This window comes from Leeuwenhoekiella marinoflava DSM 3653 (assembly GCF_900129005.1).
GTDB lineage: Bacteria > Bacteroidota > Bacteroidia > Flavobacteriales > Flavobacteriaceae > Leeuwenhoekiella > Leeuwenhoekiella marinoflava.
In genome coordinates, this window is record NZ_FQUN01000003.1 from 288,357 (window position 1) to 346,027 (window position 57,671).

Here is a 57,671-nt window from a genome sequence, read left to right on the forward strand (position 1 = left end):
ATTTATCTTAATAAGCTGTCTCCTCCGCCTGAATATATTTAATTATTATTTTTATCTTCTTTTTATTAGAAGATGTTAAGAGTTATTAATAGCTTCAAGCATCTTTAAAGAATGAGGCATTTTAAAATGTTTACATTCTGATTTTTAACCAAAAAATAAATAGCATGGATATTAAGAAAATATTCGAGAACAACAAAGAGTGGGTACAGGAGCGTTTGGGAACAGAGCCAGATTACTTCAAAAAATTATCTCAGGGGCAATCTCCGGAAATTCTTTACATAGGATGCAGCGATAGCCGTGTTTCTTCTGAAGAGCTAATGGGCGTAGGTCCTGGTGACGTTTTTGTGCATCGTAATATTGCAAATATGGTACCCAATACAGACCTTAATTCTATGTCTGTAATCAATTATGCTGTAGAGCATTTAGAGGTTAAACACGTGGTTGTTTGTGGTCATTATTATTGTGGTGGTGTAAAAGCTGCTATGCAATCTGCAGATTTAGGGCTTTTAAATCCTTGGTTGAGAAACATTCGTGATGTGTATCGTATCCATCAAGAGGAGTTGAGTCTTATTAAGGATGAAGAAGAACGCTACAAAAAATTTGTAGAGCTTAATGTTCAAGAGCAGTGTGTGAATGTGATCAAAACAGCAGATGTGCAGAAGGCGATTCGCAACAGAAATCTTACTGTTCATGGTTGGGTATTTGATATTCATTCAGGAAAATTAATTGATCTTAAAATTGATTTTGATGCTATCTTAGAGCATATTATGGAGATTTATAGATTAGATGAATAACATAATAAAGAATCGAGAGCAGAATATTTGTTCTCGGTTCTTTATCCCTTTTATAACTGTATTGAAGCGTAATTAACCTATTAAAAACTACTACTATGTTTAAACATTTAAAGAGCGATTTACCATCAAGTATTGTTGTATTTTTTGTAGCGCTACCGTTGTGTTTGGGTATAGCACTTGCTAGTGGAGCGCCTTTATTTTCAGGTCTTATTGCAGGTATTGTAGGCGGTATTATAGTAGGAGCTTTAAGTGGATCTAGTCTGGGGGTAAGTGGTCCTGCTGCGGGTCTTTCCGCAATCGTTTTAGTTGCGATTTCAAGTTTAGGAGGTTATCAGAATTTATTAGTTGCAGTAGTTTTAGGTGGAGTCATTCAATTGTTGTTTGGAGTACTTAAAGCAGGGATAATAGGGTATTATTTTCCTTCTTCAGTAATTAAAGGAATGCTCACCGGCATAGGTATCATTATTATCTTAAAGCAAATCCCTCATTTTTTTGGGTATGATGCAGATCCTGTAGGAGATTTAGCATTTGCTCAGGTTGATGGAAGAAATACATTTTCTGAAATAGCTAGAATTTTTGACGGAATAAGTCTTGGAACAACTTTAATTGCTGTAATAGGTATGGCAGTTTTGGTTCTATGGGAGTCGATTTTAGGTAAAAAAGGGAAGATTTTCAAATTAGTACAAGGGCCTTTAGTGGCTGTGGTTCTGGGTATATTATACTTTGTTTTTACTCAGGATTCTGAAACTTGGGGTATATCAAAAGAACACCTCGTAAAAGTGCCTGTTCCAGATGATTTTAATTCATTTATTGGTCAATTTACATTTCCTAACTTTAAAGTTATAGGGGAACCACAAATCTGGATAACAGCTTTTACAATTGCATTAGTTGCGAGCTTAGAAACCCTTTTGTGTGTTGAAGCAACAGATAAGTTAGACCCTAAGAAGCGAACAACTCCTACCAATCGAGAACTTTTTGCACAAGGAGCTGGTAATATTATTTCAGGAATGATAGGTGGTTTACCGGTTACTCAAGTAATTGTGCGCAGTTCGGCTAATATTCAATCAGGAGGGCAAACAAAAATGTCTGCTATTCTTCACGGTTTTTTATTGCTCATTTCTGTGATTTTTATTCCTAATGTTTTAAATCTAATCCCTTTGTCTGTTTTGGCTGCTGTGCTATTACTTGTGGGGTATAAGCTGGCAAAACCAGCAACATTTAAACGCATGTGGGGTTTAGGATGGAAACAATTTGTGCCATTCATAATGACCATTGTTGGTATTGTTTTTACCGATTTATTAATAGGAATCAGCTTGGGTCTCGCAGTAGGAGTTGTAATTATTCTTATTAAAAATTATCAGAATTCTCATTTCTTGCATATCAGAAAAGAAGAAAAAACGGGTCAAGAAGTAGTGAAAATGACTTTAGCCGAAGAGGTAAGTTTTATAAATAAAGGTGCTATTTTAAAAGAATTAAATAAGTTGGGTGAGCACTCATTTCTTGAAATTGATGTGCGTAAAACGCGCTATCTAGATCAGGATATTATTGAAATTCTTGATGACTTTAGGTATAGGGCAAACGATAAAAATATTGACATTAAAGTAATTTCAGAGCGTGGAACTATTGAAAACCCGGATGATTATGAGAAGTTTTTCAATAAAGACAAAAAAGAAAATTTAAAGGTTACCGGATAAAACCTTCATTAAAAATCCCCGAGTAATTAGCTCGGGGATTTTTAGTTTTACGCAGATTGTAGTTCTAAGGAGTCTTCTTGATCCTGATCATTTCTGTCTCTAAACTCATCAACTTCCTTTAAAATACTGGGAAGGAATGACGGACCTAAAGGTTGTATGGTTTTATAGAGAACAGATTCTTCTTTTGTTTCTTCATCTATAATATTTAAACTGTTTGTCATTGCAGCTAGAAACATAATGATGACACTGAGAATAAAAGCAGTTTTCAATAGGCCAAAAATTCCACCTAAAATTTTATTTACAATACCCAGCATTGCAAATGAAGCCACTTTGGTAAGAACTCTTCCTGCTAAAGTGATCACAAAAACAATAATAATAAAGGTTATTGCAAAAGCAGCGAGATTTATGGTTTGCTCACTCCAACTTACTTTTTCGTTCAAAAATGTTACAGCATAATATGAGAAATGAATAGCGCCATAAACACCCAGAATTAAGGCGATAAGAGAAGCTACTTCAATAAGCAGTCCGTTTTTTAGACCTTTAAAAAGACCAAAAATCAGTAAAATTCCAATTACGATATCCAGATAATTCATAAGTTAAAGATACTATTTTGATCAATATACCATCTTGCAATGCTGAAGTCACGAGGAGTATACTTAATCATTAGTTAAATTATAAGGGTTTAATGATTAGTAAACCTACGTGTGGTATTAGATTGTAGCTTCTTACCTATATTTGCGGCATGGCAAGAGATGAACAATTAAAAGAGCGTTGGGAGCAGATCGTGAATAAACTTTCTGCCCGTTTTGCAGATGGAGAACAATTAGATCTGGATGCTATTATTTACCTAATTGGTGTTCAAGAACTGGGCAAGCCGGGGATGCGTTTTAAAAAAGATGATAAACTCAATTTGATGCATATAGCAATATGCAGATTACTGGAGCCTTTTGGGTTTTATAAGTTTGATTTTCAAGATGAAGATGGTTGGCCTCATTATGAGATGTTAGAGGCTTTACCTCCTCTAAAGGCTGGTGAACAGACGTTATTGATGAAAGAAGCGATAGTTCAATATTTTGTTGAAAAAGAACTCGTTCACTAAAGAATTGAAACCTTTGAGTTTGTCTAAACCATGCTGTTAAATCTAATTCAGGATTTTTTTCCTAACGATACGGGTCCAATATATAAAGAGACAATTGCAGGTAGATTTCCTGTTGAGCCGTTTAATACGTACAGCAATCTAGTCTTTCTGTTTATTGTCGTTTACTTTGGTGTAAAAATTTACAAGAAGCCTAAAAATCAATGGTTTTTGATGATCGCTTTGCCTTTTATATTTATAGGCTATGTGGGCGGTACATTATATCACGGGCTGCGTAATGAAGAAGCATGGTTGCTTTTAGATTGGGTTCCTATTCGGGGATTGAGTTTTGCAGCAGTGCTGTATTTTATTTTTAAATGGAAAAAAACCTGGAGAAAACGTCTTGTTTTTATTGGCTTAATAGGTGCAGCATTTATCGGCTTGAGGTATTTACCGCTTCCGGTTAAATTAGAACACAACATAGGTTATCTTATAAGTGCATTGAGTATTTTAATTCCTGTCATAGGGTATTTAATAAAAACGAACGGACGACACCTTAGACCGGTGGTAACAGCATTTGTAATCTTTAGTCTTGCAGTTTTATTTCGTTTTTTAGATAAAAGGCTTGATTTTGAATTTTTCTGGATGGGAACTCACTGGCTTTGGCATCTTCTGGGTGGTACTGCAGTATTCTTTATTCTGCAATATATTTACCGGGACAATAAAGCCCAAGCCACTGATATTTCCTAAATTTGTGGCTTCTGAAATCGCATAAAGCAATACCCCAAAAAGGTATTTGTAATGCAAAAATGAAGCAGATTAAAACCCGAAGACGGGATTGAAGCAGAATTATGTTAGATAAAATAAAAGAATTAATTGCCGAAGCAGCGGCCTTTAACACAACCTCACTTGAAGAAGCGGAAGCTTTTAGAATTAGATTTTTAGGAAAAAAAGGATTGTTCAATCAGTATTTTTCTGAATTTAAGCATATCCCTAATGAGCAGAAGAAAGAGTTTGGGCAAACGATGAACACGCTTAAAACTGTGGTTCAAGATAAAGTAGACGCGCTTAAAGCAAGTCTAGAATCCTCAGAAGAAAAAGGTGTTTATGGTGATTTGACCAGACCCGGTGCTGCTATCACTTTGGGTTCACGTCATCCTATTTCGATTGTAAAAAATCAAATTATTGATATCTTTTCAAGAATAGGATTTGATGTTTCTGAAGGACCGGAAATTGAGGACGACTGGCACAATTTTACAGCGCTAAACCTACCGGAATATCATCCGGCTCGTGACATGCAGGATACGTTTTTCATTCAGACAGATCCAGACGTTCTGTTGCGTACGCACACTTCATCTGTACAGGTACGGTATATGGAAGGCAATAAACCGCCTATACGTACGATTTCTCCCGGTCGCGTTTTTCGTAATGAAGCTATTTCGGCGCGTTCACACTGCTTTTTTCATCAGGTTGAAGGTTTGTATATAGATAAAGATGTTTCGTTTGCAGACCTTAAGCAAACGCTTCAGCATTTCACCACAGAGATGTTTGGTAAGAGTAAAATACGTTTAAGACCTTCTTACTTTCCGTTTACAGAGCCTAGTGCAGAAGTTGATGTGTATTGGGGATTAGAAACAGAAACCGATTACCGAATGACCAAAGGAACCGGTTGGTTAGAGATTATGGGGTGTGGTATGGTTGATCCTAATGTGTTAGAAAATTGCGGTATAGACTCTAAAGAGTATAGCGGTTTTGCATTTGGAATGGGGATAGACCGTATCGCCTTATTATTGCATCAAATATCAGATATACGTTTGTTGAGCGAAAATGATCTGCGTTTCTTAAATCAGTTTAAGAGTGCCTTGTAATACCTGATTCAATTTAGAAAATTTAAAAATTTACTATGAAAAAGTATATTGTAATTGCGATACTTCTTATCGCGCTAGCTGGTGTAGCCTATCTGACTTTTGTCATAGCAGCGATTAAGATAGTTATAGGAAGCATTTTTCTGGGTATAATGGCGATTGCGCTATTAGCCTTATGGATTATGTGGAAGGTTAACGACGACTAGTTATGCGCAAAGACATCAACATTCCTGAAGTTGCAGACGTTTATGTGGCAGCGGTCAAAGAATTTAACGAGACACATCGCACAGATGATTGGAATGCTTATATCGTAAACGATTCAGACGAACCATTAGAACTTGTTCTCATTGTTTCTAATGGTTATAATGAGAAGAAGAAAACCAGCCTGATGCGTCATAAATTGCAAGTTCTTCCTGCGAAGTCTTTTGCTAAAATCGAGTTTATAGAAGATAGTGTTTTAGAGCTCACTAATGAATTTGCAGTCACTTATTTCCTAGACGGAAAAATGTTTGAAAAAACCTTTGTCTTTAAAGCCGGAAGCATCAAAGATGAAAACAAAGCTCCGGTACCTTCGATGCTGAAAGAAGGTGTGCTGGCTGAGTAATTATCAATCAACCTTTTCTGTAAGCTTAATAAACGTCTTTTTAGGATCTTTTCCTTTATAAAGTATTTCGTAAACGGCATCAATGATCGGTGTTTTAGCTCCTAATTTTTCATTTATTTTATACGCACTTTCCGCAGCATAATACCCTTCGGCCACCATACTCATTTCCATTTGAGCGCTTTTAACCGTATATCCTTTCCCTATCATATTGCCAAACATTCTGTTGCGGCTAAAAACAGAATAACCGGTTACCAATAAATCTCCCAAGTAGGCAGAATCATTGATGTTACGCTTCATTTTGTGGACTTTCTTGATGAATTTTTTCATCTCTCTGATTGCGTTACTCATCAATACACTCTGAAAGTTATCACCGTAACCCAAGCCGTGTGCGATTCCGGCAGCAATTGCATAGATATTTTTAAGCATCGCGGCATATTCTGTACCTATGGTATCATCACTTACGGTGGTTTTGATGTACCAGCTTTTAAGGTGGTCAGCAACCACTTGAGCATGTTCTTCATCAGCGCAAGCGATCGTTAGGTAAGAAAGACGTTCAAGCGCTACTTCTTCTGCGTGACACGGGCCTGTTATCACACCGATATTTTCAAAAGGAATGTCATATTCTTTGTGAAAATGAGCACCAACAATCTGACCCGTCTCGGGCACAATTCCTTTAATTGCCGAAAAAATAATCTTGTCTTTAAAACTGGCGGTGACTTTCTCTAATTCTTTACCCACAAAAGCAGAAGGAACTACAAAAATAAGGTAATCTGCATATTCTATAACCTCATTAATGTCATTACTCAGTTTCAATCGGGTGGTGTCAAACTCTACGGCACTCAGATAATTAGGATTGTGTTTTTCTCTTTTTAGATGCTCAAGAGCATAAACGCTGCGCATATACCAGCCTACTTCTTCCACATTTTCTGAAAGCATTTTTACAATCGCTGTAGCCCAGCTTCCACCTCCTATAACACCAAATTTTAAGGCCATAATTTTTGATTTTTCCACATTGTGGAATTAAAATAGATCGTGATCTACACCACTTGTAAACTCAGTTACCGCAAGGTTTTAACTGAATTTCATTATTCAAAATTTAAGATCTAAAGGTACAGATTTTAGACCGCACCTAAAATCTTGAAAACCACTTTAATATTTTTTTGGCACGCGGTTTGAATATGTTAAAATACAATTCAGAGCATGACGTCAACGCTAAGAATGTAATTGCAGCTCTTGCAACAGTGAGAGTAATAAACTTAAAAACGAACGATTATGAGAACACTAAAACTACTTAGCGGATTTTTATTAATATTTACTCTATTTACTTCGTGTTATACAGATGTATATGTAGCGGATGAGGTTTTAGAACCGGTTGTGCCACTTTCTAGAGTGCTTAGTGATTATGAACTTTGGTATGTAGATATCAACCAGACTCAAGGTAATGGCAACATTCCTTTTATGGAAAAAGCTTTCACACTGTCTTTTTTAAACGGAACCGTAATGGCAAATAACAATCTGGCAGGGATAGGTGATCAGGGTAGGGGTTATGGTATAGAGGTGGGTTATTATGATATCTTTGATTATGATTTAGACATCAGTCACGATATAGATGGTTTTTATTCTTTTGAAATAAAAGTATTGAATAACAACACACTTGAGTTGTACAACAGCTTTTCAAATACTTCATTTATATTGAAAGGATACCAGCGTAATACGTTTGATTATGACCGGTTGTTTTATGATAACATTCATTTCTTTTTGCAGGAATACGCTGCTTGGGAAAAAATATATACCAGTTCTACGGGCTCAATTAATGAATTTGATGCAGAAAACTTCTTGCAGTTTTTACCAGCAAATTCAGGAGGAAATTTTCAGAGCTCACAGGATGTTCGCGGTACATCTACAAATAACTTGTATTGGGATTATACCGGTATTTACGAAGTGCAGAATGTGCAGAACAATGCGTTATTAAAAACGTTGACTTTAGACTATAACTATTTCGCAAATGAGTTTTTTGAACTTTCAATAGTAGATGATGCAACGATTGCTTTGTACCACCCTTCTTCAGGAACAGAATACCGTTTTAGAGGTAAAGGTTACATTCAATATAAAACACCTTCAGAAGGTAAGAGTCGTTTAAAGCAAAGCGAAATAGAACAAAATATTAAGACGATAAAAGCGTTAGCTAAATAAGCAATAGAAGATTTTTTTTTGGTTGGTTAGTTGAGATCGCCCTGTTGAGTTATTCTCAGGGCGATTTTTATTGGCACCGCCAAAAGGTTTAATACCCCAAGGCTTGCCTCAAAATTGAAAATTTGTTTCTAACGAATACCTCGTGAGCCTTCCCCGAAGTATTTTACTAAGAATCAGCTGTAAACATTCACATACTTTTAGGTAGGCATTATTAAGGGTTTAAGACGGTATTTTGTAAATTGAATCTTTATAACGCAAACTAACTCTAACTAAAGAACACAAAAATGGGATTATTTTCATTCATTAAAAATGCCGGAGCAAAAATAGGTATCGGTAAAAGTACTGCTGAGGAAGCTGCAGAAAAAAGGGCTGAAGCCGCCGCAGCAAATAAGAAGGCAGAGGCTTCTTTAAAAGAAACTATAGGCGATTTAGGTCTTGAGGTTAAAAACCTTAATATTTCTATTGATGGTGAGAAAGCAACAGTAACGGGGAAAGCTGCTGACCAGACTACAAAAGAAAAAGTTGTACTTGTTGTGGGTAACGTAGAAGGTATTGCTCAGGTAGATGATCAGATGGATGTTGAGCATAAAGAACCGGAAGCACAATTTCATACAGTAGAATCTGGTGATACATTGAGTAAAATCGCCAAGAAATTCTATGGAAATGCCATGAAATACCCTGTAATATTTGAAGCTAATAAGCCAATGCTTAAAGATCCAGACAAAATATATCCTGGTCAAATGCTGCGAATTCCAAATTTGGATTAAGTATAAAACCATATAAAAAAAAACTTCCGTTTAAACGGAAGTTTTTTTTATTTGTAAAAATTCATTTGATCTATATAGCTCCAAACGGGTTGAGGCAATAAAGGGCGACAATTTTTACCGTCTTTTATCGCTTTACGAATAGCTGTAGACGAGATCTCAACAACCGGAGCTTCAATAATATGAATGCGATCGTTATTCAATAATTCATGTTGCGTTTGATCTTCACCGTCTGCAATACGTGGATATACATAAATCTCGTGATGTTCTAAGATTACCTCATAATTCTTCCATTTATGAAGTGTGCGCAGATTGTCTTCGCCCATGATTAGGCAAAACTCGTGTTGTGGGTATTTTTCCTTTAAATGCGCTAGCGTATTACTTGTGTAGTTGGGTTGTGGTAAATTGAACTCAATTGTGCTTGCTTCAATCTTAGGGTATTCTTCAACAGCTTCTAGCACTAATTGATACCGATGATTGTTATCCAGAAGTGTTTTTTTCTTCTTAAATGGGTTGTGAGGGGTGATTACCATCCAGATCTTGTCAAGGTCACTGTATTCTGCAAAGTGATTCGCAATGATTAGATGACCTACGTGCACCGGATTAAAGGTCCCAAAATAAAGCCCAATTTTCATAACTACTCTTTGATGTGCTTTGTGACTAGTTCATAAGCTTCTTCAAGTGCTGTATCTAGATTATTATTTTCTATGATATAGTCAAATTGTGGGGCTGTGGCAAGCTCTATACTGGCTTTTGCAACGCGCATGTTGATGCGGTCTTCACTTTCGGTCTTGCGTTTTTTAAGTCTTATTTTAAGCTCTTCAATACTTGGAGGCTTAACAAAAACAGCCAGTGTGCGCTCTGGGTATAACTTCTTAATATCTAAGCCACCTACAACATCAATATCAAATATCACGTGTTTGCCTAGCTTCCAGATTCGTTCTACTTCACTTTTTAAAGTTCCATAGAAGTTATCGCGATAAACTTCTTCCCACTCTAAAAACTCATCATTTTTAATACGTCTTTTAAATTCTTTGAGTGAGAGAAAATAATAATCTACTCCGTGTTTTTCATTAGGTCTTGCTTCGCGTGATGCTGCAGAAATACTGAACTCTAGATTTAATTCTTTTTTTTCAAGAAGCCATCTTACGATGGTGGTTTTACCACTTCCGCTAGGTGCAGAAAAAACGATGAGTTTTCCTGTATCAGCCATTTTAAAGTACGTTTAGAAGTTGTTCTTTAATTTTCTCTAGTTCATCTTTCATACGCACTACAATCTGTTGCATGGGCGCATAATTAGACTTAGAGCCTATTGTGTTGATTTCCCTTCCCATTTCCTGACTTATAAAAGCAAGTTTTTTACCATTAGAATCCTCAGAATTCAAAGAGCTTATAAAATACTCCAGATGATTGCTTAAGCGTACTTTCTCTTCAGTGATGTCGTATTTCTCTAAATAGTATGTGAGTTCTTGTTCAAAGCGGTTTTCATCAACCTCGGCTTTAAGATCGCTAATGGCTTTTGTAAGACGTTCACGCACGCCTTGCATACGATCTGGATCTATTTTAATGACTTCCTCAAGATTTGAAGAGATGTTTTTGATACGAAGTTCAAAGTCTTCTTTAAGAACCTTTCCTTCATCAGCACGATATGTTTCTATCGCATTTAAAGCCTCATTAAGACCGTCTAAGACCGTTTGGTATTCTTCTTCGTCAATCTCGTCACGCTCTGTCTTGAGGGCGTCAGGCAAACGTGTTGCTATTTTAAGAAGCTCAATAGATGCAGCGTCAGGAGTAAGCGCTTGCAACTGCTTCATATATTGTTTGACGACATCAGTATTTATAGAACTGCTAGTTTCTTCGCCATTCAATTCAACATAGAGACTAAAATCTATTTTACCACGCTGCAACTTTTGAGCAACCAGATTTCGCAATTCTAGTTCTTTCTCTCTATAGAAAGAAGGAATTCTGGCATTAAGGTCTTGGTTTTTACTATTCAGGGATTTAATCTCAATAGTAATTTTTTTGGTGGGAAGCTGGCTTACAGATTTCCCAAAACCGGTCATAGATTTAATCATGCAATAATTTTAAAAACGCAAAGATAGCAAAACCTATCGGGTTGCTCTTATGGTTAATTTTATCAATTAAATTAAAATCCCGCATATAAAATATACGGGATTATCTTATGTTATAATGAAACTATTTGTTACAACTTACGCAACCAGATATTTCTAAAACTTACAGGATTACCATGATCTTGTAATTTGATAGGACCTTCCCCATGTGCAGGATTTTTAGGCTTTCCTATATATTCTGTAGTTCCTTTTATCTCGGTGTTGTCTTGTACTAAAACTCCGTTGTGTAAAACTGTTACAGTAGCCGATTTAGTTTTAGTTCCATCAGCATCAAATTCTGGTTGATGGTAAATAATGTCATACGTCTGCCATTGCTCAGTAGGTTTTGTAGCATTTGCTAACGGGATACTTTGTTTGTAAATTGCAGTTGCTTGTCCGTTAGAATAGGTTCTGTTTTCATAACTGTTAAGCACTTGCACTTCATACAAACCTTGTAAGAAGATACCGCTGTTTCCACGACCTTGACCTTCGCCCTCAATAACTTGAGGAGCTTGCCATTCTATATGCAGCTGCATGTCTCCAAAACTCTCTTTAGTTTGAATATCTCCGGTACCTCCTACAACAGTCATAGAACCATCTTGATTGATTTGCCAAGGGGCATTTACAACAGATTCTTTAGTGCTTTCCCAGGCATCTAAGTTTTCTCCGTCAAATAAAACGATTGCATCAGAAGGGACACCTTTGTCGTTAAAAGAAACTACAGCCGGTTCTGGCTCCCATACTTCGGTAGCTTCAGGGTCTGTGATAGGTGCTTCTGCGGCTGCTGTTGTAGTATCCTCAGTAGTTGTGGTTACCTCATCGTTCTTTTTTTCTGCGGACTCATTACAGGAGAAAAGCATACCTGCAGCAAGAAAAGGAAGGATTAGATTTCTGTTCATAATTTAAAGTTTTTTAATTTTTATGTTTTTGAAGGAAACCTGATGTCCGTGATCCTGTAATGCAAGAAGGCCGGTTTCGGCTTTGCCAAAAGCTTCCCAATCTGCAAATTTAGAGTCAGCTACCATCGCTTTCCATTCTTCACCTTTTACAGGAAAAGTCACAACCTCCTCACCGTTCATTACAATAATACCTTCATTGTTAGTGTAGTCAATTGTGATTTCATAACTATTCCACTCTCCTGCCGGATTTACCACACCTTCAGGGGCAGCAATCATATCGTATAAAGCTCCAGAACGGTGTGTAGTTCCTGCTTTTGCATCTGGATGACGCTCATCATCTAAGATCTGGATTTCAGGACCTGTGTAATACGGTTCGTGATATTCAGGGTTTTCTTCAACAGCCCACATAATCCCACTGTTTCCGCCTTCAGAAATCATCCAGTCTAGGGTTAAAACAAAACTTGTGTATTTCTCATTGGTAACCAGGTTTTCTGTTCCTTCTCTGTTTTCAGCAGGTGTAAAAACTAAGGCATCATCAACAATTTTCCATTGTGTTGGCGCTTGGCCATTATATGCGTGCCATTTGTCTAGATTACTCCCATCAAATAAAACCTCCCAATCGTTATCTTCGGGCTGGGTTTCTTCGGTTGTTGTTTCTGCGATATTTTTTGCTTCGGTCTTTTCTGTTTTTTCTTTACAAGAAGTAAAAAGCGCCATTGTCAGACCAACAGATAAAATTAGTTTTTTCATAGTTTGATTTAATTTATTCCTAGAATGCGTTTTAATTTAGCTTCATCTGTTTCCGCTCCTGCGAAATCATCAAAGGCTTTTTCTGTAGCTTCAATAATATGACTGGCGATAAATGGAGCGCCTTCTCGAGCTCCTTGCTCAGGAGATTTGATGCAGCATTCCCATTCCATAACAGCCCAAACGTCACAGTTGTATTCAGTTAATTTTGTAAAAATTGTTTTAAAATCTATCTGACCATCACCCGGAGAGCGGTAGCGACCGGCGCGGTCAATCCAATCTCCATAACCACCAAAAGCTCCTTTTTTTCCGGTTGAATTGAATTCTGAATCTTTTACGTGGAACATTTTTATATGCTCGTGGTAAAAATCTATGTATTGAATGTAATCTAATTGCTGAAGCACAAAGTGACTGGGATCGTATAAGATATTTACACGTTTGTGATTTCCGGTAGCTTCTAAAAAGCGCTCAAAAGTCACCCCGTCGTGAATATCTTCTCCCGGATGCACTTCATAACACACGTCTACACCTTGCTCATCAAAAGCATTGAGTATAGGCGTCCAGCGGTTTGCCAGTTCTTTAAAACCAAGCTCAACCAAACCCGGTGGGCGCTGTGGCCACGGGTGAAAGGTATGCCAAAGCAGGGCGCCGCTAAATGTACCGTGAACGTCTATCCCTAAATTTCTACTTGCTTTTGCAGCATACATCAATTGATCTACTGCCCAGGCCTGACGTTTTTTAGGATTGTTTTTGTAACCGTCTGGAGCGAAATTGTCAAACATCTCATCATACGCAGGATGCACAGCAACCAGCTGCCCTTGAAGGTGTGTACACAGTTCGGTGATTTCTAGTCCGTAGCTGTTTACCTTACCTTTAAGTTCGTCGCAATACGTTTTACTTTCTGCGGCTTTTTTAAGGTCTATTAATCGGGTTTCCCAAGTGGGTATTTGAACCCCTTTATAGCCTAATTCGCTCGCCCATTTGCACAATCCGTCTAACGTATTAAACGGTTCTTTATCATCCATAAACTGAGCAAGAAAGACTGCAGGGCCTTTAATGGTTTTCATAGTTTTTTAAATTTTATAAAAAACAAGCGCCTCAGCGAGACGCTTGTTTTAAGTTGTTATTCCGTTAAGCTTACCCAGGCGGCATTGTTATCATTAGAAGCAACAGCAGCATAAATAAACTGCATACCTCTTAGGCCGTCATCAATGGTTGGGAAATCTGGTCGCTCGCTAAAAGTTGCGCCTTCTTTTACCGCAAGTACTTCTTTGGCAAAGCTTCTGTAAATTGTAGCAAAACCTTCCAGATATCCTTCAGGGTGTCCCGCAGGAACACGTGTATATTCGGTAGATTCTGCGTAAGTACCGTTTCCGCCAGGTGTAAATATTTGTTTTGGTTTATCTAACCAATACGCGGTTAATTCATTAGGATTTTCCTGACACCAAGCCACGCTACCTTTAGTACCGTAAACGCGAATGGCAAGATTGTTTTCTTCACCGGTTGCAATTTGAGAGATACTCAAGGTTCCTTTTGCATTGTCTTCTAGACGTAACAAAATATTACCATCATCATCCAGTACACGGCCGGCACCAAAACTAGTTAGATCTGCAGCCAGTTCTACGATTTTCTTTCCGGTAATGTATTCGGTTAGATTTTCGGCATGAGTACCAATGTCTCCAAGCGCACCACCAATTCCAGATTTTTTAGGATCTACTCTCCAAGAAGCTCCTTTGTGTTCTGTTTCTTCAACAGCAGTAGACATCCACCCTTGTAGGTACTGTACAACTACTTTGCGAATATCACCCAGTTCGCCATTTGCTATCATCAAGCGAGCTTGTTTGACCATTGGATAACCGGTGTAGTTATGTGTTAAAGCAAAAACTTTTCCGCTCTTTTTTACTACTTTTTGTAACTCAAAAGCTTCTTCCAGACTTAGGGTTACAGGCTTGTCACAAATCACATGAAAGCCTTTTTCTAAAGCCAATTTAGCCGGAGGAAAATGCATATGATTAGGGGTCACTATAGCCACAAAATCCATACGTTCTGCTTCAGGAAGTTCTGCTTCTTTTTCGACCATTTCCTCAAAGCTTTTGTAAGCACGCTCTGGAGCAACGCCTAAAGCTTCGGCAGATTTTAGACTGCGTTCCGGATTACTACTAAAAGCACCGCAAACGAGATCAATCATTCCGTCTATTCTAGATGCACGTCTGTGTACATCGCCTATAAAAGAGCCTTGGCCGCCACCGACCATTCCCATTTTCAATTTTTTCATTTTATAAATGTTTTTCTTCTACTTTTTCGTTCTTGAAGAATATAGCAAAAAGAACCATAACAGCTACAGCAAATAGTACCGGAAATGTCCAAATGCCATTCCAGTCGTGAACTCCTTCGCTTAAGAGATTGCTATCAGTCACTTTACCAGCTACATAAAATCCTATAAGCATACCTACACCATAGGTCGCCAGTGTGATAAGACCTTGAGCAGAACTTTTGAATTTTTCTCCTGCTTTGCTGTCTGTGTAAATCTGACCAGAAACAAAGAAGAAATCATAACAAACCCCGTGAAGCGCAATACCAATGAAGAGCATAAATACGAGTTCGTCTGCATTACCATACGCAAAGAGTAAGTATCTAATGGCCCAAGCAGCCATACCTAGTAATAAGGTGTATTTAACACCGAATTTTTTAAAGAAAAGCGGAAGCAAAAGCATAAATAATACTTCTGAAACCTGACCGATTGCTGCTTTTGCAGTTGAACCTTCCATTCCTATTTCGGTTAAGAACGGACTTAAATTCTGATAATAAAAAGCAAGCGGAATGCAGATCATTATTGAAGAAGCAAAGAATACTAAGAAGTTTCTGTCTTTCAATAAAGAAAGTGCGTCAAGACCAAGAATATCTCGTAAACCTACTTTTTCACCTTTAGCTATAACTGGTGGTGTTTTAGGTAACGTAAAACTGAAAACTCCAAGTACAGCTGAAGCAATTGCAGTCATCAAGAATGTATTTTTAAGAGCACCAGCAGCGAGCGCTTCTGTAGTATCCCAGAAAAATACGTAGCTAATTACAAGACCGGCAATAATCCATCCTATGGTTCCAAAAACACGGATATAAGAGAATTCTTTTGCAGGATCTTTAAGTTGTCTAAAAGAAACAGAGTTTACCAAAGCTAAAGTGGGCATAAATGCAATCATATAACCTAAGACGTAAGGATAGAATTCTGTAAAGTTTTCTGAATAGGCCATCTGATACATTAAAAATGCACCTATAATGTGTAGAACTGCTAAAATACGTTCTGCATTAAAATAGCGGTCTGCAATTAGGCCAATTATAAACGGGGCAATAATTGCACCCCAAGATTGTGTTGAAAATGCAGCTCCTATTTCACCAGCACTGGCATTAAGATTTTGACCCATAAAAGTTCCTAGTGTAACAAACCAGCCGCCCCAAATAAAGAATTCGAGGAACATCATAATGGATAGTTGTACGCGAATAAATGATTTCATAAAATATTAGTTAAGTTTTTGAGCTGCGGAAAGCAGCAATTCTTTAGTTAGTAGTATTCCTTCTTCTGGTGTGTGATTTTCACCTTCATATTCAACACCTATAAAACCGGTGTAACCGGCATCTTTTACGGTTTGCAGAATGCGGGTAAAATTCATTGAAGTTTCTTCGCCGGAATCATTAAAGTCATACGTTTTAGCGCTAACAGCTAAAGCTTTAGGCATCATTTCTTCAATGCCTTTGTATTTATCATATTCTTTAACACAAGGAGCACCCCACATTTCACCATTTTCCCGTTCCATACAGAAGTTTCCAAAATCGGGTAATGTGCCACAGTTTTCTTTATCAATAGCAGTGATGACTTCCATAAGGAGTGCTGCATCTGATGAGTAACCGCCGTGATTTTCTACAGTAACTTCAATATTTTGTTTAGCCCCATAATCTGCAAGTTTACCCAGACCATCAATGGCACTATTTTTCCAGACTTCTTTATCTGCAGCACCGATGAGGTTTACACGAATGGCGTGACAGCCTAAATATTTTGCAGCGTCTACCCATTTTTTGTGATCTTCTACGGCTTGGTTGCGTTCAGATTCTGACGCTGCTGCCAGATTGCCTTCGCCATCAACCATAATGAGTACATTTTCTACTTGAAATTCTTGGCTTTTGGCTTTCATTTTAGGAAGAATAGAATCGAGTGCAATTTTATCGTTATCGTAAGTTTCCATTAAAGGAGTATACAATTGACTTACATATTCGATTCCTTCAAAACCCATTTCGTGTGCTTTTTCAGCAAAATCTAAGGGATCCATTTCACCACTTCTTATGGCTTCATTTAGGGACCATTGAGCAAGTGAAATTTTAAAAAAAGGCTGTTTTTCGGTTACTACAACGCTTTCATTTGTATTTTTTTCAGTTTTTTTTTCGCTTTTACACGATAAGACAGCTACTGAAATAAGAGCTGCCAATGCGAGTTTAACGTTCATTGAATAAGCAATTTAGGTTGTTTCAGTGGGGGTGTCTAAAGGAACCCGACACTGATGAAATATATAAGTTCTCTAAATTATACTTTTTTTGGTTTAACTAAAAAATAACTTAAAATTTATATATTTGATAGCATAGGCTAGATTATATTATCAAAAACTAAATAAAAGTGAGTAGTATTAAACCTGAAGAAATGTACGATGCCATTGTGGTAGGTACAGGAATTAGTGGTGGCTGGGCCGCCAAAGAATTGTGTGAAAATGGTCTGAAGACTTTAGTTCTTGAGCGGGGTCGTATGGTAAAACATATTGAAGACTACCCGACCATGAATATGGATCCTTGGGATTTTAAATATAAAGGACAACCCACTAAAGAAGAAGAAGCTAAGCAGTTTAAGCAAGCTCGTACCGGTTATACTACAAACAAGGCTCACAGCCATTTCTTTGTGAATGACTTAGAGCATCCTTATAACGAGACGAAGCGTTTTGACTGGATGCGTGGATATCACGTAGGTGGTCGCTCTATTATGTGGGGACGTCAAAGTTACCGTTTGAGTGATATTGATTTTGAAGCAAACAAAAAAGAAGGTATAGCTGTTGACTGGCCTATACGTTATAAAGATATTTCTCCTTGGTATGATAAGGTTGAAGAATATATTGGTGTAAGTGGTGAAAACTTAGGTTTACCACAATTGCCTGATGGTAATTTTGGGCCTCCAATGGAATTGAATTGCGTTGAAGAGCACCTCAAGAAAAACATGGCGCAGAATTATAAAGACCGCTTACTTACTATAGGACGTACAGCGCATATCACCTATACAGATAAAACTTTTGAGGGTCGTTCTGCTTGTCAATACAGAAATCGCTGTATGCGTGGGTGTCCTTTTGGGGCTTATTTTAGCTCTAATTCATCTACTTTACCAGCTGCAGAGCGTACCGGTAATATGACGTTAAGACCCTTTAGTATTGTAAGTGAGGTTATTTATGATGACACTACAAAGCTTGCCACAGGAGTTAGAGTTATTGATGCAGAGACTAAAGAAGAGCTGGTTTTCAATTCAAAAGTTGTTTTCTTGTGTGCATCAGCAATCGCTTCAGCGTCTATTTTAATGCAATCTAAATCAGATCGTTTCCCTGAAGGATTGGGTAATGATAGTGGAGAATTGGGTCACAATATTATGGATCATCACTTTAATGTAGGAGCGTCTGCAAAATTTGATGGTTTTGAAGATAAGTATTACAAAGGTCGTCGTGCAAACGGACTTTATATTCCCAGATTTAGAAATGTAGGTGGAGATTCAGATCAACCAAACTTTAAGCGTGGTTATGGATATCAAGGTGGAGCAAGTCGTGGAGACTGGACCGAAGCAATTTCAGAAATGAAATACGGTGAGGATCTTAAGAAAGCTATTTCTGAACCAGGAGGATGGACTATAGGGATCAATGCTTTTGGTGAATGTCTGCCTTATCACGAGAATAAAATGACCTTAGATTATGATAAAGTAGATAAATGGGGATTGCCAACTATTACTTTTGACGCTGAGTGGAAAGAGAACGAATGGGAGATGCGTAAAGATATGAAACAGCAGGCGGCAGATATGCTAACTAATGCTGGCTTTAAAGATGTGCAGACTTACGATAACCCGGGTGCACCTGGTCTAGGTATTCACGAGATGGGAACCGCTCGTATGGGTAGAGATCCTAAAACTTCTGTTCTTAACGGAAACAATCAACTGCATGCTGTACCTAATGTGTATGTTACAGATGGTTCTTTTATGACTTCAGCGAGTTGTGTAAATCCCTCATTAACCTATATGGCATTTACTGCAAGAGCAGCTAACCACGCAGCAGAACAATTTAAAAACGGAAAATTCGCTTAATTATGAAAAGAAGACAAGTATTAAAAAATATAGGTCTGGGCGCTGGTTATGTAGCCGTTGCTCCAGCAGTTTTTAGCTTATTGCAAAGTTGTAAGAGCGAACCAAAAAATGAATGGCAACCTGTTTTCTTAAATGTTGCTAACGGTTTTGCTTTAACTCAGGTTTTGGATGTGATTCTTCCTAAGACTGATACCCCAGGAGCATCCGAATTAAATATAGCTCAGTTTATAGATAGCTATATGAACGAAGTTGCGGGTGATAATCAAAAAGAAGAATTTAAATCAGGTGCAAATGCATTTGCGTTGAGTTTTAAAGAAAATTTTGATAAAGAAGTGAATGACGGTGAAGCTGTAGATTTTGAAAAAGCTGTTGCTAAATATTTAGGAGCAGATAAAGAAACTCGTGATGGTTATGTGAAGCGAATTTCAGAAACTCAGGATCCTGATGCTCCTGAAGCAGATTTTGATGCGCATGCCGGTTCTTATGCATATCTTAATGCAGTAAGAGATTTAGGTATCTGGGCTTGGAAAAACAGTGAAGCTGTGGGCGAAAACGTACTTTGGTACGATCCGATCCCGGGAGCTTATATAGGTTGTTTACCCGAATCTGAAGCTGGTGGTGGCAAAGTAATGTCGTTGTAATGAAGCGTAGAAATTTTATACAAAAAGGAGCCCTTAGTGGTTCCTTTTTGGCTTTAAGTGGGCCAAACCTTTTTGCGATGCAATTAAACGGGACTTCTAATCATCAATTCAACTTGAATTATGCTCCTCATTTAGGGATGTTTAAAAACCTGGCAGGAGATGACCCTATAGATCAGTTGAATTTTATGGCAGATCAGGGCTTTACTGCTTTTGAAGATAATACGATGCGTGAGCGATCTGTGGCTTTGCAAAAGCAAATGGCAGATGTGATGCAAAAACGGGGTTTACAAATGGGCGTGTTTGTAGCGCATAAGATCTATTGGACGGAGCCTAATCTTACCAGTGGTAAAGAAGATAAGCGCGACGAGTTTCTGGCAGATATTAAAGCTTCTATAGAAGTGGCTAAGCGCGTTAATGCAAAATGGGTGACCGTTGTGCCGGGTTATGTAGATATGACGCAGGATATCAATTATCAGACGGCTCATGTAGTAGAGAGTTTAAAGCAAGCTGCTGCTTTATTAGAACCTCACGGAATCACAATGGTTTTAGAGCCTCTTAATTTTTACAATCACCCGGGGTTGTTCCTGAAGGAGAGTCCACAAGCCTATCAAATTTGTAAAGCGGTAAATAGTCCTTCGTGTAAAATTCTCTTTGATGTGTATCATCAGCAAATTCAGGAAGGAAACTTGATTCCTAATATAGATGCCACCTGGGATGAGATTGCATATTTTCAAATGGGAGATAACCCGGGAAGAAAAGAGCCTACTACAGGTGAGATTAATTATAAAAATATTTTTAAGCACATTTATGAAAAAGGCTTCACCGGTGTTCTGGGCATGGAACACGGTAATTCTATGCCGGGAGCAGCAGGAGAACGGGCTGTCATAGCTGCTTATGTAAGCTGTGATGATTTTTTGTAAACAGCTTTTACCCCCAAAAAGAGGCTTCAATCGAAGCTTTTTTTTGGGATTAGTCTTTTGAAGTTTAATCTTTATTCAGGTCTAAATAAACTCCATTTGTCCACCCGAATCCGTCTTGTGTGGGGTACTCCCCACCACCGGCAACTAAAGTGGTGTCAATAACATTGTATTTTTCTAGCATTTTACCGGTGCGTTTATAAACTCGATCGTTGAGGTGCAACCATCTTGTGCTTATTTCTTCGGCTAGATCATTAAACCCATAAGTTTGAAGTCCGCGTACCGCAAGCCATTGATGTGGAGGCCATCCGTTAGGACTGTCCCATTGTTGCTTATTTTTTACCAAAGAAGTTACGAGTCCACCCGGTTTTAAAAATTGAGTTTTTAAAGTTCTGCTTACGGCTTCAGCTTGTTGAGGAGATGCAACTTTAAAATAAAGCGGATAAACCATCGCCAGTGAAAGAGTTGGTGAAACCATTTCTGAAACTAAATTATAATCTGCATAGGTGTTTTGTGAAGCATCCCATAAATAGGTGTCAATTGCATCTTTACGGTCAGAAGCAGCTTTTACCATTTGCTCTGCACCTTCAATATTTTCATTAAATCTGCGAGCTTTTGCAAGGGTTTCTTCAAGATTATACAGCAATGCATTCAAATCTACCGGAATGATATTTGTAGTTTGGATCGTGACAATATCGTTAGGATCTGCAAACCACCTGCTGCTAAAATCCCAACCGCTCTCACAAGCCGCCGAGATGTTTAAATATACTTCTGAAGCTTCACGGCCAGACTCTTCTGCTGTGGTAATATCTTCAAGATAGCTCTCTGCTCGCGGAGTTTGTGTGTTGCTAAAATACCTGTTGAGCATATGACCGTCAGCTAATTTTACTACGCGACCTGTAGCTCCTTTTTCGGTCAATGCATTCGCGCCTTTCATCCAGAACTCATATTCTTTTTCTAAAGCCTCTTGATATTTTAGATAAACTGTTTTTTCATCTTTAATGCCGGCTAGAAGGTTTACCATTTCGGCAAAAAATGGCGGTTGAGATCTGCTCAAATAATACGTTCGGTTTCCGTTAGGGATAAAACCGATGGTATTTATTTGATACGCAAAATTATCAAGGATATTTTCTATCAATTCGATTTCACCGGCTTCTTTCAGCCCTAAAAGAATAAAATAACTATCCCAATAATATACTTCTTGAAAGCGACCTCCCGGAACAATATAAGCATTGGGTAGGGCTATTCTCGAGCCATTTTCTACGGCATCTGCATCCCGTTTTAAATACGACCACAGCGCATTGATATGCTCGCTTGTAGAACGCGTGGTGTCTGATTCAAAATTTGAAGTGGGCGTTTCGGGTAAGGTGAAATGCTCTAAAACAAAAGATTTAAGGTTAAAACCCTCTTTGCCTTTCTGTGCATTATAATTCTTTAAAATCTCTTCTGATGGAATTTTAGGCTCACAGTCTACAAAAGTCTTTCCATCTGGAAAAATACGATTAGTCTGTACAGCCATGAGTAAATCCCCATAGCGATCAATAGGATTGAGGTTTTTATCAGGAAAATTTACAGCCTGATCTGAAGCATCAGTTTGTGATTCATTTTTACAAGAGGAAAGAATAAGTACCAATAAAAAGGGGAGTATTTTAAAATAATTAGTGACCATAATTTTTACTAGATAATCGAGATTTAAACTTGTCTACCGGCAGGTGCTCCGAGGCTTGTCTCGAAGTTAACAGCTGTTTCCTTTTAATCCTTGCGGGCCTGCTTTTGTCATACAGGCTTTCCCAAGGTCGTTTACTTTTTAAAGCTAAAACGCCCAAAAATTAATCGCTTTGGATAACTTTTGGGCGTTAAATTATATTTGAAAAAGCAGTGTTTACTCTACGATAAACTTCCCTTTCATCACGCTATAGTGACCAGGGAAACTACAGATAAAATCATAAGTTCCAGGCTCTGGAGCTTCAAATTCTATAGTGTCAGATTGACCACCTCCTATCATTTTTGTGTGAACAATTACAGCGTCTGTATCTTCTGGGATATAACCGTTATCACGTGCAGCAGAAGCTTTAGCTCCAAAAGCAGGAATCTCAGTCCCCATAGTTAAAAGCACAAAGTTGTGCCCCATAACTTCTACAGGTTGTTTCCCGGTGTGGCGTAGCGTAAGTTTTACTTTTTTACCGGCAGGAACGCGTATTTCATTTTTATCAAACTGCATCATATCTGTGGCAAGAAGAACAACTTCGGTTACATTCTCGTCAGATTTTTTAGCACTTGAAGACGAAGAAGAACTTGCTCCAATTTTTACAGATTCTTTTTCTTCTTTCTTTTTGTCATCTCCGCAATTCACTAAAATTAAGGAAAGCGCAAAAAGAAGGGTGATTTTTAAAGTTTTCATTAGTATTTATTTAGGTAATCGCTAATATACACAAGATATAAACGCACTGCAAGACTTATCTGTGGCTCTTTTACTCGATAATCGAGATTTAATGCTCTTAGGTTTGTCTCAAAGTTAAAAGCTGTTTCCTTTCGTTGCTTTGTGAGCTTGGCACAAGATGGTTTACTTTTCTATTTATTGGCACCGCCAAAGGGTTTAATACCCCCGAGTCTTGCCGCGAAATTGAAAATTTGTTTCTAACGAATGCCTCGTGGGCTCGCCCCGAGGTAGTTTACTAAAAAAATCTAAGGTTCGTTTTTCATTATAACTTACCTCTTTTAAGGTCATAAAGCCTACGTGACCTCCAAAGGCAGGTGTTTCTAAGAAAAGGTTCTTATTCTGTTCGGCTTCTTTTTTTGGGTAGCATTTTTCATTTAAAAATGAATCGTCAAGCGCATTTATGATTAATGTAGGAATCTTAATGTTAGCTAAAAACTGCTTGCTGCTACTTTTTTTATAATAGTCTAGAGCGTTCTCAAAACCATTGGCAGGTGCTGTGTACAGCTCATCAAAAAGCAAAAGCGACTTTATTTTACGTTTGTTTTCTTTGCTCAGTTCGTTAGGATATACCTTTAATTTTGCATTGTATTTTTTCTTTAGATCTTTAAGAAAAGACCAGCGGTATACCCAGTTGGTTCGTTGTTGTAATGCTCCTAAAGAATCGTAAAGATCCACTGGAGTAGAGACCGCAACAGCAGCTTGTAATAGGTTAGGTCGATCTCGATTTTCACCTAAATATTTTAAAATAATATTGCCACCCAGACTAAATCCGCATAAGTAGATTGCTTTGTATTTATTCTTTGAGACAATATAGTTTATCACATCTGCCAGATCTTCAGAAGCACCGGAGTGATAAGAGCGCATTTTTGTATTGTCTTCGCCGCTACAACCTCTAAGGTTAATAGAAGCGCAGTCAAAGCCATTTTGGTTTAAAATACGAGCTGTGCCTTGCATATAAGGTCTTCTGGCGTGACCTTCAAGACCGTGAACGATGATCGTGATTTTAGAGCTCTTTTTTTCGCTTTGCGAAAAACTAAAGTCTACATCCAGAAAATCTCCATCACTTAGAGTAATGCGTTCTCTGTTGTAATTGACTCCTTTTATGCGTCTTATTTTTGCCGCATAAATGGTATTAAAATGACCGTTTGTAAATGGAGTTTTAGGTTTGTATGTAGACGAGATCAGTGGCATTAATACAATATTTCTCCTTTTGGTTTTATTCCTTGCGGTAAGTCTTTTTCGTCAAGCATATCGCGTAGATCAATTTCTATAGTTCGGCAAAGAGCCGTCATAGGTACATCATTAGCTCTTCCTTCAAAAGGGTCTTCACTATTGTCTCCAATATATTCCATGGTGGTAAAAATCCACATGATTAGAATCGTAAATGGAATCATTTGCAGGAATAAAAGTGAAATTTGTTGCGATGGATGTACCGAATCTGTTACATGAATTTCAAAAATATTGAGTAAGCCTAATGGAAGCAAAAGGACGAAAATCCAAGTAAATAGTTTTGAGAAATAACCATATTGTCTGGGGAACGGTGTGTTTTTAATACGTTCAGACATACCCTGAAAATCATAAAACTTAGCCAGAGCTTCATGAAGTTGCATTTCCTGAAAACCATCTATCACTTTATCTTTTCTGAGACGCTGAATGATTAAACTTTGATTTTTTATAAGATGCGTTGCCGGGTTTTCTCGTTTTTTAATTTCTTCATATTCATCCTGCCCTACAAACTGATACGCTTGATTGCTTTCGATATTTCGTTCTGCGTGACGGTCAAATAAACGTTCTACCAATTTGCCTTCTTGTAATGTCCAAGAACGCGGTTGGCGCAGTTGAACGCGAAGTGCATTTAACCAGGCGATATGCCTGTAGATCAAATCTCTTTTAATTTCTTTTTCAACTTCTTTGTTTTCAAACTCTATGAGGCTCAGTACGCGTATTCCCCAGGTGCGACTCCAGTTCACAATCATTCCCCAGATTTTTCTTCCTTCCCAGAAACGATCATAACTCTGACTGTTTTTAAAACCCAGATAAAAAGATACAGCAATACCAATTACCGTTAGCGGTTCAAAAGGGATATCTATAAATTCCCAACCCAGATCGTGATATAAGTAAAATAGGATAAGCGAATAGATGAGAAAAAACACGAGGTTTTTCCAGGTATAGCGTAGAATAAGTTTCCAGCTAATATTTCTTTTGATGAGCATTGTTGCTTTTTTTGTTTTTAAAGATACTTTGAATGTATAGAATAGTCAGAACTATTAAGGTAAATTTAAAATAGTATGCACGCACAGCACTTTTAGGTATCTTTGTTTTTCTAATTAAGAGGATTATGTATACTAAAGAATTTGAGATACGCTGGAGTGATATAGATGCTAATAGACACCTTGCCAACAGTGCTTATATCAACTTTATGAGCCATACCCGAATGGCTTTTTTAATGGAAAACGGTTTTGGACAACAAGAGATGGCAAAACATAATATAGGTCCGGTAGTTTTCTATGAACATATGTATTACTTTAAAGAAGTCTTTGCCGGGAAGCCTGTGCGTGTTACGCTTCAATTAAAAGGCCTATCAGAAGACGGAATGTATTTTGAATTTGTACATAACTTCTACGATTACAAAGGGCGCAATTTTGCAAGTTGTGAAATGATGGGAGCTTGGATAGATTTAAAAGAGCGTAAACTCATTGCTTTACCAGAGGAACTGTATGAGAATCTTTCGTCATTAGATCATACGGATGATTTTAAAATCATCACCAAAGAGGACACGCGTAAATTTGGTAAAAAGCCAAAAGATTTAAGCTAAGCTTTTTTTACTCGATAATCGAGATTTAAACCTGCCTACCGGCCGGGTGTTCCGAAACGGGTCTCGAAGTCAAAAGATGTTTCCTTTTAATTCCTTGTGGGCTTGTCCAAAGGTGGCTTATTTCGGGTAGAAAGGTAAACCCCGGCAAAAATTAAAAGCGCTGCTCCTGCACGCACCGGCGTCATTTTATCTGCACCTACCAACATTGCAAATATCACAGCAATTACCGGTTGCAGGTAAATAAACGCACCTACGGTAGAAGCTATGAGTGTTTTTAACGCGTACAAGTTGAGTAAATAGGTTGAAAAAGTTGTGCCTACAACCACAAATATCATAATCCATATTGCGCGTAGCGGAAGCTCTAGCCAGTCTACGGCTGTAAATTCTGAAAGCGTAAACGGAAGATTTAAGACCACACCCGTAAGAAAAAACCATTTCATTAAAGTGATGGCTGAATATTTTGAGGTTATAGGTTTTACAAGAATTAGGTAGACGGCATACGTTGCTCCATTTACAAAGAACAGTAAATTCCCTAATGGAATATTAGGAGCATTGGGTTGTTCTGAAGCCCCAAAAAGTACTAGAACCAGAGCGCCAAGCATTCCAGTAAAAATACCAATTGTCTTTATCCAGGTTATTCTTTCCTTTAAAAAAAGCGCCGATAAAATCAATAGAATGACCGGACTCAGCGTAATAATTACCGAACTGTTTATAGGTGTTGACAGGCTCAATCCTTTAAAGAAGGCGAGCATGTTTACAAACATCCCAAAAACGGCACATCCCAGAAAGCGCCAATAATCGACACGCTCAACTTTTTCTGATTTTGTAAATAGGCTTATCGTCCAGAATAGAACAGAAGCTCCCACTACCCGCAATAAAATAAAGCCATAAGCACCTATGTAGTCTGGCATCACCCCTTTAGCAAGTGTGTGATTAATGCCATAAATAGTGCTGGCTCCGGTTGCTGCAGCAAGTGCAAGCACGCGTTTATTCATAAGCTGTTTAAGAATGTATAGCCTCTTTAGCAGCGGCAACGGTCTTTTTGCTGTTGCCAATAAAGATCTGATCGTTATTCACAATCACCGGTCTTTTTAAAAACGTGTAATGCTCCAGAATAAGTTCTGCGAAGTCATCTTCACCAAGATTCTCATTGTTTAAACCACGTTCTCTATACAAACGAGCGCGCTTGTTAAATAAAGCTTCGTAGCTGTCGCTTAAATTATAGAGTTCGTCAAGTTGTTCTTCAGTGATGGGATCTGTTTTGATATCTTGTTTGATAAACGCAGCTGACAATTCAACCTCATTCATAATTCGTTTACAAGTATCGCAGGTAGAGAGGTAATATATTTTTTTCAAAACAACAGATTTTAAAATTTATAATCACTTAAAAAGCCAAACCGTGTATTACTTTTTAAAACACAGTTTGCAGGTACAAAGTAATTGCTTTTCATTGTAAAAAGGTATTTTTGATTAAAATTATACAGATGGCATTCACTTTTGACTACGCTTTAAAAATCACTTATAAAACTCGAGTAATTTTAAAAAACTACCTCGAGACACTTTCTCTCGAAGATTTAAATAAAATACCAGAGGGGTATAACAACAATATTTTTTGGAATATAGCGCACCTTGTGGCTACGCAGCAAATATTGGTTTATAAGTTCTCAAATGTACCGGTGTTAGTTTCTGATGAAATTATCGATAAATATCGAAAAGGTACAAAACCTGAAGCTGATGCTTCTCAAGCAGAAGTAGCTGAAATAAAAGAATTGTTATTCAGTACACTTGATCAGACTGCAACAGATTATGATGCAGGTCTTTTTAAAACGTATAACACCATCACAACATCAATGGATAGTACACTGAGCAATGTTGAGGAGGCGATCTCTTATAACAATTTTCACGAAGGAATCCATTTAGGATCGGTGTTGGCTTTGCGTCACGCTATAGGTTTGGTCTAAGGTATTTTTGCACTTCAGTAATAGGAAATTCTAAAATAATCTGGCCATCTGCATAGGATGCGATCTCATACGGATTGTAAATAAGTATGAGCTTGTCGTCTTTAAAACCTATGTTTTCGGGTAAAGAAAAGCTGTCATTTTCAAAAAAGTACCCCCTGCTGTTGATGTTTTCATCTTCAGCAATACCTTTTTGATTTCTAAACTGAGTTTCGGCAAACTTTAAAAAACCGGCTTGATCAGAGAATAAAGCTTCTTTAGAAAGTTGCTCGTGGGTTTCTTTATCAAAATTGATATAGGTCGTGCTGCCATAACCGTGCGCTCCGCCCCAATAGGAGTAATTGTCAAAAATGATGCTCAATACTTTTTCACTCTCATAGCTTATTTGGGATGTGCTGTTTATGTTATATTCTACGGAAGCTTCGGGAAAATCATTACGATAAGCGCGATAGCTTGTGATAAAATTGTCTAAAGCCTCATCTAGTGTTTTGATATTCGGGATGTCTTCCGGTGAAATACTGAGTGTATTCACGAGTACTTGCTCTACAGCATTATTAATTGTGTCTGAAAAACCACCGTTACCGGAAGCGGTGAGTTTTTCGATTTTTATCACAGGGCAGATACCCTCTTCGCAAGCGTTTAAATTTTCGGGATTATAGGTTTTAGTATCAAATACGAGCGGAGTTTCTTTTTTCTCACAACTGATTAGGATAATAAAAATAGTCAGTATTGAAACAAATTTCTTCAAAGCAAATTTAGTTTTGGTGTTAAACAAAGAATAAAGGTACAAGCAATTTTGGGAATAGGTTTCTTGCTTCCTACATTTACTTCGATAATCGAGATTAAAAATTTAAAACTTGTCCTTTAGATTTAATTTTTTAGATTAAAATCCTGTGGACTTTCCGCAAGGCATCTATGAATAGCAGCAAATAAAGATTAAGATTTATGAAATTCAATACCAAAACCATTCACGGCGGTCAACACAATACAGACCCTGCATACGGAAGTGTGATGCCTCCTATTTATCAAACATCTACCTATGCACAGTCAACGCCGGGTGGTCATAAAGGTTTTGAATATTCGCGAAGTGGAAATCCTACGCGTAAAGCGCTTGAGGATGCTTTAGCAAGTTTAGAGAATGGTGAGTTTGGTTTAGCTTTTGGTTCCGGTCTTGCAGCAATTGATGCAGTTTTAAAGTTATTCAAACCGGGAGATGAAATCATATCTACTAATGATTTGTATGGCGGTTCGTACCGCTTGTTCACGAAAATTTTTGAAGATTTTGGTCTGAAATTTCATTTTGTAAGCATGCAAGATACTGCTGCAATTGAAGCTTCAATTACCGATAAAACCAAGTTGATTTGGGTAGAAACGCCTACAAACCCTATGATGAATATCATAGATGTTGAAGCCGTTGCTCAGGTGGCTAAAGCGCACAAAATTTTGCTGGCGGTAGATAATACCTTTGCGACGCCTTATTTGCAACAGCCCTTAGATTTAGGTGCAGATTTGGTTATGCACAGTGTTACAAAATATCTGGGCGGTCATAGCGATTTGGTCATGGGCGGTCTTATTATAAGAGATAAAGACCTTGCAGATAAACTGTATTTTATTCAGAATGCAAGTGGTGCTGTCTGTGGACCGCAAGACAGTTTTTTAGCGCTTCGCGGAATTAAAACATTGCATGTGCGTATGCAGCGTCATTGTGAAAACGGTAAAGCAGTTGCTGAGTTTTTAAAGAATCATCCTAAGGTGGATAAGGTTTATTGGCCGGGTTTTGAAGATCATCCCAATCACGATATTGCTAAAAAACAGATGAAAGATTTTGGTGGAATGGTTTCATTTACGACCAAAAAAGATTCTCTTGAAGGAGCCATTGAGGTTGTTGAAAAATTAAAAGTATTCACCCTTGCCGAAAGTTTGGGTGGTGTAGAAAGTCTTGCCGGGCATCCTGCTAGTATGACGCATGCCAGTATTCCAAAAGAAGAGCGCGAAAAAACAGGTATTAAAGATTCGTTGATACGTTTAAGTGTAGGTATAGAAGACGCAGAAGATCTTTTAGCTGATTTGAAACAAGCTTTAGCTTAAGAAGCTTGTTTTTTTAAAAATTCAGATAATAGATGTATCCTATGTTTAACCATACTATAGAATCATCGTATTTATTAGGTGAGTAAAACTCAGGATCAGGGTTTAACCCATCAACCCAGTCCGAATGGTATTTATGGTATCTAAATTCTAAATTGAGATCGCTCAATATTGTGAGTTTATAGCGTATACCAATACTTCCGGTAAGTGCCCAGGTGGTACCGGCATTACTACTTATACCTCCCAAATCGCCTCCGTCACCAATAAGGAAGGGGTCAAAGTAAATATCTTGTGGCGTAGCGCCAGGAATATCTTGCACAGATGAATGATTTGGTTTGAATGAAACAAAATGTGCTCCTAAGCTTATATAAGGGGCAATCTTATAAGCGCCAGCTTGAAAGTCTCGTAAGCTTAGTGGAAAGTACTCAAGCTGCATACCTAGCTCAAAAACAAGTGAACTTCCCTTGTGGTCTCTTAAATCTCGACCTTCTGGGGTGTCTTTTTCAGATTCTTTCCCTTCATGGGTAAGTGGGGTATAATGAAGATCAGCTTCAGAACGCAGCTTAAAATGATCATTAAAATAGCGATCTCGGGTGTAACAATTGCAATCTGCTCTATAAGAGAAGTTAAAATAGTGTACAATTCCAATTCCCCAAGCTTGATTGTTTAAATTAGTGTCTGTATCATAACGCAGCCCAAAATCTGATTGAAAAAGTAATGGACCTGCAATAACACCTACTTCATTTGAGAATGTAAGTTGTGCCTTACCTGTGAAAGGTGTTGTTAGACAAAGTGTTAATACCGCAACTAAAATTTTGGTATTCATTAGGTTTGGGACTTAAAGTGAAACAAATATAGTGAAATTGAGCATTTAACCTAAAATAGTCCTTGCATCAAAAATTCTATGATAGATATATTAAAAATGAAGGATCAATATTAAGAATTTCTAAAATTTAGATACTAATTTTTATCAATATCATATATTTGCGCTGCCAAAGGGCATTTAAAATTATAAATTCAAAAAATAATAATATAATGACAGATAGCATTAAAAACTTTGTTGATTCTGTTGCGAAAGCTAATCCTAACGAGCCTGAGTTCATTCAGGCTGTGCAGGAAGTAGCAGAAACTGTTATTCCTTTTATAGAAAAAAATCCTAGATATCAGGGTAAAAAGCTTTTAGAGCGCATGGTGGAGCCAGAGCGCGCTATTTTGTTTAGAGTGCCTTGGGTAGATGATAAAGGAGAAACACAAATTAATAAAGGCTACCGCATTGAATTCAATTCAGCAATTGGACCTTATAAAGGTGGACTGCGTTTTCATCCTTCTGTAAACTTGAGTATTTTAAAATTTTTAGGTTTTGAGCAGGTGTTTAAAAACAGTCTTACGTCATTGCCTATGGGCGGTGGTAAAGGAGGTTCTGACTTTAACCCCAGAGGTAAAAGCGATGCTGAGGTTATGCGTTTTTGCCAGAGTTTTATGACAGAATTATACCGTCACATAGGTCCTAATACAGATGTTCCTGCAGGAGATATTGGAGTAGGTGGTCGTGAGATTGGTTATATGTTTGGTCAATACAAGCGTATCAAAAATGAATTTACCGGAATTTTAACCGGAAAGGGGCTTTCTTACGGAGGATCTAAAATTCGTCCTGAAGCTACCGGTTATGGTAACGTATATTTCACAAAATATATGTTGAATAACATCGGTGAAAAACTTGCCGGAAAAACCGTTGTAATTTCAGGTTCTGGTAACGTGGCGCAGTACGCTGCAGAAAAAGCAACACAACTTGATGCAAAAGTGGTAACACTTTCTGATTCTGATGGTTTTATTTATGACGAGGCCGGTATAGGTAAAGAAAAGCTCGCGTATATCATGGAGATCAAAAATGAGCGTCGCGGCCGTATCAAAGAATATCTAGATAAATATCCTGAAGCAGAATTTCACGAAGGTAAAGCACCTTGGGGAATTAAGTGTGATATCGCATTGCCTTGTGCTACTCAAAACGAGTTGGATAAAGAGGATGCAGAATTGCTCGTTAAAAACGGAGTCATGGCTGTAGGTGAAGGAGCGAATATGCCTTCTACGCCAGAGGCGATTGAGGTTTTCATTAAGGAAAAGATTTTATTCTCTCCGGGTAAAGCCTCAAATGCAGGTGGTGTAGCAACATCAGGATTAGAAATGTCGCAAAACAGCATCAGATATAACTGGTCTGCAGAAGAAGTAGATAAAAAGTTACACGAGATTATGTATGATATTCACAATGCTTGTGTTGAATATGGTAGACAAGAAGATGGATTTGTTGATTATGTAAAAGGTGCAAATGTTGCAGGTTTTGTAAAAGTTGCAGAAGCAATGCTTGCTCAAGGTATTGTTTAAATAATCGAGATTTCATAAAAAGTATTAGTCAAAGGCTTCGGTAATTACCCAAGCCTTTTTTTATATCATAAATTGTACTTTTAACTGCCGTGCTAAATGCATTTTATGAGAAGCAGCATCTTGATTTTATTGTTTTTGATTGTTCATCTTACCCAGATGAAGGCACAGGACTTTACTGAAAATTGGACGGGTTATTTCTCATACAATACCATTACAGCAGTAGCAAAAGCTAATACTAAAATTTATGCAGCCGCTCAGAATTCAGTATTTAGTTATGAGCTTGTTACAAATGAAGTTGAAACGTTTTCTACTGTAAACGGGTTAACGGGTTCTGCTATTAGTGCCATTCATTTTAGTGAAAGCACGGGTATTCTTTTTGTGGGTTACGTCTCGGGAGTGATTGATATTTTAAGACCAAATGGCATAGTCTCTAGCGTAGTTGCCATACGCGATAAACCGGTGATCCTTCCGTCAGAAAAAATAATCAACAGCTTTACCGAATTTGAAAATACCTTGTACATCGCTACAGGCTTTGGGATTTCCTTGTTTGATCTAGCCCGTTTGGAGTTTGATGACTCTTATTTTATAGGAGATAATGGTGCGCGTTTAAATATTGTTCAAACTGCTATTTATGAAGGCTATATTTATGCAGCTTCTCCAACAGGTGGCTTAAGAAGAGCGTTGTCTGCTGCAGAAAACTTAATCGATTTTAATAATTGGGAGACTGTAAATCCCGGGAGTTGGCTAGGAATTCTAACCTTACAAAATGATCTTTTTGGGATAAAAGGAGATCAGACTTTACAGCAATCTGATGGAAACAGCTTCAGCATGATTACTACTTTTGAGACCGTTCCCACATTGCTAAACGCATCAAACAATTCTTTAGTGATTACTTTTCAGGATCGGGTTTTGATATACAACGATGCGGGAGTTTTGACTACTTCGGTTAATACATTTGCTGAATATCCGGATACCTACAACACGGGGTTGGCAGTAGATGGTCAGATTTATTTGGGAACGCAATCTAACGGACTCCTAATCGCTTCAGAAACCAATACAACCAGCGCTTTGCAGATCTTGCCAGATGGCCCTTTGGGTAATGATCCGTTTAATATTGAAGCGGCACCGGGACAGCTTTGGATGGTTTACGGTGATTATTCTTCGACTTATAACCCGTATCCTTTGAAGCAGCGCGGAGTGAGTCATTTAACCGAAGAAAACGGCTGGTATAATATCCCTTTTGAAGAGTTACTCAATACAAACAGCATCACAAATATCACTTACAATCCGGCGGATGCCAATCAGGTTTTTATGAGTTCGTATAATGCCGGGCTTCTTGAAATTTCAGAAGAAATACCGGTGCAGTTGTACGATGAGACAAATAGTGGACTGAGCGATATTTCGATTAATCCCACAGATGTGCGCATAAATGGAGCTGCTTTTGATCGTAATGGCAGCTTGTGGATGACGAACAGCCTGGTAGAAAATGCTTTGGCGCATAAAACCGGAAATCAGATCGAAGGGATTTCCGTAGCTGATATTTTACCGGATTTTGATCAGGTAAATGGATATTCAGAACTTGTAATTGGGAGGCTGGGGACTATTTATTTTGGTTCTTCAAACCGCGGATTAATAGCATACAATCCTGATGCAGAGAGTTTTCAGCTTTTAAATGCAGAACGTTCCAATTTGCCCTCAGATAATGTGCAGACCTTGGCTATAGATGCAAACGGCACGTTATGGATTGGTACCACTTTAGGGCTGCGGATTTTAGTAAATCCGGCGCAGGTTTTTGAAAATCCGGAGGTGCAGACGCAACCTGTGATTATAGAAGAGAATGGTGTTGCTTTAGAATTGCTTAACGATCAGGTTGTACAAACTATCGCCGTTGACGGAAATAATAATAAATGGGTAGGAACGGTAAACAGCGGTGTGTTTCAGTTCAGCGCTACTGGTCAGGAAACCTTACAACAGTTTAATCGCTCCAATTCGCCACTTCCTTCTAATACGATTCAGGATATCAGCATCGATAATGCGTCTGGTGAAGTTTTTTTTGCAACGCCATTAGGTTTGGTTTCTTTTTCAGGAACTGCGGTAAGTGCGCAAGAAACTTTAGAAAAAGCACGGGTTTTTCCCAATCCGGTTCGTCCTGATTTTAACGGGCAGGTCACTGTTGATGGCTTAACAGATCGAGCGAATGTAAAAATCACAGATTTGAACGGAAATCTGGTTTATGAAGAAGTCTCGCAGGGCGGGAGTATTCAGTGGGATACGACTGCTTTTGGAAGGTATCCGGTAAGATCTGGGGTTTATTTTATCTTAATTACTGCCGAAGATGCTGTGGAAACTAAAATTGTTAAACTGATGCTTATTCGCTAATGCTAGTCAATACCAAAGCAATTGTAATTTCAGCATTAAAATATGGCGAGGCAGATCTTATTGTGCGTTGTTTTACCGAAGAAGCCGGTGTTAAATCATACATTTTAAGACGTATTTTAAAATCAAAAAAGGGAAAGCTTCGTACCGCTATGTTTCAGCCGGCAACCCAGTTAGAACTTGTCGCGATGCATAAAGATAAAGGTACCCTTGAGAGCATTCGCGAGGCAAAAGTGATACAGCCTTATATAAGTTTGCACACAGATATTTTAAAATCGAGTGTCGTGCTGTTTCTTTCTGAAATGCTGCGCAATGCGATACAAGAAGAAGAGGAGAACCGGGCACTATATGCTTTCTTAGAACACGCGTTTCTTTGGCTTGACCTGCATCAACAAACGGCCAATTTTCATTTATTTTTCTTGCTTGAACTCACTAAATATTTAGGTTTTTACCCGGACACTTCTGCTGTTGAAAATGCGCATTTTAATTTAGAGACGGGCACTTTTGAATCCGTTGAGCGTTTTTACAGTATTTCCGAAGAAAATTTACAAACCCTAAAAGCATTGTTGGGTATAAATTTTGATGCACTCTCTGGTGTAAAACTCAATCAGAAAAGGCGAGCAGACTTTGTAAATATGCTGTTGGCCTATTATGAATTGCATTTACACGGCTTTAAAAAACCTAAATCACTGGCTGTTCTCAGTTCACTTTTTAACTAACCCTAATTGATGAGATTAACGATTACCCTACTGTTTTTTAGTTGTTTCATGAGCTTTTTGCAGGCCCAAACTATTAAAGTTTTGGATCAAGAAACTCAGGAGCCTGTAGAAAATGCTGTGTTATACACTATCGCAAAATCTACTTATGTAGTGAGTGGGGCAGATGGTACAGCAGATATCTCAGCATTCAGCAAGTCTGAAACAATTATAGCAACCCATGTTTCTCATCTCACGCTAAAAACCACAAAGGCTGCGCTCATTGCTAAAGGAAATGTACTCTATTTGGCGGATAATGAAAACGAGCTGAATGAGGTGGTGCTTTCAGTCTCAAAATTTGAGCAACGAGCTAAAGGTGTTTCGCAAAAAGTAGTGAGCCTTGATGCAGAAGATATAGCGCTTAAGAATCCGCAAACGGCAGCAGATTTTTTAACGCAGAGCGGACAAGTTTTTGTTCAGAAAAGTCAGTTGGGCGGTGGTAGCCCAATGATACGTGGATTTTCTACAAACCGGTTGCTTTTAACGGTTGACGGTGTGCGTATGAACACCGCTATTTTCCGTTCCGGAAATCTGCAGAATGTGATCAATATAGATCCGTTTACTATAGATCAAACTGAAGTTATTCTAGGTCCGGGTTCTGTGGTTTATGGAAGTGATGCTGTTGGAGGGGTAATGAATTTTTATACGAAAAAACCGGTTTTTTCTTTTGGAGAAGGCACTGCATTTTCCGGCATGGCTCTTACCCGATATGCAACGGCAAATAATGAAAAAACAGGTCACGTTGATTTTAATATCGGCTCCAAAAAATGGGCGTTTTTAACCAGTATAAGCTATTCAGATTTTGACGATTTGCGTATGGGCGGGAGCGGTCCGAGCGATTACTTGCGTCCCGAATATGTTGTCACTCAAAATGGCGTAGATGCCATTGTTGAAAATGAGAATCCCCGTGTACAAACACCTACCGGTTTTGATCTCATAAACCTTACTCAAAAAGTGCGTTTTATGCCGAATAACATTTGGGATTTTAATTTGGGACTGCATTACAGTACTACTTCAGATTATGCGCGCTACGATCGGTTGACGCGTAAACGTAACGATCAATTGCGTTCGGCAGCCTGGTATTATGGTCCGCAAACCTGGTTTATGGGGAATTTACAAATCGACAAAAAAGGGAACGGTGACTTTTACGACGAAGCAAAACTTACCGCTGCCATTCAATATTTTGAAGAAAGCCGTAACGATCGTGATTTTGGCGATCCTATACTTTTTACTTCACAGGAACAGGTAAATGCCTATTCTTTTGATCTGGATTTTACTAAAAAATTGGGTGATAACCGTCTTTTTTATGGAGTGGAATATGTGTATAACAAAATAGGTTCCTACGGAAAACAAACCGATATCGAGTCTGGTGCCGAAACTGCAACGGCTAGCCGATATCCTGATGATTCCAGCTGGCAATCACTGGCTGCGTATTTAAGCGGACAATTCAATCTAGCTGAAAGCTTAACCTTGCAAACGGGCATGCGCTACAATCCTATTTTGATCAATGCGACCTTTGAGGATACCTTCTATGATTTCCCGTTTGAGGATGCTGATGTGAGTTTTGGAAACCTCACCGGTAATGCAGGATTAAACTGGCAAACCACAGAAAATTTCAATTTAAAACTGAATTTAGGCACTGCTTTTAGAGCGCCCAACATTGACGATATCGGAAAGATTTTTGACAGTGAACCCGGTTCTGTTGTGGTTCCCAATCCTGATCTAAAAGCAGAATATGCTTATAATGCTGAGTTGGGAGCGACTTGGAGAATTGGTGAAAAATTACGATTGGATGTTGCGACCTATTATACCCATTTAAATAATGCTCTGGTGCGTCGGGATTTTAATTTGAATGGCCAAATCACAATAGATTACCAGGGAGAACCCAGTAATGTACAAGCGATTCAGAATGCTGCGCGTGCCAAGGTTTATGGGTTTGAAGCCGGTCTTGAATATTTATTCAATAAGCATGTAAAACTGACTTCAAACCTTACAATCACCGAAGGCAGTCAGGAAGAAGATGATGGTAGCTCAGCACCTTTGCGTCACGCAGCACCTTTGTTTGGAAGCACCCACCTGATTTACCGACTTAAAAAATGGAAATTTGATGCTTCAGTGGAGTATAACGGGCAATTTGATTATGATGAGTTGGCGCCTTCTCAGCAAAACAATGCATACCTCTATGCACTGGATGCAGATGGAAATCCTTATTCCCCCAGATGGTATACCCTGAATTTATATAGCGAATACCAAATCGCCCAAAACTGGAAAGCCACTACCGCATTAGAAAACATCGCAGATCAGCGCTACCGTCCCTATTCATCGGGCATTGCTGCAGCGGGTAGGAATTTGATTTTGGCGGTGAAGTATACGTTTTAAATATATCTTGTAGTGATGAGTAAATTATGTTTTGTATTCTTTTTTTAGTTTTTGTAGCCTGTGATTTATCTAATACGTCGGAAACTAAAAAAATATTAAGTACAGAAAAAGCTATAAATACAGAAATAAAAAGTGATAAAGCACTTAATCGTGGTTTTATTAAATTAGATAAAGAAAATTATATTTCTCAAAACACACAATCAATATTAAAAAAGAGTTCACTATCAAATAACAGATTAATTAAGTTAGGAGATTTAGAGCCACCCTATAAAATAATTAAACATAGGGGAAATGATACTTTAATAATAATTAAGAATATGGATACAGTATTCTTTAAAATGATTGATTATTCTAAAGACAATAAAAACGATCCCACATTTAAAGATTTTTTAAAAGGATTCTTTGGTAACTAAAATTTGATATTAAAAGCCCTCTAAACCGGCTTAATCAATGCGTTTTTAATCACCTCACTCCAGATTGCATAGCTTTTTTGTAGAGGTGCAATCCGTCTGACCTATGCAGCTTTAGTTGACTAGTACCTGTACTGTATAGGCTGTGTGTATGCATTATCTATACTTTATCTATACATTATGTACGGGTGAACGTCGGGTGAACCTCGGGTAAAGTACGGGTGAACTATGAGTGAACCTTAACGAGATTAGAATCACTTAGAAGTCAGGAGTAAATATATGCAACTCTTGAACTGAAGTTAAAGTCTTAAACTAGAAAATTGAGGTAAACCGCTCTAATAAAAAACATTTAACCAGAGAATATGAACACTGTGAAGAGCATCAAATATACACTATTTTTAAGCCTTTGTCAATCGATATTCATAAAAGGGAGTTTTCAGTTTAACTTCTCAGAATTGCTGAATTTGTAACCAGCTAAATGTATACTTCCACTTTTTCGGGTTTTGTATTTACTCGATAATCGAGATTTAAATATTCCGAGGCTTGCCTCGAAGTCAAAAGCTGTTTCCTTTTAAAGCCTTGCGAGCCTGCTTTTATTAGACAGGCTTGTCCTAAGGTAGATTGCTAATACGCCCTAGTACTCGTTTTAATTTTTAAGGAATGGGGTGAATGAGATAAGATTTTCCCATATGAACCACTTCTTTTTACGGATTTATAGTCAATGAGATTATCACTGTATTAACCCAGGTTTTTATAGGGTTTTTTCTAATCTAAATTCCGTAATTTTGCACACTTATTAGAAAACGCATATCATGAGCACAAAGTTTCCTGAATATAAAGGACTTGACCTGCCTAAAGTGGCTGAAGAAATTTTAGCCTACTGGAAGGAAAACGACATCTTTGAAAAAAGTATTTCAACGCGTGAAGGCAACGACCCCTATATCTTTTTTGAAGGTCCGCCATCTGCAAACGGAATGCCTGGTATTCACCATGTGATGGCGCGTGCGATTAAGGATATTTTTTGCCGTTTTCAAACCCAAAAAGGAAAGCAGGTAAAACGTAAGGCCGGTTGGGATACTCACGGTCTTCCGGTAGAACTGGGTGTGGAGAAAGAATTGGGGATTACCAAGGAAGATATTGGAACAAAAATTAGTGTTTCAGAATATAACGAAGCTTGTAAGAATGCAGTAATGCGTTACACGGATGTGTGGAACAACCTTACGGAGCAAATGGGCTACTGGGTAGATATGGAAGATCCATACATCACCTACAAGCCTAAATACATGGAAACCGTATGGTGGCTTCTGAAGAATATTTACGATAAAGGCCTTATTTATAAAGGTTATACAATACAACCCTATTCTCCAAAAGCAGGAACCGGTTTAAGTTCGCACGAGTTGAACCAGCCCGGAACGTATCAAGATGTGACTGATACCACGGTAACAGCACAGTTTAAAGTGGTTGAAAATGATACGTATAAAGCCTCTCCGTTAGCTGCTTTTGAAGGGCAAAAATACTTGATGGCGTGGACGACTACTCCGTGGACGTTGCCTTCAAACACAGCGTTAACCGTTGGTAAGAAGATAGATTATGTATTGGTTAAAACTTTTAATCAATATACGTTTGAGCCTATACAGGTGGTTTGTGCTAAAGCTCTTGTGGGTAAACAGTTTACTAAAAAGTTTTTTGCTGCGGAAAGCGACGAAGATTTTACAAACTTTAGTGAAGCAGGTAAAAAGATCCCGTATCGGGTTCTATCTGAATTTAAAGGAAGCGATCTGTTGGAATTACATTATGAGCCGGTGATTGATTATGTGCAGCCGCATGACAATCCGCAAGATGCTTTTAGAGTAATCGCCGGAGATTTTGTGACTACAGAAGACGGTACCGGTATTGTGCATACGTCACCAACTTTTGGGGCTGACGATGCTATGGTTGCTAAGCAGGCAGAACCTCCCGTACCGCCTATGCTTGTCAAAGATGGTAACGGGAACTTAGTACCGCTTGTAGATCTTCAAGGGCGTTTCCGACCGGAGCTTAAAGAGTTTGGCGGTAAATATGTGAAGAATGAATATTACGACGACGGCGAAGCACCTGAGAAAAGTGTGGATGTCGAGATTGCAATAAAACTCAAGGAAGAAAACAAAGCCTTTAAGGTTGAAAAGTATGTGCACAGTTATCCCAATTGCTGGCGTACAGACAAGCCTATTTTATATTATCCATTAGATTCCTGGTTTATTAAAGTGACCGATGTGCGCGACCGCATGCACGAGTTAAACCTGGGCATCAACTGGAAACCCAAAGCAACCGGGGAAGGTCGTTTTGGCAACTGGCTCGCCAATGCCAATGACTGGAACTTATCGCGCTCGCGTTATTGGGGAATTCCATTGCCTATTTGGAGAACCGAAGATCGTAAAGAAGAATTTTTTATCGGTTCGGTTGCTGAACTAAAAGAAAAAATCACAGAAGCTGTAAAAGCAGGTGTGATGGATAGTGATCCGTTTGCCGGTTTTGTGCCGGGTGATATGCGTGAAGCAAATTATGATTTAATCGACCTGCATAAGAATGTGGTTGATGAGATTAAGTTGGTTTCGCCAAGCGGAAAAGAGATGCATCGTGAGTCTGATTTGATTGACGTTTGGTTTGACAGCGGAAGCATGCCGTATGCACAATGGCACTATCCTTTTGAGAATAAAGAGAAAGTTGAAGAAACGTGGCGCAAAGCAGATTTTATCGCAGAAGGTGTTGACCAAACGCGTGGATGGTTCTACACGTTACATGCAATTGCAACAATGACTTTTGACGATGTTGCGTATAAGAATGTAGTTTCAAACGGATTGGTTTTAGATAAAAACGGACAAAAAATGTCTAAGCGTTTAGGTAACGCTGCAGATCCTTTTGAAACATTGAACACCTACGGTCCTGATGCGACGCGCTGGTATATGATAAGCAACGCAAATCCCTGGGATAATTTGAAATTTGACCTTGACGGAATCACCGAAATACAGCGTAAGTTCTTTGGTACCTTATACAATACCTATTCGTTCTTCTCGTTGTATGCCAATCTGGATAACTTCAAGTATGCTGAAGCAGATATCGAGTGGAAAGACAGACCAGAGATTGATCGCTGGATTCTTTCAGAATTACACACGTTAATTGCTCAGGTAGATAAATTCTATGCAGATTATGAGCCTACTAAAGCGACCCGTGCGATTTCAGATTTTGTACAGGAGAATTTAAGTAACTGGTTTGTGCGTTTAAGCCGTCGTCGTTACTGGAAGGGTGATTATGCGCACGATAAGATTTCGGCATATCAAACCCTTTATCAGTGTTTAGTGACCGTTGCAAAATTAGGAGCTCCGGTAGCGCCATTTTTTATGGATCGCCTGTATAAAGATCTTAATGGTCTTACGCAGTTAGAAGCTTCAGAAAGTGTGCATCTGGCAGATTTCCCGGTGAGTAATGCAGCGTTTATAGCTACAGCTCTGGAGCATAAAATGCAGAAAGCACAGACGATATCTTCATTAACGCTTTCGCTTCGCGCAAAAGAAAAGATAAAAGTACGTCAGCCTTTGCAGCGTATTATGATACCGGTTTTTGATGAAGCACAACGTGCAGAAATAGAAGCTGTTCAAGATTTAATCAAGTCTGAAGTTAATGTTAAGCAAATAGAGCTCATTGATGATGCTTCGGGTATCTTGGTTAAGAATATTAAGCCTAATTTTAAAGTGTTGGGGCCACGCTTTGGTAGCGCTATGAAAGGGGTTGCAAATGCTATTAACGCGATGACTGCTGCAGATATCGCAACTATTGAAAATCAGGGGGGAATCACTGTGGACATTAACGGAAAAAGTGTTACTTTGGCGCCCGAAGATGTAGAAATAACTTCCCAAGATATTGAGGGGTGGTTAGTTGCAAGCAGTGGTTCATTAACTGTAGCTTTAGACGTTACTTTGAATGATGATTTGCGAAATGAAGGAATTGCCAGAGAACTGGTAAATCGTATTCAAAACTTAAGAAAAGATTCTGGTTTTGAAGTGACCGATAAAATAGAAGTACAATTACAACGTAACGGCAAGGTCGAGCAAGCCGTTAGCGAGAATTTAGAGTATATTAAAACGGAGACGCTCACCGCAAAACTCGAAGTTGCAGAGCAAGTTACTAACGGTATAGCCATTGCATTTGACGACGTAGAAACAAAGCTGGCTATAAAAAAACAGTAAATAGATTATGGCAGCAGATATCAAAGAACGTTACAGCGACGCAGAATTAGAAGAATTTCGCGTGCTCATTCAGCAGAAGATAGATAAGGCTCAGAAGGATCTGGATCTTATTAAGAGTGCTTATATGAATGACGGTAACAACGGTACCGATGATACTTCACCTACATTTAAGGCTTTTGAAGAAGGTAGTGAAACGATGAGCAAAGAGGCAAACTCTGCGCTTGCAATCCGTCAGGAAAAGTTTATACGTGACCTTAAAAACGCTTTAAATCGTATACAAAACAAAACCTATGGTATTTGTAGAGTTACGGGTAAGCTTATCAACAAAGAGCGTTTAAAATTAGTTCCTCACGCTACATTGAGTATTGAGGCTAAAAACATGCAGAAGTAAGCGACATCAACATATTTTTTAAAACGCTTCAGGAGTTTCCGGAGCGTTTTTTGTTTAAAGAATTTTATGTTTAAATCTCGTTTTCTTCTTTCTGTAGGTTTTCTATTTGTTGCGCTAACTTCAGTTTACAGTCAGAAGCAAATGCTGTATACACAGCCTGCAGCTGGTCTGGAAGGTGTTTTTGTGAATTCTGATGAGGTGTTTCAAATTCACGTTCAGAGTGTTGAAACAAATGCTATTGAGCTGAAAGCCGAAATAGAAGGTGAAACTTTTGAAACCGTTTTATTAGATACATATATAGAAAACGGATTGTGGGTGATACGCACCAAACGCGCTCCAGGATTTCAAAAGATAGATGATAAACTGGCTGCGCATAAGGTTTTGTCGGTTGTTCTGAATATTGAAATTCCAAAAAACAGAGCGTTTTGGGTAGATTCTTCTTTGGCTTCGGTTGAGCTGACTGGTCTTTTTAAGTATATAAATCTGAATCTTTCTGGAGGTGATTGTAAGCTGAATGCTTTTCGCGGAAGCGGAATTGTAAATACATTAAGAGGAAGTATTGAGGTGGAAACCGAAGATAATCAGATAGAAGCGGTGACCAGACATGGGAGACTCCAAGTAGCAAATAACGCCTATGGAAGTCAGCACTTAAATCTCAAAAGCGTAGATGGCGATATAAGAGTCACCCAGTCTGAATAAATTAATTATTTTTACGCGATAGTCGAAACTAACATGCTTTAAAGCATGTCTTAAAGTTAAGCTGTTATTTCGATATAATACTTTGAGGGTTTGTCTCAATTAATAAAAAGCACATGTCATTAAAAAAGGCCGTAGGCATTATACTTCTTATTTTACTTATTGATCAGGTTAGTAAAATTTATATTAAAACACATTTTGTCTTACAGGATCAGGTAGTCGTTTTTGACTGGTTTAGAATACTATTTGTAGAAAATGAGGGAATGGCCTGGGGTGCAAAAATACCTGGTAATTATGGTAAAATAATTCTTACATTATTTAGAATAGGTATTCTGCCATTAATAGGTTACTGGCTTTATGATAGCGTGAAAAAAAATGCTTCAAAGATTCTTATTGTAGGGATCTCTTTAATTTTCGCGGGTGCTTTTGGAAATATCATAGACTCTATTTTCTACGGAGTTGTCTTTGACAGCAGTGCGGGACAATTAGCCACCTTTATGCCAGAAGACGGGGGGTATGCCGGTTTGTTTTATGGGAGGGTTGTAGATATGCTTTATTTCCCCATCTGGGAAGGTTATCTTCCGGAGTGGTTACCTATCTGGGGCGGTGATTATTTCACCTTTTTTAATGCAGTATTCAATATTGCAGATATGGCGATTAGCACTGGAGTAGGGCTTTTGTTAGTATTTAATAAAAGAGCTTTTGCAAAAGAAAAAAGTTAAGCGTTTATAAAGTGATTGTAAATTTAGTACCGTAACCCGGTTTGCTTGTTACATCTATTTTTCCGCCTAGAGCTTCTACTTCATTTTTAACGATAAATAATCCTACAGACTGACTGTTATCATTATTGTCAAAATTACGTGTCATATGAAAGATCTGATCGGTCTTGCCTTCTAGATCGTAGCCCTTTCCGTTATCTTCTATTATGAGCGAAAGTTTTTTATTGTTTTCTAAACAGTAGGCTTTGATCTCCGGTTTTCGATTAGGACTTTTATTGATGATACCGTTTTTGATAAGGGTGTACAGGATGTTGTTTAGAAAGTCCGGGTTGTATTCAATCGTTGGTATTTCAGAAAAATCAGAATAGAGGTAGGCTTCCTCTTGCTCAGTTAAAGGCTGAAGTTTGGTTCTAACACGTTCAAAAGCATCTTCAAGGTGAATGGTTTTTAAAGGTTCTGATGCTTTATTCTGAATTGATACCACTTCATTAAGTCTCGCAACGGTTCCATTTAGACTGGCAGCTATCTGCTTAAAATTATTGAAGAGTTCTTTTTGATCTTGTGGCAGTTTGTTGCTATCTACAAGTTCGCTGGTAAGTTCTAAATTGTTAACATGTGATTTGATATTGTGAGAGACGTAGTTGGCAAATGTAAAGAGACGCGAGTTGTTGGCTTCAACAGTTTCAATGGCTTTTTCAAGCATGAGTTCCCGTTCTTTTTCTTGATCAACGTTTACAATAACACCTTTTAATCCGATTATTTTATTGTTTTTATCCAAAACAGGTTTACTAATCGCGTGTGCCCAAAAGGTCTGATTAGTATAGGTGACCATCTTTATAACTTCGTCAAAAACAGGCTTTCCAGATGAAAGATCTGTAAAACTTTTGATTACCGTATCATGATAATCCATATCAAAAAAATGAAGTGCATGTTTAAGAGAAGGCTTGTAATGCTCAGGGGTTTTAAGAATCGTCTTCATTTGCTTGTCAAAATAACTCTTCTTATTGATGAAATCTATATGCCAACCTCCGGCGCCAACCATTGCAGCAACCTGTTCATAATAAAAGCTTTCCTCTTGATTTTGAGTCGGTGATACGGTTTTTTTTTTCATAAATGAAAAAAAACCGCTTTGAGGTTTGTTCGACATAGCACTGTGTACGTTTGAAATGGGAGGTTGAATATAGCAAAAAAATCGCTGTCGTGTTAAAACGTATGTATTTTATTAGGTGTAATACAATGGGTTAACTTAATATCGTTGTTGTCAGCCGGGAGTTCCTTTTCGGCTTCAAAAAAAGAGAGACCTATTTTTAAACAATCAGGTTTACAAGAAGATAGAAACCTGTCATAGAAACCTTTACCGTAACCCAGTCGGTTTCCTTTTGCGTCAAAAGCAAGCAGAGGTACAAACACAACATCAAGTTGTGACGGGTCTATGACAATACCTCCCTGAGGTTCTGGGATGCCCCAGTTGTTAACTTTTATCAACGTATTGTCTGTAAGTAAAAAGTGACGCATTGTTGAATTTGTAAAATCACTCTGTGCTATGACACTATTTTTGTCTTTACCATTAAGAATATTGAGTATATAGTCGGTATTGACCTCTTTAAGCTTTTCAATAGTTAGGAAAATGTGGTAGAATTCAACATTCCAGATCGGTAATTTTAAGAGCTGATTGGCAATATCAATGCTCTTGTTGTCGCATTCTTCGAGGCTTAAGGATTCGCGTAAGCTTTTATATTTTTTTCTGAAAAATGCCTTATCCATTTGTTTTGTTAGCTGTTGAAATATGAAAAATAGCATCGCCCTGATAAACTAGTGAAGCTTCGTTAGTATTTATAATATACCCATCATTGGAAGCTTTTACCTTATGTCTGAAAAATCCGTAGGGATCTGTGATTGTCGCTATGATTTCATTTTTTTCTACAAAGTCTCCGCAAGTAGTTTTTAGATGTAAAAGGCCGCTGTATTTAGCTCTAATCCACGTGCTGCTTTCAATAGTGATAGCTTTATTATTGAATTCTGGCGGAGTAAAATCTTTAGAAAGCATATCAAGATGCTTTAATATACGCATCGCACCGTGCACCCCTTCTCTGGCGATATCTTTATCACTAATTTGAGATTTTCCACCTTCAAAAAGCAAAACAGGAATATTCATTCTTGCGCAGGTAGACCGATACGATTTCGGAATATTTTTTGAATACACAATAAAGGGTGCGCCAAAAATTTTAGCCAATTCCATAAGTTCAGAATCGCTGGGATCTACTCGTATTTGAGCGACATTAAAACGACTGCCGCCACCGGTATGAAAATCGAGACAATAATTAGCTACGGGTAAAATTTTTGTTGAAAACTGATGCGCGAACCTACTCGCTAAAGATCCATTACGGGTACCCGGAAATACCCGATTGAGGTCCCGGCCATCTGGGAATGCGCGTTCCATATTGAGAAATCCAAACACATTAATTACGGGAATACAAATGATGGTACCGCGTGAAGGCTTGTTTATTTTTTTTGAAATAACCTGTCGTACAATTTCAACCCCATTAATCTCATCCCCGTGAATGCCTGCAGTTAGTAACACGCAAGGTCCGGGCTTTTTAGAGCGATTAATAATTATAGGCACTTCTACCGAAGTAGTCGTGTAGAGTTTTGCCAAATTAAAGTTGAGCGTGCGCTTTTCGCCGGGTTTGATCTTTTCACCCAGAATGTGCAATATGTTTTTATCATCAAATCCTGTCATAAATTAGATTCCGCGTTCGATGTAACGTATCACGTTTTTGGCGATGTCTTTTCCTGTTGCTTTCTCAATACCTTCGAGACCCGGTGAAGAATTCACTTCAAGAATAAGCGGTCCGCGTGCACTTTGAAGCATATCAACACCTGCAACTCCTAACCCCATTGCTTTTGCGGCTTTTATAGCAGCATTCTCTTCTTCATCAGAAAGTGTAATCACTTCTGCAGTACCACCGCGGTGAAGATTAGATCTAAACTCACCTTCTTTTCCCTGGCGTTTCATAGCTCCCACAACCTGACCATCTATAATAAATGCTCTAATGTCTGCACCTTTAGCTTCTTTGATAAATTCTTGCACGATAACACGCGCCTGTAAACCATTGAAAGCTTCAATAACAGATTCTGCTGCGTTTTTAGTTTCGGCTAAAACCACGCCCAGACCTTGTGTACCTTCCAGCAATTTTATGATTAAAGGAGCACCGCCTACGTGGTCTATGATTTCTGCCACGTCTCTACTGTAATTGGTAAAAACAGTTTTAGGCAAGCCTAATCGTGCTCGTGATAAAATCTGTAAACTCCTCAGTTTGTCACGGCTGCGTACAAGAGCTTGAGATTCGGTTGTGGTAAAACAGCCCATCATCTCAAACTGGCGCACTACTGCGGTACCATAATAAGTTATAGAAGCACCAATTCTTGGGATTATCGCATCGGTTTCAGAAAGGTATCTTCCTTTATAATAAACCGATGGTTTTTTCTTTTCTATAATTAAATCGCACTTGAGCGGATCTATAACCTCTACGTTGTGCTTGCGTTTTTTAGCAGCTTCAACAAGTCGCGCAGTGGAATATAAGTTTCCGTTTCGGGATAATATTTTTATGTTCATAAGGCTTTCTGAGCGTGAGAGACATCGGTCAGTTCGGTGTCTACGATAAATTTTTTAGTAAGGAATTTGCGGCCTATTAAGACAGGAAAGCGCATATCTTCCCGCGAACTTAAAGTCAGGGATATTTTAAAGAGTTTTTCAAAAACCCTGATGTTGCTTTGCACCACATAACGGTATTGTATCTCGCCATTACTGCTTTTAACAGCTGTAATATCATAAGATTCAAAACGCATTTCTTTACCGTTATATTCCGGATGTTTGGGATCTAAAAACGTGCACAGCAAAACATTGTCTTCTTCACGAATGTGGTTGCAGTGTATTGAAGATGTGTAAGCGCCTGTGTCAATTTTAATATCGATATCATTCAAGCCAAGAGCAGGAAAATCTGCTCGGTCTGTGCGTCCTATTACTATCTTCTCCATGCATCGCAATTTACTAAAAGCATATTTCTTTTTGAGTTGGGGATATTTAAAACTAGGTTAAACAATTTTAAAGGTAGTTGTAATGTCTTACAATTAGGGTGTAAATATAACACCATAATCCATCAGCAATTTAATCTGATACCTAGAGTTTATAATTTTTTTAGCCAGTAAGAAGCCGTAAATTTGGTTTGCATGAAAATCCTTGATTTAGAAATACAACTAAAGACCCTGCCTAACAGCCCCGGCGTTTATCAATACTATGATAAGAAGGGGAAGTTGCTTTATGTAGGTAAAGCAAAAAACTTAAAAAAAAGGGTCTCTTCTTACTTCAATAAAAAACACGACAATGCTCGTACACACCTGCTGGTAAAAAAAATAGCAAACATTAAACATATTGTGGTAAACAGTGAGACCGATGCGCTCTTACTGGAAAATAATATGATTAAAAATTACCAGCCGCGTTATAATGTGATGCTTAAGGATGATAAGAGCTATCCTTGGATTTGCATTAAAAACGAGCGGTTTCCCAGAGTTTTTCCCACGCGTCGTTTACTAAAAGATGGTAGTGAATATTACGGTCCGTATACCAGTATGAAGACCGTGCACACGTTGCTCGATCTTATAAAAGGACTTTATCCGCTGCGTACTTGTAACTACGATTTGTCTAAAGAAAAGATAGAATCCGGGAAGTATAAAGTTTGTTTAGAATATCATTTAGGAAACTGTTTGGGCCCATGTGAGGATAAAATTTCTGCGGAAAGGTATCATGATAATATTGATGCTATACGTGATATTGTAAAGGGAAATTTTAAAGATTCGCTGCACCGCTTTCGTTCACAAATGAAAGCGCACGCCGAAGCGATGGAGTTTGAAGACGCCCAGCGTATCAAAGAAAAAATAGACGTTTTAGAAGGCTATCAAGCAAAGAGTACGGTTGTAAACCCTTTGATTAACAATGTAGATGTTTTTAGTATCGTGTCTGATGAAGGATATGGCTATGTCAATTTTTTACAGCTTTCTCATGGGGCGATTATCCGCTCGCACACACTAGAACTTAAGAAGAAGCTTGATGAGTCTGATGAAGAATTACTGGCAATAGGAATCATAGAAATCAGACAGCGGTTTAACTCGCAATCTTCAGAAATTTATGTTCCGTTTAAGTTAGATCTGGGAGATGGCATACGGGTTACAGTACCCAAACTGGGAGACAAAAAACGTATTGTAGAGTTGTCTGAGCGTAACGCCAAATATTTTAGGATGGAACGCTTTAAGCAAACCAAAATCATAGACCCTGATCGTCATGTAAATCGACTTATGGCTCAGATGAAGTCTGACTTAAGACTTTCGGTAGAACCCAGGCATATAGAGTGTTTTGATAACTCAAACATACAGGGAACAAATCCTGTAGCGGCCTGCGTTGTGTTTAAAGACGGAAAACCCAGTAAGAAAGATTATCGTAAATTTAATATCAAGACTGTAACGGGGCCTGATGATTTTGCGTCTATGGAAGAGGTCGTCTTTAGAAGATACAGACGTTTGCTGAATGAAGATGAACCCTTACCACAGCTTATTATTGTTGATGGCGGAAAGGGGCAACTTTCTTCTGGAGTAAAAGCTTTAGAAGCATTAGGTCTGCGTGGTAAAATAGCAATCATAGGTATTGCAAAAAGATTAGAAGAGTTATTTTATCCGGGTGATTCGATTCCGTTGTATCTTGATAAAAAAAGTGAAACGCTTAAAGTGATACAACAATTGCGGAATGAAGCGCACCGGTTTGGGATAACCTTCCATAGAAATAAACGGAGTAGTGCTGCTATTACTACAGAATTAGAAACCATAAGTGGAATTGGAGAAAAAACCGTGGTTGATTTGCTGCGGCATTTTAGATCGGTAAGTAAAGTGAAAGCTGCCAAAGAGGAAGCTCTGGCAGAAGTTATAGGCCCTGCAAAAGCAAAGATTATTTATACGCATTATCATCAGGAAGAATGAAAGCACACCACTGTCTACTCGTTTTAGTTTTATTAAGTTGGGCAACTTATGCGCAAGACAGTACGAGTATAGATTTCAGTAAATTTCCTAAGGGTGAAAATCTAAAAGTTGGTCTGGTTTTAAGCGGTGGCGGTGCAAAAGGTTTAGCGCATATAGGTGTGCTTAAAGAGATAGAAGCAGCGGGAATCAAAATAGATTATATAGGTGGTACGAGTATGGGAGCGATTATAGGAGGTCTCTATGCTTCAGGATACAATGCACATCAATTAGATTCTATTTTTGAAGCGGTAAATTTTGACAAGCTTATACAAGATGATTTACCCAGAAGTGCACGGTCTTTTTATGAACGAGCAGATGCCGAAAAGTATGCCATCAGTTTACCATTTGATCATTTTAAAATTTCCTTTCCTTCTGCGCTGTCTAAAGGGCAAAACATCTACAATCTTTTTACTGAATTAACACATCACGTTCAGGAGGTCAATGATTTTTCAAAATTGGAAATACCCTTTTTTTGCATAGCAACAGATGCTGAAAAAGGCCAGGCCATTGTTTTAGACCAGGGCTGTCTTCCTGAAGCAATCACTGCCAGTGGAGCGCTTCCTTCCTTATTTAGTCCGGTGATTTTAGATGATAAAATTTTGATAGACGGTGGTGTTGTGAACAATTATCCGGTTGAAGAATTGCGCAGAAGGGGTGCTAATTTTATAATAGGTGTTGATGTGCAGGATGACCTGAGAGGTAAAAGCGAGCTCAAAAGTGCTCCAGAAATGCTTCTTCAAATCAATAATTACCGCACTATTGAGGCTATGAAGCATAAAGTAGCTCAAACCGATATTTATATTAAACCCAATATTGCAGGGTTTACCGTTGTTGATTTTGATAAAGGTGCAGCCATAATTAAAGGCGGAGAAGAAAAAGCTAAAGAGTACGACTCTGATTTTAGAGCGCTTGTTCAACTTCAGCAAAAAGAATTTACAAAGCCTCCATTAAAAATAAACGAGACTGATACGCTTATGATAAGAAGTGTAGGTGTTGATGGGAATACCTATTATACCCGCTCGTATATTTTAGGAAAGTTGAAGATTAAAACTCCGGCAAGAACCACTTACGGAGCTTTATTTGATGGTATTAATAATCTGGCAGCAAGCAATAACTTTCAGCGGATTAATCACAAGTTAGAGCGGTACGATGATGGGCAGTATCACTTGGAGATCAATCTGAGCGAAAGCGAAGCAACAACCTATATTAAAGCAGGCATTCACTACGATGATATTTATAAAAGTGCCGCTTTGATGAATGTTACTAAGAAGCGCGTTTTATTTAAGAATGATATAGCTTCATTTGATCTGGCTCTGGGTGATAATATTAGGTATAACTTTGATTATTACAGTGATAATGGATTTTATATTGGTTTTGGTTTACGATCTAATTACAACAGCTTTGAGCGTAAAATAGATGCGCGTTTTGTAGAACAGGTAAGTGATTTGCCTCTAGAAAGTTTCAATGCTATAACAGTAGATTATACAGATTTAACCAATCAGGTGTATCTCCAGACCTTGTTTCAAAAACAATTCTCATTGAACTTGGGATTAGAACATAAATTTTTAAAAATTGATACAGAGAGTGTGCGGTTGATGGACGACCCAGATAGTAAAGTATATTTTGATAACAGTCATTACTACAGTACTTACGGCAATTTATTGCTTGATACTTTTGACAATAAATACTTCCCAACTTCGGGCTGGTATTTTAATGGAGACTTTCATTTTTATATGTTTTCTTCAGATTACAATAAAAATTTTGAAGAATTCTCTATTGCTCAAGCGCAAATCAAATATGCAAAAACACTATTCCCAAAATTTTCGATGCTTATAGATACAGAAGGAGGTTTTAAAATAGGTGCAGCAAGTAATTCTACATTAGACTTTGTTTTGGGAGGTTGGGGTAATGATTTTGTAAATAATCTGGTTTCCTTTTACGGTTATGATTTGATCAGTATTTCTGGTGATGGTCTGCTTAAGACACAAATCAATTTTGATTATAATTTTTACCGAAAAAATCATCTGAATTTTGGAGGTAATTTTGCGAATATAGAAAATGACCTTTTTACTTCAGGTAACTGGCTTAGTACTCCAGATTATACAGGCTATTATCTAGGTTATGGTTTAGAGACCCTAGTTGGGCCACTTCAGACCAAACTCTCGTATTCACCAGAAGTTGATAAGGTATTTTGGAACTTCAGTTTAGGATTTTGGTTTTAAGAAAAAATTAGTCCTTTTAGGCATCTGTTTTACGATATTTGTACTAAACGATAACGTTTGCGAATAAAAATATAAATTATGCCTTTCTATCATAAACTTGGTGCTATTCCGCATAAGCGTCACACCCAATTTAGAAAAACAGATGGAAGTTTGTATTACGAGCAGCTATTTGGGACTATAGGTTTTGACGGGATGTACAGTAATATGTATCACGAGCAACGTCCTACTCAGGTTAAAGAAATTAAAGAGATTAAAAATGTTGCGCCAAAAGTTGCCCGGGCAAATCACATACAATCCTACCGATTTAGAGGCTTTGAGATTAAACCAGAAGCAGATTATCTTGACAGTCGCAAACCGGTTTTGACTAACAGTGATTGCACAATAATTTTAGCTGCACCTCAAAATAAAACTCAAGATTACTTTTATAAGAATAGCGATGCAGACGAACTTATTTTTGTGCATCGTGGTAGTGGTAAATTCCGCAGTCATTTAGGGAATTTGGACTTTAAATATGGGGATTATATAGTAGTGCCTCGCGGCACTATTTATAAAATGGACTTTGACGATAGCGATAACCGTTTGTTTATCGTAGAATCCCGCCACCCTATTTATACCCCAAAACGCTACCGAAACTGGTTTGGTCAGCTTTTAGAACATTCCCCTTTTTGCGAACGCGATTTGAGAAGACCGTATGAGCTGGAAACCAACAACGAGACCGGTGATTTCCTGATGAAAATCAAAAAGCAGGACGATCTGTTTGAGGTGATCTATGCTTCGCATCCTTTTGACGTGGTTGGGTATGACGGTTACAATTATCCGTATGCATTTTCCATTCATGATTTTGAACCTATAACGGGGCGTATTCATCAGCCGCCACCGGTGCATCAGACTTTTGAGACCAGTGCATTTGTGGTGTGTAGTTTTTGTCCGCGTAAGTATGATTATCATCCAGAGAGCATTCCGGCACCTTACAATCACAGTAATATAGACAGCGATGAGGTTTTGTATTACGTAGATGGTGATTTTATGAGTCGTAACGATATTGAGGCCGGGCATATCTCATTGCATCCCGCGGGTATTCCGCACGGACCACACCCTGGAGCCACAGAGCGAAGCATCGGCAAAACAGAAACCGAAGAATTGGCGGTTATGGTAGATACCTTTAAACCCCTGCAAATCTGTGAAGATGCCATGCCAATTGCAGATGAGAGCTATTATAAGTCATGGTTAAGCCCCCCAACCCCCAAATTGGGAGCGCATAAGAAGTAGATAAATATAATATGCCAATCTGAAATTGATAAAGATTAGAAGCTGTTACCTGCTTACCGCTGTATCTTTTTACCGTGCTCCAATACAATTTGCTCTGGGAGCAAATCACTCAGCAGTCGGCAAAAAGGACGCCGCTGCAATCAGGGCTAGTTTAATTAGCCAATTAAGGAATTAGTAAATTCAGTTAAATAAGAGAAGCTATGGAATATGCATTTAGCGAAAAATTAAGAACAATATTATTCTTGAAAAGACATTTAATCTTTCAATAGATATTATTTTTCTACGCCGAAGAACTTGAGATAGCAAGAAAATTTGTTCTTGCAAACCCAATACTCAAATCGGGAACTTCTATCGGCGCTAATGTAAAAGAAGCTCAGAATGCTGAGAGTAACGCAGACTTCATCCACAAAATGAAAGTTGCTAAAGGAGGCTGATGAGACAGAATACGGGCTATTTTTATGTAAGCTCATAAAGCACTACCCTGATATAGGGAATTTGCTTTTCGATTTAAATGAAATTTTAAAAATTTTAAACAAAATTATAAGTTCAAGCAAGCGAAATCAATAATCCTCAAATTCGCCAATTGACACATTAACTAATTGATATTATGAGCAAAGAACTTAAATCAGTCGATTACGGACTCGAAAAAATATTTGAAGGAGCGCAGGATTTTCTTCCGCTTCTGGGTACAGATTATGTAGAATTCTATGTGGGTAACGCCAAACAAGCTGCGCACTTTTACAAGACCGCTTTCGGTTTTGAGTCTTTTGCATACAGCGGACTTGAAACCGGTCAAAAAGACCGTGTGAGCTATGTGTTGAAGCAAGATAAAATCAGGCTGGTTTTAACGTCACCATTAGGTAGTGATTCGCCTATAAATGATCACATTGTAAAACATGGTGACGGGGTCAAAGTAGTTGCGCTTTGGGTAGAAGATGCACGCAGTGCTTTTGAAGAAACCACAAAACGTGGCGCAAAACCGTTTATGGAGCCAAAGGTTGAGAAAGATGAACACGGTGAGGTTGTGCGCTCTGGTATTTATACCTATGGAGAGACGGTGCATATGTTTGTAGAGCGTAAAAATTACAACGGACAGTTTATGCCCGGTTATAGAAAATGGGAATCAGATTACAATCCCGAGTCAACCGGCTTAAAATACATTGACCATATGGTAGGTAATGTAGGTTGGGGCGAGATGAATACCTGGGTAAACTGGTATGAGGAAGTGATGGGCTTTGTTAACTTTCTCACGTTTGATGACAAACAAATCACTACAGAATATTCCGCATTGATGAGTAAGGTGATGAGTAACGGCAACGGGCGAATTAAATTTCCTATTAATGAACCCGCAGAAGGAATCAAAAAATCTCAAATAGAGGAATATTTGGATTTCTACGAAGGTCCGGGCGTGCAACATCTTGCTGTGGCCACAGATGATATTGTAAAAACAGTTTCAGCATTGAGAGCAAGAGGAGTTGAGTTTTTGCCACCGCCACCGCAAGCTTATTATGATGATATTCCGAGGAGATTAGGAGCGCATATGGATACGATGAAAGAAGACTTGAGCAAATTGCAAGAGCTTTCAATACTCGTAGATGCAGACGAAGAAGGCTATTTATTGCAGATATTTACGAAGCCGCTTCAAGATCGTCCTACTTTATTTTTTGAAATTATTCAGCGTATGGGAGCAAAAGGTTTTGGTGCGGGCAATTTTAAAGCCTTGTTTGAATCCATTGAGCGAGAGCAGGCACAGCGCGGAACACTTTAATTTTTATTATGAAATAGAATAAAATTTTAAAATCCCTGTTTGTATTCAAGCAGGGATTTTTAGCTTTTGGCTACTTTTGGAATAACTCTTGTAAAAGCATAGCTAACAATAGAGTTGTTGTGCTTAAATCAAATCGCTATGAAAAAATATTATGTTTTACTACTTATGCTGTTTGTGCTGGTTTCTGCCAGTGCACAGGAGCCTGCTTTTGAAGATGGAGAGTGGTTTAAATTCCGTATAAGTTATAGCGGTTGGTGGAAAGCAGGGGAGGCGACTATGGCAGTCTTAAATGACACGTACAAAGGCAAACCTGTTTATCACGTCAAAGGAAAAGGCGTTACGACGGGTATGACCAAGCTTTTCTTTGGAGTTGAAGATTATTATGAAACGTATATAGACAAACAATCTACGTTGCCGTACCGTTTTATTCGTAAGATAGATGAAGGTGGTCATACCAAAGACAAGGTGATTGATTTTGATCAGCAGGATCGTGTAGCTACAGTTAATGATAAAAAGCATAATGAAGTCACTACCTATAAAACTGAGCCTTCTATTCACGATATGGTTTCCAGTTTTTATTATTTGCGCAACAACATAGATGCTAAAAACTTAAAAGACGGAGATGAGACGGTAATAAATATGTTTTTTGATCAGGAGAATTTTAAGTTTAAACTTAGATTTTTAGGGCGTGAAGTTTTAAAAACCAAATTTGGTAAGGTAAATACCTTGATCTTTAGACCGTATGTGCAAGCTGGGCGTGTTTTTAAAGAGAAAGAAAGTCTTACTGTTTGGATTAGTGATGATCAAAATAAAATACCTTTGCAAATCAAAGCAGATTTAGCGGTAGGCTCATTAAAAGCAGAGATAGAAGCGTATAAGGGCCTTAAGCATCCATTCTATATTATACAAGATTAATGACGCATAAAAGGAGTCCGGATACAGGTCAACAATTAGAAGCGCTTAGAGAGAAATTTGAGGCAATGGGGCAAAATCTGGATCATCAATTAGAAGGATTTGTTCACAGTAAACCCATTGATTATTGGGACTATATTCAAGTTGATTCTTTACTAAGCCTTCAAAATCAGCGTAGCCTTCTTCCTGATGAGATGGTTTTTATTATGTACCATCAGATCAACGAGCTGCTTTTTAAAATGATTTTATGGGAGATCGATCAAGTCGCTTATGAGAAAGACTTGGAGGTAGATTTCTTTTCAAAAAAATTGAATCGTATCAGTAGGTATTTTGATATGCTTACTTCTTCTTTCAATATTATGCGAGAAGGGATGGATATGGAACAGTATCTCAAATTCAGAAGAACCTTAAGCCCCGCTAGTGGTTTTCAAAGTGCTCAATACCGTTTTATAGAGTTTGGCTCTACCGAACTTATAAATCTTATAGATGCCCGTTTCCGCGAAAGCTTCAAAAATGAAAAAGTTGTAGATGATCGTTTTTACGATAAAGCCTTTGAGCATTTATATTGGCAAGCTGCCGGTAAAGATTATAGTACCGGCGATAAAACCTATACGTTAAAAGCATTCGAACTAAAATATAAGGAAGCCTTCATTCGTTTTCTAAAACAATACAAAACCCTAAATTTGTGGGCTAGATTTAAAACCCTGCCACTTTCTGATCAAAAGGATGCAACATTGCTTGAAGCGATGCGTCACTATGATTACACAGTAAACATCAAGTGGGTTTTGTCACATTACCATACTGCCCTGCATTATTTAAATCAAGGTAAAGAACCTTTAGAAGCAACAGGCGGTAGTGATTGGGTAAAATATATGCATCCCAAGTATCAAAAACGCATATTTTTTCCTGATCTGTGGTCTGAAGAAGAACGTGCAAACTGGGGACAGGATATCTAAATTAAAACATTAAAATTTCAAATACCCTAAATTGAAAAAACTTAGTCTCATATTGCTGGCGGTGCTTACTTTGATGAGTTGTGCTGATGATAAAAAAATAGAACAAAAGCCTGAAGTTATAGAAGTAAAGAAACCTCTTAATAAGCGGTTTGGTTACGTGCTTGATGATTATGAGGTG

Annotated in this window: 57 protein-coding genes (2 of these 57 cut by a window edge); 33 read left to right on the forward strand and 24 right to left on the reverse strand. The window is 38.1% G+C overall.

Annotation, left to right across the window (positions count from 1 at the left end):
* The 3 genes from BUB91_RS01290 to BUB91_RS01300 all read left to right on the forward strand — a co-directional run.
* A protein-coding gene (locus BUB91_RS01290) for a hypothetical protein (RefSeq protein WP_128759273.1) crosses the window boundary here: on the forward strand, window positions 1-42 show its 3' end. Its footprint begins 186 nt before the window's first position; 42 of the gene's 228 nt are visible here — the last part of the coding sequence; its start codon lies beyond the left edge, outside the window; the stop codon is at window positions 40-42.
* Window positions 43-164: 122 nt separating this feature from the next.
* Window positions 165-794 carry a carbonic anhydrase gene (locus BUB91_RS01295; protein WP_073096002.1) on the forward strand — a complete coding sequence of 210 codons (630 nt, stop codon included), beginning with the start codon at window positions 165-167 and terminating at the stop codon, window positions 792-794.
* A gap of 95 nt (window positions 795-889) precedes the next feature.
* Window positions 890-2,488 carry a SulP family inorganic anion transporter gene (locus BUB91_RS01300; protein WP_073096004.1) on the forward strand — a complete coding sequence of 533 codons (1,599 nt, stop codon included), beginning with the start codon at window positions 890-892 and terminating at the stop codon, window positions 2,486-2,488.
* 47 nt (window positions 2,489-2,535) lie between these two features.
* Here the strand turns inward: BUB91_RS01300 and BUB91_RS01305 are convergent, their stop codons facing one another.
* Window positions 2,536-3,081 carry a CvpA family protein gene (locus tag BUB91_RS01305; RefSeq protein ID WP_073096009.1) on the reverse strand — a complete coding sequence of 182 codons (546 nt, stop codon included), beginning with the start codon at window positions 3,079-3,081 and terminating at the stop codon, window positions 2,536-2,538.
* Window positions 3,082-3,230: 149 nt separating this feature from the next.
* Between BUB91_RS01305 and BUB91_RS01310 the strand changes: the two genes are divergently transcribed.
* The 5 genes from BUB91_RS01310 to BUB91_RS01325 all read left to right on the forward strand — a co-directional run bounded on the left by BUB91_RS01310 (window position 3,231) and on the right by BUB91_RS01325 (window position 6,032).
* Window positions 3,231-3,587 (forward strand): hypothetical protein, encoded by a 357-nt coding sequence (locus BUB91_RS01310; protein WP_073096013.1) that lies wholly within the window; start codon window positions 3,231-3,233, stop codon window positions 3,585-3,587.
* A 30-nt stretch (window positions 3,588-3,617) separates the two neighbouring features.
* Window positions 3,618-4,313 (forward strand): hypothetical protein, encoded by a 696-nt coding sequence (locus BUB91_RS01315; RefSeq protein WP_073096017.1) that lies wholly within the window; start codon window positions 3,618-3,620, stop codon window positions 4,311-4,313.
* Between the two features lie 101 nt (window positions 4,314-4,414).
* Entirely contained in the window at window positions 4,415-5,431 is a 1,017-nt protein-coding gene (pheS, locus tag BUB91_RS01320; RefSeq protein ID WP_073096021.1) for a phenylalanine--tRNA ligase subunit alpha, read from the forward strand.
* Between the two features lie 35 nt (window positions 5,432-5,466).
* The gene (locus BUB91_RS20870; RefSeq protein ID WP_164917809.1) at window positions 5,467-5,634 is read left to right on the forward strand and encodes a hypothetical protein; all 168 of its coding nucleotides are present in this window, start codon (window positions 5,467-5,469) and stop codon (window positions 5,632-5,634) included.
* 2 nt (window positions 5,635-5,636) lie between these two features.
* A complete protein-coding gene (locus BUB91_RS01325) occupies window positions 5,637-6,032 on the forward strand; it encodes a hypothetical protein (protein ID WP_073096025.1) in 396 nt (131 codons plus the stop codon).
* Between the two features lie 3 nt (window positions 6,033-6,035).
* On the opposite strand, the gene BUB91_RS01330 is transcribed toward BUB91_RS01325, so the two are convergent.
* A complete protein-coding gene (locus BUB91_RS01330; protein ID WP_073096028.1) occupies window positions 6,036-7,025 on the reverse strand; it encodes an NAD(P)H-dependent glycerol-3-phosphate dehydrogenase in 990 nt (329 codons plus the stop codon).
* A 279-nt stretch (window positions 7,026-7,304) separates the two neighbouring features.
* Between BUB91_RS01330 and BUB91_RS01335 the strand changes: the two genes are divergently transcribed.
* Window positions 7,305-8,225 carry a nicotinic acid mononucleotide adenyltransferase gene (locus BUB91_RS01335; RefSeq protein ID WP_073096030.1) on the forward strand — a complete coding sequence of 307 codons (921 nt, stop codon included), beginning with the start codon at window positions 7,305-7,307 and terminating at the stop codon, window positions 8,223-8,225.
* A gap of 284 nt (window positions 8,226-8,509) precedes the next feature.
* Window positions 8,510-8,992 carry a peptidoglycan-binding protein LysM gene (gene lysM, locus BUB91_RS01340; RefSeq protein ID WP_073096033.1) on the forward strand — a complete coding sequence of 161 codons (483 nt, stop codon included), beginning with the start codon at window positions 8,510-8,512 and terminating at the stop codon, window positions 8,990-8,992.
* A gap of 47 nt (window positions 8,993-9,039) precedes the next feature.
* On the opposite strand, the gene nadD is transcribed toward lysM, so the two are convergent.
* The 9 genes from nadD to BUB91_RS01385 all read right to left on the reverse strand — a co-directional run bounded on the left by nadD (window position 9,040) and on the right by BUB91_RS01385 (window position 17,239).
* Entirely contained in the window at window positions 9,040-9,624 is a 585-nt protein-coding gene (gene nadD, locus BUB91_RS01345; protein ID WP_073096035.1) for a nicotinate (nicotinamide) nucleotide adenylyltransferase, read from the reverse strand.
* A 2-nt stretch (window positions 9,625-9,626) separates the two neighbouring features.
* The gene (gene gmk / locus BUB91_RS01350; RefSeq protein WP_073096037.1) at window positions 9,627-10,202 is read right to left on the reverse strand and encodes a guanylate kinase; all 576 of its coding nucleotides are present in this window, start codon (window positions 10,200-10,202) and stop codon (window positions 9,627-9,629) included.
* 1 nt (window position 10,203) lies between these two features.
* On the reverse strand, window positions 10,204-11,064 hold the full coding sequence (locus BUB91_RS01355) for a YicC/YloC family endoribonuclease (RefSeq protein WP_073096038.1): 861 nt from the start codon (window positions 11,062-11,064) through the stop codon (window positions 10,204-10,206).
* A gap of 128 nt (window positions 11,065-11,192) precedes the next feature.
* On the reverse strand, window positions 11,193-11,999 hold the full coding sequence (locus tag BUB91_RS01360; RefSeq protein ID WP_073096041.1) for a 3-keto-disaccharide hydrolase: 807 nt from the start codon (window positions 11,997-11,999) through the stop codon (window positions 11,193-11,195).
* Window positions 12,000-12,002: 3 nt separating this feature from the next.
* On the reverse strand, window positions 12,003-12,749 hold the full coding sequence (locus BUB91_RS01365; protein WP_073096043.1) for a 3-keto-disaccharide hydrolase: 747 nt from the start codon (window positions 12,747-12,749) through the stop codon (window positions 12,003-12,005).
* Between the two features lie 8 nt (window positions 12,750-12,757).
* The gene (locus tag BUB91_RS01370) at window positions 12,758-13,813 is read right to left on the reverse strand and encodes a sugar phosphate isomerase/epimerase family protein (protein WP_073096045.1); all 1,056 of its coding nucleotides are present in this window, start codon (window positions 13,811-13,813) and stop codon (window positions 12,758-12,760) included.
* Window positions 13,814-13,869: 56 nt separating this feature from the next.
* Entirely contained in the window at window positions 13,870-15,021 is a 1,152-nt protein-coding gene (locus tag BUB91_RS01375) for a Gfo/Idh/MocA family protein (RefSeq protein ID WP_073096048.1), read from the reverse strand.
* Between the two features lies 1 nt (window position 15,022).
* On the reverse strand, window positions 15,023-16,255 hold the full coding sequence (locus BUB91_RS01380) for a nucleoside permease (RefSeq protein ID WP_073096050.1): 1,233 nt from the start codon (window positions 16,253-16,255) through the stop codon (window positions 15,023-15,025).
* A gap of 6 nt (window positions 16,256-16,261) precedes the next feature.
* Window positions 16,262-17,239, reverse strand: coding sequence for a sugar phosphate isomerase/epimerase family protein (locus BUB91_RS01385; protein ID WP_073096053.1), 978 nt, complete (start codon window positions 17,237-17,239; stop codon window positions 16,262-16,264).
* Window positions 17,240-17,430: 191 nt separating this feature from the next.
* On the opposite strand from BUB91_RS01385, the gene BUB91_RS01390 reads away from it, so the two are divergent.
* Genes BUB91_RS01390 through BUB91_RS01400 form a run of 3 tightly spaced genes read left to right on the forward strand, consistent with a single transcriptional unit; the run spans window position 17,431 to window position 20,677 of the window.
* The gene (locus tag BUB91_RS01390) at window positions 17,431-19,116 is read left to right on the forward strand and encodes a GMC oxidoreductase (protein ID WP_073096391.1); all 1,686 of its coding nucleotides are present in this window, start codon (window positions 17,431-17,433) and stop codon (window positions 19,114-19,116) included.
* 2 nt (window positions 19,117-19,118) lie between these two features.
* Window positions 19,119-19,757, forward strand: coding sequence for a gluconate 2-dehydrogenase subunit 3 family protein (locus tag BUB91_RS01395; protein ID WP_073096055.1), 639 nt, complete (start codon window positions 19,119-19,121; stop codon window positions 19,755-19,757).
* A complete protein-coding gene (locus tag BUB91_RS01400) occupies window positions 19,757-20,677 on the forward strand; it encodes a hydroxypyruvate isomerase family protein (protein ID WP_073096057.1) in 921 nt (306 codons plus the stop codon). The genes BUB91_RS01395 and BUB91_RS01400 overlap by 1 nt, the downstream gene beginning before the upstream one ends.
* A gap of 64 nt (window positions 20,678-20,741) precedes the next feature.
* Here the strand turns inward: BUB91_RS01400 and treF are convergent, their stop codons facing one another.
* The 4 genes from treF to BUB91_RS01420 all read right to left on the reverse strand — a co-directional run bounded on the left by treF (window position 20,742) and on the right by BUB91_RS01420 (window position 25,327).
* The gene (gene treF / locus BUB91_RS01405; protein ID WP_073096059.1) at window positions 20,742-22,343 is read right to left on the reverse strand and encodes an alpha,alpha-trehalase TreF; all 1,602 of its coding nucleotides are present in this window, start codon (window positions 22,341-22,343) and stop codon (window positions 20,742-20,744) included.
* A 213-nt stretch (window positions 22,344-22,556) separates the two neighbouring features.
* Window positions 22,557-23,075 (reverse strand): plastocyanin/azurin family copper-binding protein, encoded by a 519-nt coding sequence (locus tag BUB91_RS01410; RefSeq protein ID WP_073096062.1) that lies wholly within the window; start codon window positions 23,073-23,075, stop codon window positions 22,557-22,559.
* Window positions 23,076-23,270: 195 nt separating this feature from the next.
* Window positions 23,271-24,305 (reverse strand): YheT family hydrolase, encoded by a 1,035-nt coding sequence (locus BUB91_RS01415; RefSeq protein ID WP_083557799.1) that lies wholly within the window; start codon window positions 24,303-24,305, stop codon window positions 23,271-23,273.
* Window positions 24,305-25,327, reverse strand: coding sequence for a bestrophin family protein (locus BUB91_RS01420; RefSeq protein WP_073096064.1), 1,023 nt, complete (start codon window positions 25,325-25,327; stop codon window positions 24,305-24,307). Before BUB91_RS01420 ends, BUB91_RS01415 begins: the two co-directional genes overlap by 1 nt.
* Before the next feature lie 125 nt (window positions 25,328-25,452).
* Between BUB91_RS01420 and BUB91_RS01425 the strand changes: the two genes are divergently transcribed.
* Entirely contained in the window at window positions 25,453-25,929 is a 477-nt protein-coding gene (locus tag BUB91_RS01425) for an acyl-CoA thioesterase (protein WP_073096066.1), read from the forward strand.
* A gap of 86 nt (window positions 25,930-26,015) precedes the next feature.
* Here BUB91_RS01425 and BUB91_RS01430 read toward each other — a convergent pair whose 3' ends face one another.
* Window positions 26,016-26,924 carry a DMT family transporter gene (locus tag BUB91_RS01430; RefSeq protein WP_073096068.1) on the reverse strand — a complete coding sequence of 303 codons (909 nt, stop codon included), beginning with the start codon at window positions 26,922-26,924 and terminating at the stop codon, window positions 26,016-26,018.
* A gap of 7 nt (window positions 26,925-26,931) precedes the next feature.
* A complete protein-coding gene (locus BUB91_RS01435; RefSeq protein WP_073096070.1) occupies window positions 26,932-27,285 on the reverse strand; it encodes an arsenate reductase family protein in 354 nt (117 codons plus the stop codon).
* A 128-nt stretch (window positions 27,286-27,413) separates the two neighbouring features.
* Between BUB91_RS01435 and BUB91_RS01440 the strand changes: the two genes are divergently transcribed.
* Window positions 27,414-27,890, forward strand: coding sequence for a DinB family protein (locus BUB91_RS01440; protein WP_073096073.1), 477 nt, complete (start codon window positions 27,414-27,416; stop codon window positions 27,888-27,890).
* Here the strand turns inward: BUB91_RS01440 and BUB91_RS01445 are convergent.
* Window positions 27,874-28,635, reverse strand: coding sequence for a DUF3298 and DUF4163 domain-containing protein (locus tag BUB91_RS01445; RefSeq protein ID WP_128759274.1), 762 nt, complete (start codon window positions 28,633-28,635; stop codon window positions 27,874-27,876). The genes BUB91_RS01440 and BUB91_RS01445 overlap by 17 nt on opposite strands.
* A gap of 197 nt (window positions 28,636-28,832) precedes the next feature.
* On the opposite strand from BUB91_RS01445, the gene BUB91_RS01450 reads away from it, so the two are divergent.
* Window positions 28,833-29,975, forward strand: coding sequence for a cystathionine gamma-synthase (locus BUB91_RS01450; RefSeq protein WP_073096074.1), 1,143 nt, complete (start codon window positions 28,833-28,835; stop codon window positions 29,973-29,975).
* Window positions 29,976-29,988: 13 nt separating this feature from the next.
* On the opposite strand, the gene BUB91_RS01455 is transcribed toward BUB91_RS01450, so the two are convergent.
* On the reverse strand, window positions 29,989-30,798 hold the full coding sequence (locus BUB91_RS01455) for a THC0290_0291 family protein (RefSeq protein ID WP_073096076.1): 810 nt from the start codon (window positions 30,796-30,798) through the stop codon (window positions 29,989-29,991).
* A gap of 209 nt (window positions 30,799-31,007) precedes the next feature.
* Between BUB91_RS01455 and gdhA the strand changes: the two genes are divergently transcribed.
* The 9 genes from gdhA to BUB91_RS01500 all read left to right on the forward strand — a co-directional run bounded on the left by gdhA (window position 31,008) and on the right by BUB91_RS01500 (window position 44,303).
* Window positions 31,008-32,351, forward strand: a complete 1,344-nt coding sequence (gene gdhA, locus BUB91_RS01460; RefSeq protein ID WP_073096078.1) for an NADP-specific glutamate dehydrogenase — start codon at window positions 31,008-31,010, stop codon at window positions 32,349-32,351.
* Window positions 32,352-32,456: 105 nt separating this feature from the next.
* On the forward strand, window positions 32,457-34,730 hold the full coding sequence (gene porZ / locus BUB91_RS01465) for a type IX secretion system anionic LPS delivery protein PorZ (protein WP_073096081.1): 2,274 nt from the start codon (window positions 32,457-32,459) through the stop codon (window positions 34,728-34,730).
* Window positions 34,730-35,446, forward strand: a complete 717-nt coding sequence (recO, locus tag BUB91_RS01470) for a DNA repair protein RecO (protein ID WP_073096083.1) — start codon at window positions 34,730-34,732, stop codon at window positions 35,444-35,446. Before porZ ends, recO begins: the two co-directional genes overlap by 1 nt.
* A gap of 9 nt (window positions 35,447-35,455) precedes the next feature.
* Window positions 35,456-37,861, forward strand: coding sequence for a TonB-dependent receptor (locus BUB91_RS01475; RefSeq protein ID WP_073096086.1), 2,406 nt, complete (start codon window positions 35,456-35,458; stop codon window positions 37,859-37,861).
* Between the two features lie 26 nt (window positions 37,862-37,887).
* Complete coding sequence (locus BUB91_RS01480; protein WP_073096088.1) at window positions 37,888-38,274, forward strand: hypothetical protein; 387 nt, start codon at window positions 37,888-37,890, stop codon at window positions 38,272-38,274.
* 809 nt (window positions 38,275-39,083) lie between these two features.
* Window positions 39,084-42,494 (forward strand): isoleucine--tRNA ligase, encoded by a 3,411-nt coding sequence (gene ileS, locus BUB91_RS01485; RefSeq protein WP_073096090.1) that lies wholly within the window; start codon window positions 39,084-39,086, stop codon window positions 42,492-42,494.
* Window positions 42,495-42,501: 7 nt separating this feature from the next.
* Window positions 42,502-42,885, forward strand: coding sequence for a TraR/DksA family transcriptional regulator (locus tag BUB91_RS01490; RefSeq protein WP_073096093.1), 384 nt, complete (start codon window positions 42,502-42,504; stop codon window positions 42,883-42,885).
* A gap of 66 nt (window positions 42,886-42,951) precedes the next feature.
* A complete protein-coding gene (locus BUB91_RS01495; protein WP_073096095.1) occupies window positions 42,952-43,584 on the forward strand; it encodes a DUF4097 family beta strand repeat-containing protein in 633 nt (210 codons plus the stop codon).
* 113 nt (window positions 43,585-43,697) lie between these two features.
* Window positions 43,698-44,303, forward strand: coding sequence for a lipoprotein signal peptidase (locus BUB91_RS01500; RefSeq protein ID WP_073096097.1), 606 nt, complete (start codon window positions 43,698-43,700; stop codon window positions 44,301-44,303).
* A 4-nt stretch (window positions 44,304-44,307) separates the two neighbouring features.
* On the opposite strand, the gene BUB91_RS01505 is transcribed toward BUB91_RS01500, so the two are convergent.
* From BUB91_RS01505 to BUB91_RS01525, 5 genes are all read right to left on the reverse strand, one after another.
* Window positions 44,308-45,411 (reverse strand): PAS domain-containing sensor histidine kinase, encoded by a 1,104-nt coding sequence (locus BUB91_RS01505; RefSeq protein ID WP_164917810.1) that lies wholly within the window; start codon window positions 45,409-45,411, stop codon window positions 44,308-44,310.
* Between the two features lie 92 nt (window positions 45,412-45,503).
* On the reverse strand, window positions 45,504-46,064 hold the full coding sequence (locus BUB91_RS01510) for a 5-formyltetrahydrofolate cyclo-ligase (protein WP_073096101.1): 561 nt from the start codon (window positions 46,062-46,064) through the stop codon (window positions 45,504-45,506).
* On the reverse strand, window positions 46,057-47,040 hold the full coding sequence (locus tag BUB91_RS01515) for a succinylglutamate desuccinylase/aspartoacylase family protein (protein WP_073096103.1): 984 nt from the start codon (window positions 47,038-47,040) through the stop codon (window positions 46,057-46,059). Before BUB91_RS01515 ends, BUB91_RS01510 begins: the two co-directional genes overlap by 8 nt.
* Before the next feature lie 3 nt (window positions 47,041-47,043).
* Window positions 47,044-47,916, reverse strand: coding sequence for a 30S ribosomal protein S6--L-glutamate ligase (gene rimK, locus BUB91_RS01520; protein ID WP_073096105.1), 873 nt, complete (start codon window positions 47,914-47,916; stop codon window positions 47,044-47,046).
* Window positions 47,913-48,338, reverse strand: coding sequence for an ATP-dependent zinc protease family protein (locus tag BUB91_RS01525; protein ID WP_073096107.1), 426 nt, complete (start codon window positions 48,336-48,338; stop codon window positions 47,913-47,915). Before BUB91_RS01525 ends, rimK begins: the two co-directional genes overlap by 4 nt.
* Window positions 48,339-48,530: 192 nt before the next feature.
* On the opposite strand from BUB91_RS01525, the gene uvrC reads away from it, so the two are divergent.
* The 8 genes from uvrC to BUB91_RS01565 form a co-directional block, all read left to right on the forward strand.
* Complete coding sequence (uvrC, locus tag BUB91_RS01530) at window positions 48,531-50,327, forward strand: excinuclease ABC subunit UvrC (RefSeq protein WP_073096109.1); 1,797 nt, start codon at window positions 48,531-48,533, stop codon at window positions 50,325-50,327.
* Window positions 50,324-52,588 carry a patatin-like phospholipase family protein gene (locus BUB91_RS01535; protein ID WP_073096111.1) on the forward strand — a complete coding sequence of 755 codons (2,265 nt, stop codon included), beginning with the start codon at window positions 50,324-50,326 and terminating at the stop codon, window positions 52,586-52,588. The genes uvrC and BUB91_RS01535 overlap by 4 nt, the downstream gene beginning before the upstream one ends.
* A 78-nt stretch (window positions 52,589-52,666) precedes the next feature.
* Complete coding sequence (locus BUB91_RS01540; RefSeq protein ID WP_073096113.1) at window positions 52,667-53,857, forward strand: homogentisate 1,2-dioxygenase; 1,191 nt, start codon at window positions 52,667-52,669, stop codon at window positions 53,855-53,857.
* A 329-nt stretch (window positions 53,858-54,186) separates the two neighbouring features.
* Window positions 54,187-54,291, forward strand: a complete 105-nt coding sequence (locus tag BUB91_RS21525; protein ID WP_317041322.1) for a four helix bundle protein — start codon at window positions 54,187-54,189, stop codon at window positions 54,289-54,291.
* A gap of 173 nt (window positions 54,292-54,464) precedes the next feature.
* Window positions 54,465-55,625, forward strand: a complete 1,161-nt coding sequence (hppD, locus tag BUB91_RS01550) for a 4-hydroxyphenylpyruvate dioxygenase (RefSeq protein WP_073096115.1) — start codon at window positions 54,465-54,467, stop codon at window positions 55,623-55,625.
* Between the two features lie 138 nt (window positions 55,626-55,763).
* Window positions 55,764-56,540, forward strand: a complete 777-nt coding sequence (locus BUB91_RS01555; protein WP_073096118.1) for a DUF3108 domain-containing protein — start codon at window positions 55,764-55,766, stop codon at window positions 56,538-56,540.
* Complete coding sequence (locus BUB91_RS01560; RefSeq protein WP_073096120.1) at window positions 56,540-57,493, forward strand: tryptophan 2,3-dioxygenase family protein; 954 nt, start codon at window positions 56,540-56,542, stop codon at window positions 57,491-57,493. The genes BUB91_RS01555 and BUB91_RS01560 overlap by 1 nt, the downstream gene beginning before the upstream one ends.
* Before the next feature lie 31 nt (window positions 57,494-57,524).
* On the forward strand, window positions 57,525-57,671 hold the start of the coding sequence (locus tag BUB91_RS01565; RefSeq protein ID WP_073096121.1) for a M23 family metallopeptidase. 1,095 nt of this gene lie beyond the right edge of the window; the window shows 147 of its 1,242 coding nt (coding positions 1-147); the start codon lies at window positions 57,525-57,527; the stop codon falls past the right edge of the window.

Bases quoted from the DNA above. Each gene is read 5' to 3' on its own strand.
- BUB91_RS01295 (WP_073096002.1), top strand. From the start codon at position 165: ATGGATATTAAGAAAATATTCGAGAACAACAAAGAGTGGGTACAGGAG.
- BUB91_RS01300 (WP_073096004.1), top strand. From the start codon at position 890: ATGTTTAAACATTTAAAGAGCGATTTACCATCAAGTATTGTTGTATTT.
- BUB91_RS01305 (WP_073096009.1), bottom strand. From the start codon at position 3,081: ATGAATTATCTGGATATCGTAATTGGAATTTTACTGATTTTTGGTCTT.
- BUB91_RS01310 (WP_073096013.1), top strand. From the start codon at position 3,231: ATGGCAAGAGATGAACAATTAAAAGAGCGTTGGGAGCAGATCGTGAAT.
- BUB91_RS01315 (WP_073096017.1), top strand. From the start codon at position 3,618: ATGCTGTTAAATCTAATTCAGGATTTTTTTCCTAACGATACGGGTCCA.
- pheS (WP_073096021.1), top strand. From the start codon at position 4,415: ATGTTAGATAAAATAAAAGAATTAATTGCCGAAGCAGCGGCCTTTAAC.
- BUB91_RS20870 (WP_164917809.1), top strand. From the start codon at position 5,467: ATGAAAAAGTATATTGTAATTGCGATACTTCTTATCGCGCTAGCTGGT.
- BUB91_RS01325 (WP_073096025.1), top strand. From the start codon at position 5,637: ATGCGCAAAGACATCAACATTCCTGAAGTTGCAGACGTTTATGTGGCA.
- BUB91_RS01330 (WP_073096028.1), bottom strand. From the start codon at position 7,025: ATGGCCTTAAAATTTGGTGTTATAGGAGGTGGAAGCTGGGCTACAGCG.
- BUB91_RS01335 (WP_073096030.1), top strand. From the start codon at position 7,305: ATGAGAACACTAAAACTACTTAGCGGATTTTTATTAATATTTACTCTA.
- lysM (WP_073096033.1), top strand. From the start codon at position 8,510: ATGGGATTATTTTCATTCATTAAAAATGCCGGAGCAAAAATAGGTATC.
- nadD (WP_073096035.1), bottom strand. From the start codon at position 9,624: ATGAAAATTGGGCTTTATTTTGGGACCTTTAATCCGGTGCACGTAGGT.
- gmk (WP_073096037.1), bottom strand. From the start codon at position 10,202: ATGGCTGATACAGGAAAACTCATCGTTTTTTCTGCACCTAGCGGAAGT.
- BUB91_RS01355 (WP_073096038.1), bottom strand. From the start codon at position 11,064: ATGATTAAATCTATGACCGGTTTTGGGAAATCTGTAAGCCAGCTTCCC.
- BUB91_RS01360 (WP_073096041.1), bottom strand. From the start codon at position 11,999: ATGAACAGAAATCTAATCCTTCCTTTTCTTGCTGCAGGTATGCTTTTC.
- BUB91_RS01365 (WP_073096043.1), bottom strand. From the start codon at position 12,749: ATGAAAAAACTAATTTTATCTGTTGGTCTGACAATGGCGCTTTTTACT.
- BUB91_RS01370 (WP_073096045.1), bottom strand. From the start codon at position 13,813: ATGAAAACCATTAAAGGCCCTGCAGTCTTTCTTGCTCAGTTTATGGAT.
- BUB91_RS01375 (WP_073096048.1), bottom strand. From the start codon at position 15,021: ATGAAAAAATTGAAAATGGGAATGGTCGGTGGCGGCCAAGGCTCTTTT.
- BUB91_RS01380 (WP_073096050.1), bottom strand. From the start codon at position 16,255: ATGAAATCATTTATTCGCGTACAACTATCCATTATGATGTTCCTCGAA.
- BUB91_RS01385 (WP_073096053.1), bottom strand. From the start codon at position 17,239: ATGAACGTTAAACTCGCATTGGCAGCTCTTATTTCAGTAGCTGTCTTA.
- BUB91_RS01390 (WP_073096391.1), top strand. From the start codon at position 17,431: ATGTACGATGCCATTGTGGTAGGTACAGGAATTAGTGGTGGCTGGGCC.
- BUB91_RS01395 (WP_073096055.1), top strand. From the start codon at position 19,119: ATGAAAAGAAGACAAGTATTAAAAAATATAGGTCTGGGCGCTGGTTAT.
- BUB91_RS01400 (WP_073096057.1), top strand. From the start codon at position 19,757: ATGAAGCGTAGAAATTTTATACAAAAAGGAGCCCTTAGTGGTTCCTTT.
- treF (WP_073096059.1), bottom strand. From the start codon at position 22,343: ATGGTCACTAATTATTTTAAAATACTCCCCTTTTTATTGGTACTTATT.
- BUB91_RS01410 (WP_073096062.1), bottom strand. From the start codon at position 23,075: ATGAAAACTTTAAAAATCACCCTTCTTTTTGCGCTTTCCTTAATTTTA.
- BUB91_RS01415 (WP_083557799.1), bottom strand. From the start codon at position 24,305: ATGCCACTGATCTCGTCTACATACAAACCTAAAACTCCATTTACAAAC.
- BUB91_RS01420 (WP_073096064.1), bottom strand. From the start codon at position 25,327: ATGCTCATCAAAAGAAATATTAGCTGGAAACTTATTCTACGCTATACC.
- BUB91_RS01425 (WP_073096066.1), top strand. From the start codon at position 25,453: ATGTATACTAAAGAATTTGAGATACGCTGGAGTGATATAGATGCTAAT.
- BUB91_RS01430 (WP_073096068.1), bottom strand. From the start codon at position 26,924: ATGAATAAACGCGTGCTTGCACTTGCTGCAGCAACCGGAGCCAGCACT.
- BUB91_RS01440 (WP_073096073.1), top strand. From the start codon at position 27,414: ATGGCATTCACTTTTGACTACGCTTTAAAAATCACTTATAAAACTCGA.
- BUB91_RS01450 (WP_073096074.1), top strand. From the start codon at position 28,833: ATGAAATTCAATACCAAAACCATTCACGGCGGTCAACACAATACAGAC.
- BUB91_RS01455 (WP_073096076.1), bottom strand. From the start codon at position 30,798: ATGAATACCAAAATTTTAGTTGCGGTATTAACACTTTGTCTAACAACA.
- gdhA (WP_073096078.1), top strand. From the start codon at position 31,008: ATGACAGATAGCATTAAAAACTTTGTTGATTCTGTTGCGAAAGCTAAT.
- porZ (WP_073096081.1), top strand. From the start codon at position 32,457: ATGAGAAGCAGCATCTTGATTTTATTGTTTTTGATTGTTCATCTTACC.
- recO (WP_073096083.1), top strand. From the start codon at position 34,730: ATGCTAGTCAATACCAAAGCAATTGTAATTTCAGCATTAAAATATGGC.
- BUB91_RS01475 (WP_073096086.1), top strand. From the start codon at position 35,456: ATGAGATTAACGATTACCCTACTGTTTTTTAGTTGTTTCATGAGCTTT.
- BUB91_RS01480 (WP_073096088.1), top strand. From the start codon at position 37,888: ATGTTTTGTATTCTTTTTTTAGTTTTTGTAGCCTGTGATTTATCTAAT.
- ileS (WP_073096090.1), top strand. From the start codon at position 39,084: ATGAGCACAAAGTTTCCTGAATATAAAGGACTTGACCTGCCTAAAGTG.
- BUB91_RS01490 (WP_073096093.1), top strand. From the start codon at position 42,502: ATGGCAGCAGATATCAAAGAACGTTACAGCGACGCAGAATTAGAAGAA.
- BUB91_RS01495 (WP_073096095.1), top strand. From the start codon at position 42,952: ATGTTTAAATCTCGTTTTCTTCTTTCTGTAGGTTTTCTATTTGTTGCG.
- BUB91_RS01500 (WP_073096097.1), top strand. From the start codon at position 43,698: ATGTCATTAAAAAAGGCCGTAGGCATTATACTTCTTATTTTACTTATT.
- BUB91_RS01505 (WP_164917810.1), bottom strand. From the start codon at position 45,411: ATGAAAAAAAAAACCGTATCACCGACTCAAAATCAAGAGGAAAGCTTT.
- BUB91_RS01510 (WP_073096101.1), bottom strand. From the start codon at position 46,064: ATGGATAAGGCATTTTTCAGAAAAAAATATAAAAGCTTACGCGAATCC.
- BUB91_RS01515 (WP_073096103.1), bottom strand. From the start codon at position 47,040: ATGACAGGATTTGATGATAAAAACATATTGCACATTCTGGGTGAAAAG.
- rimK (WP_073096105.1), bottom strand. From the start codon at position 47,916: ATGAACATAAAAATATTATCCCGAAACGGAAACTTATATTCCACTGCG.
- BUB91_RS01525 (WP_073096107.1), bottom strand. From the start codon at position 48,338: ATGGAGAAGATAGTAATAGGACGCACAGACCGAGCAGATTTTCCTGCT.
- uvrC (WP_073096109.1), top strand. From the start codon at position 48,531: ATGAAAATCCTTGATTTAGAAATACAACTAAAGACCCTGCCTAACAGC.
- BUB91_RS01535 (WP_073096111.1), top strand. From the start codon at position 50,324: ATGAAAGCACACCACTGTCTACTCGTTTTAGTTTTATTAAGTTGGGCA.
- BUB91_RS01540 (WP_073096113.1), top strand. From the start codon at position 52,667: ATGCCTTTCTATCATAAACTTGGTGCTATTCCGCATAAGCGTCACACC.
- hppD (WP_073096115.1), top strand. From the start codon at position 54,465: ATGAGCAAAGAACTTAAATCAGTCGATTACGGACTCGAAAAAATATTT.
- BUB91_RS01555 (WP_073096118.1), top strand. From the start codon at position 55,764: ATGAAAAAATATTATGTTTTACTACTTATGCTGTTTGTGCTGGTTTCT.
- BUB91_RS01560 (WP_073096120.1), top strand. From the start codon at position 56,540: ATGACGCATAAAAGGAGTCCGGATACAGGTCAACAATTAGAAGCGCTT.